Raw genomic sequence first — 57,384 nt, 5'->3', positions numbered from 1 at the left:
TGCGCTCGGCTTCCACTTCCGGGTCGACGGGCTCGGCGATGAAGGCATAGGCCAAACCGGGGCCGGCCATGGCACGGCGCACGAACGAGGCCACCGCCCGCTGCAACCGCTGCGGCGCCGGCAACGCTTCATCGGCGATGGCCGACAGGATCTCCAGCTCGTGCTCGACCGCGGCGGTAAGCACTTCCACGAACAGCTCGGCCTTGGATGGAAAGTGGCGGTAGATCAGCCCGGTGGAAACGCCGGCTTCGGCTGCCACGGCGGTGATCGGCGCGTTGCGGTAGCCGCCTGCGGCGACCAGCCGGCGGGCCGCAGTCAGGATCGCCTCGCGGTTGCCAGCGAGGCGTTTTTCCATCAATTCCGAGCGCTTGTAAGCCATGGGCTGATTCTAGGTTCAATTTTTGAATTTGTGTTCACTTTTTTACCGCGACCCGCTAGGCTGCGCGCAAACGCCCGTGCTGACGGCCTCATCCGTCACCCCCAACCCGGAGCGCCCCTCGCCAAGCAGTACTGGAGCCGCCCCCATGCACATTCCCTCCCTGTCCTTCGATCTCGGCGAAGAGATCGACATGCTGCGCGAAAGCGTTGCGCAGTTTGCCGCCGCGCACATCGCGCCGCTGGCCGCCGACGCCGACGCGACCAACCACTTCCCCAATCAGCTGTGGCGCCAACTCGGCGAGCAGGGCCTGCTGGGCATGACCGTGGAAGAAGAATACGGCGGCACCGGCATGGGCTATCTGGCGCATGTGGTGGCGATGGAAGAAATTTCGCGCGCGTCCGGCGGCATTGGCCTGTCTTACGGCGCGCATTCCAACCTGTGCCTCAACCAGCTGCGCAAGAACGGCAACGAGGCGCAGAAGCACAAGTACCTGCCCAAGCTGTGCAGCGGTGAGTACGTCGGTGCGCTGGCCATGAGCGAGCCGGGCGCCGGTTCGGACGTGGTTTCGATGAAGTTGCGTGCGGACAAGCGCGGCGATCACTACGTGCTCAACGGCAACAAGATGTGGATCACCAACGGCCCCGACGCCGACGTGCTGGTGGTGTACGCCAAGACCGATGCCAATGCCGGTTCGCGCGGCATCACCGCCTTCCTCATCGAGAAAGGCATGAAGGGTTTTTCCACCGCGCAGAAGCTGGACAAGCTGGGCATGCGTTCGTCCAACACCTGCGAGCTGGTGTTCCAGGATTGCGAAGTACCGGTCGAAAACGTGCTGGGGGAAGTCGGCGGCGGCGTGAAGGTGCTGATGTCCGGTTTGGACTACGAGCGCGTGGTGTTGTCCGGCGGCCCGCTCGGGCTGATGGCGGCGGCGCTGGATGTGGTGCTGCCCTATGTGCATGAGCGCAAGCAGTTTGGTGAAGCGATCGGCACGTTCCAGTTGATCCAGGCCAAGCTCGCGGACATGTACGTCGGCTTCAATGCCTGCCGCGCCTATGTGTACGCCGTGGCCAAGGCCTGTGACCAGGGCCGCACCACGCGCCAGGATGCGGCCGGTGCGATTCTGTACTCGGCGGAAAAAGCGACCTGGGCCGCCGGTGAAGCCATCCAGATTCTGGGCGGCAACGGCTACATCAATGAATACCCGGCGGGGCGTTTGTGGCGCGATGCCAAGCTGTATGAAATCGGCGCGGGCACTTCGGAAATCCGCCGCATGTTGATTGGGCGTGAGTTGTTCCAGCGCACGATGTAAGTGACGCAAAGCAGAAGCTAAAGCGGAATCAGAGCCCCTCTCCCGCCTGCGGGAGAAGGGACACAACAGCAACAGCAACAGCAACAGCAAAGCAACTGCAACTGCAAAAGCAAAGCAGAGAAAAAGCAAAGCAACTGCAACTGCCCTGCTGCCATGTTTCCGCGCGCAGACAAGCTCCAGAACCCAGGACTTCGGCCATGACCGTACTCACCACCCAGCTGCAACCCGGCAGCGACAGCTTCGAAACCAATCGCAGCGCAATGCAGGCGCAGGTTGATGATCTGCGCGCCACGCTGGAAGCCACTGCGCGTGGCGGCAGCGATGCGGCGCGGGCCAAGCACACCGCGCGCGGCAAGCTGCTGGTGCGCGAGCGCATCGATGCGCTGCTTGATCCTGGCAGTCCGTTCCTCGAAGTCGCGCCTTTGGCTGCGCACGGCATGTACGCCGACCCAGTGCCCGGCGCCGGTATGGTCGCGGGCATCGGTCGGGTGTCTGGCGTCGAGTGTTTGATCGTTGCCAACGATGCCACCGTCAAGGGTGGCACCTACTACCCGGTGACGGTAAAGAAGCATCTGCGCGCGCAGGAGATTGCGCAGCAGAATCGCTTGCCGTGCATCTATCTGGTTGATTCCGGCGGCGCGTTTCTGCCGTTGCAGGACGAAGTGTTTCCAGACCGCGATCATTTCGGTCGCATCTTCTACAACCAGGCCAACCTGTCGGCGCAGGGCATTCCGCAGATTGCCTGCGTGATGGGTAGCTGCACCGCTGGCGGCGCTTACGTGCCGGCAATGAGCGACGAGACCGTCATCGTCAAGGAACAGGGCACCATCTTCCTGGGCGGCCCGCCGCTGGTGAAGGCGGCAACCGGTGAAGTGGTCAGCGCCGAAGAACTGGGCGGTGCCGATGTGCACACGCGCATCTCCGGCGTGGCCGATCACATGGCCGACAACGATCTGCAGGCGCTGGCGCGGGTGCGCGCCATCATCGCCAGCCTCAACTGGCGCAAGCCGGACGCAGGCGTTGCGCTGCAGGCCAGCGAAGCACCATTGTTCGACGCGCACGAGCTGTACGGTGTGATTCCCAGCGACACACGCAAGCCTTACGACGTGCGCGAAGTGATCATGCGCGTGGTCGATGGTTCGCGCTTTGACGAGTTCAAGCCCCGCTACGGCAATACGTTGGTGACCGGTTTTGCACATGTGCATGGCCATCCGGTTGGCATCATCGCCAACAACGGCATCCTGTTTTCCGAGTCCGCGCTCAAGGGCGCGCACTTCATCGAGCTGTGCTGCCAACGCAATATTCCGTTGGTGTTCCTGCAGAACATCACTGGCTTCATGGTCGGCCGCAAGTATGAGCACGGCGGCATCGCCAAAGATGGCGCCAAGCTGGTGATGGCGGTGGCCAACGCGCGTGTGCCGAAGTACACGGTGGTGATCGGTGGTTCGTTCGGTGCCGGCAATTACGGCATGTGCGGCCGTGCGTATTCGCCGCACTTCCTGTGGATGTGGCCGAATGCGCGCATCGGGGTGATGGGCGGTGAGCAGGCGGCCAGCGTGTTGGCGACGGTCAAGCGTGACGGCATCGAGGCGAAAGGCGGTGCGTGGTCGGCCGAGGAAGAAGACAGCTTCAAGCAGCCCATTCGCGACCAGTTCGAGCAGCAGGGGCATCCGTATTACGCGAGTGCGCGGCTGTGGGATGACGGGGTGATTGATCCGGCGGATACGCGGCGGGTACTTGGGTTGGCGCTGGCGGCCAGTCTCAATGCGCCGGTGCAGGACACGCGGTTTGGCGTGTTTCGGATGTGATGGCGCTATGCGGCTTATTGGAGAAAAAGCGGTGAATCAAGGGCTTTCACTCCCCTTCGGGGAGCGAGTTACTTTTCTTTGTTTGTGCAAAGAAAAGCTAACCAAAAGAAGCGCCTGTTCAACAGCCGAATGGCTGGTCAAGCACACCCTGCCTCCACGCCCAGCACGCTGCGCGTGCCGGGTTCACTCCACCGGCGGGATTTTTCGACACGACATCCGTGTCGTGGCGAAAAACGACGTGCATCCATGCACGCCGCCCTTCGGGTACTCCCCACCGCTTCCGTCGCTGCGGAAGGGGCCCGGTAGAGCAAGCGCAACTTCAAGAGCAACATCAACGGCGAAAGCCCTCGGCCCCTCCCCTGCCCGCGCGGCACATCGTGGATAAATCAATGTTCAACAAAATCCTGATCGCCAATCGCGGTGAAATTGCCTGCCGCGTCATCACCACCTGCCGTCGCTTGGGCATTGCCACGGTGGCGGTGTATTCCGATGCGGACCGCAATGCGCGGCATGTGCGTCTGGCCGATGAGGCGATACACATTGGTGCGGCGCCGGCAGCGGAAAGTTATCTGCGTGCCGAGGTGATCCTTGATGCTGCGCGGCGCAGCGGGGCGCAGGCGATCCATCCTGGTTACGGTTTTCTGTCGGAGAATGCCGGCTTTGCGCGGGCCTGCTCGGATGCCGGTGTGGTGTTCATTGGACCGCCGGCCAGTGCCATTGATGCGATGGGCGACAAGAGTGCGGCCAAGGCGCTGATGCAGGCCGCCAATGTGCCGTTGACGCCGGGCTATCACGGTGAACGACAGGAGCCCGAATTCCTGCGTGCGCAGGCTGATGCCATCGGCTACCCGGTGCTGATCAAGGCCAGTGCGGGCGGTGGCGGAAAGGGCATGCGCAAGGTCGAGGCCAATGCTGATTTCGAGGCCGCGCTCGCCAGCTGCCAGCGCGAGGCGCAGGCGTCGTTCGGCAATGCGCATGTGCTGGTGGAGAAGTATGTCGAGCGCCCGCGTCATATCGAAATCCAGGTGTTCGGCGACAGTCAGGGCAACGTGGTCTATCTGTTCGAGCGCGACTGCTCGGTGCAGCGCCGCCACCAGAAGGTATTGGAAGAAGCACCCGCGCCCGGCATGACGGCCGAGCGTCGCGCGGCAATGGGCAAGGCGGCCACCGATGCCGCACGCGCGGTCGGTTACGTCGGTGCCGGCACGGTGGAATTCATTGCCGGGCCGGACGGCGATTTCTATTTCATGGAAATGAACACCCGGCTGCAGGTGGAACACCCCGTCACCGAGATGATCACCGGCACCGATCTGGTCGAATGGCAGCTGCGCGTCGCTGTCGGCCAGGCGCTGCCGAAGACGCAGGAGCAACTTCGCATTCACGGCCATGCGCTCGAAGCGCGGATTTACGCCGAAGATGCCGACCGCGGTTTTCTGCCGTCGACCGGCACGCTGCGTCACCTGCAACTGCCGCAATCCAACGCCAACGTGCGCGTGGATGCCGGTGTTGAACAGGGCGATGCGATCACGCCGTATTACGATCCGATGATCGCCAAGCTGATCGTGTGGGATGTGGATCGCAACAGCGCGCTGCAACGCATGCAACGTGCATTGGCGCAATGCCAGGTGGTCGGCGTGACTACCAATGCGGCGTTCCTGCGTCGTCTGGTGATGACCGATTCGTTCCGCCACGCCAACCTGGATACCGCGCTGATCGAACGCGAGCGCGACGCACTGGATATCCAGCACAGCGCTGCCACGTCGGCCGATTGGGCGTTGGCTGCGGTACTGGCCTGCAGCAGCAGCGCTGGTGTTGCCAATGACACGTCACCGTGGGCGACCAACGATGGTTGGCGCCTGACCGGCCCGGCCGCGCGCTCGATCACGCTGGAACATCTGCAGCAACAACACACGCTGCAGGTCCGTCAGCAAAGGGATGGCTGGCAGGTGCAGTTTGGCGACGAGATGATGCACGTCATCGGCAACTTGCGCGGCGACGCGCATGCGCTGCAGATTGGTGACCGTCTGTTCCGCGGCCACACGGTGCACGATGGCAACGTACTGCATGTCTTCGGCGATGAGCGCCAACAGCGCTTCACCCTGCACGACCCGGTCGCCGAGGCCGACACTGCCAACGACCACGGCGGCAGCCTGCTCGCACCGATGCCCGGTCGCGTGGTCGCGCTGTTGGTCGAGCCAGGCAGTACCGTCAGCCGTGGCACGCCGCTGTTGGTGATGGAAGCGATGAAGATGGAACACACCCTGCAGGCCCCGGCCGACGGCACCGTGCACGGCTTCCGCGCCAAGGCTGGCGATCAGGTGGGGGATGGGGCTGTGTTGGTGGATTTTGAGGCGAGCTAGTCGGATGCGCCGCACGGGATCACATCCCATGCGGTCGATGCCATCACCAGACGCTGCCCATCGGGTCGAACTCGGCAATCTCCTGCGTCAATGCGCGCCAACCGAAGCCGCCGACCGCGAAGGGGCCTTCCTCCAACGCAGGAAGCCCGAACGCCTGCTCGATCTGCACTTCGTTGATCGCCGCCGTGACAAATGCACCCAGCCCCAGGTCTGTCGCACTGAGGTACAGCGTCTGCGACAGGTGACCAACGTCGAGCATCAACGCACGATATGCCTTGGGATGATTGCGGTATTTCCAGTGACTGCGAGTAATGCGCGGTGCATAGATCACCAACACCGGGGCCTGTGCGAACCAATGCTGTCCCGCCATCGCTTCACATGCGAACTCAGCCAACGGCAATGTCGGCGGTGACAGCGGACGCAGCGCGTGATCTTTGGGGCGATAGTGATAAAGCCCAGGATCGATCCCCTCCACACGCTGCACGACAAGATAGGCCTCGGTGGCATGCAGGCCACCACCCGAAGGCGTGTACTTCTTGAGAAATTCCACGCCTTCGCTCTGCGCAATGCTTCCGTTGGCCGAAAACACACGCTGCAGCATCTGTGCAAAAAGCGCTTGCTCCAGCGGTCTCTCCGAATCAAAATTTCTGCACGTAACGCGCCGTTCCATCAGCGCATCAAGCTCCGACGTTTCGGCACGCATCAAAGGCACGTCAGCACCAACTCCCTTGCGCTCCAACGTCGCTGATGGCGGCGCACCATAGCTGCGCAGGAGCCCGGCCACCGTGTCGGTTCCCAGCCGTTGCATTGACTCCACACTATCGACCGCATTCCAACGTGCAGCCTGCTGCGTCACCGCTGCCAACGGCCACCAGTGCAATCCCCTGTAGCGCTCATCCGCAAGGCAATGCGCGCCGTGCACCTCGGCATCAGCGATCAACAAGCCGCATGCCAGCAAGCGAAGCAGCACCTCATCCACTGGCTCATCCAGCACTGTCCACTCCTCCGGACTGTAACGTCCTGTCGCCAGCACATCCTCTTCACTGACCCGCAGCTCGCCGTCCAGGTGAGGAGCCAGTGCCACCCAGCACCGCTCCCGCATCACCCCATTTCCACCCGACAAAAGACTGCCAAGATCGAAACGACTGCTCTCGCGAGGCTCGAAAAAGACAGACGTACAACGACGAACTTTCATGGGTATCATCCTCGGGCCGTACGGGGGGCGGCCGACTTCCATTACTTCTTGACCGGACGGGCACCATTGCCCTCCCCGCCGGGCAAAGGCGGAGCACTATGAGTACTTTTTCAGACGATTGCAGCAAGACGCCGGAGCATGCCGGCATCGACCCCAAGGTAGCGGACATCCTGCTCGAGAAACTGTCCACGGACGACGATTTCCGCGCGACGTTTCAAGCTGATCCGGTCCTGGCGCTGGCCAGCCTCGGCGTCGCCCAAGCCTCAGCGATGGTCGGCCAGACGCCCCAACCGGGCGACAACTTCTACTGCATGACCACCAACACACTGGCCAGCAAGGAAGAGATCGCAGCCGCGCGCGCGCAGTTGCAGCAGCACCTTGCAGCAGCGGGCAATCACAGCGTTGTTTTTTGTTTCGAGGCGGACAAGATCCGTTCAACTCTCGAGCGCAGCTGAGAGGGCAACTGCGTCAACGGCCATTGGACCAGGAAGACGGTCAACTCGCTCCTTGCCGAATCTGCCTTGCCTTGCGCAAGCAAGGATTCAGCGAGCCACAATTGCGCCATTTTTGAATCGACGACATTCAGTGGCTGCACGGTCTGCGACGCATTGGCTTCCATGTAGGCAAGACCGCGCTGGCTCACCAGCCAGCGTGCTTGTGCCTCCGCCTCCGAATGGCGTCCGGCCTTGCTCAACAAGCCATACAGCATGACCCGCGATTGGTAGAAATCATCGGTGCGTGCTGGCAACAACGCTATCGCTTCGTCCAGCTTCCCCTGGTTGCCCAGAAGCCCCGCCCGGGTGATGCGCTCAAAGACAGTCAGCACGCTGTAACGGCTTTCGGCTGGGAACTGCTGCACACGCGCCAGTGCCTCCACCGCCAACGTCGGATCACCTTCGCGCAACGCCAGGTTAGCGTTGACCAGCAGCATCGTTCCCAGATCACTGCGGTTCAATGGATCCCACTTCGACGATGTCACTTCGGCAACCAGGTCACTGGCCAGCCGTCTGCGGTGCTCGCGGCGGTTGCCTGTTTCCTGCACCAGATCAACCATGGCACCGATCACACGGAACTGTTGGTGGATGAACGCATCAGAAGTACTTGATGCTTCGACCACACGCCCGGAAAGCACCGCAGCCTCCTGCGGCCGCGCCTGGTCCAAGGCAATCGCCACCCGTTCAATGTTGGGCACCAGATCGGTCGAGGGACTGTTGATTGGCTCGGCACTATCCAGTGCTGCCTCTGCCTCGCCGAAGCGGCGCATGACCGCCAGCGCCGCGGCAACACGGCGAACGTGCCCGGGACGGGACGGCCCGCCAATGGTCTCAAGATGCTTCAGTGACTGTTCTGGCAGCCCCTTGGCCAGCAATATCCGTGCGACGTAGTCAGCCGCGTAGTTACGTAGCGGATCCTGCGGAACATCGGCAGCCATTGCATACGGCAACGCATCGTCAAAACGATTGGCGACATACAGATGCCATGCGGCATTTGCCTGCCCGGCAAAGTCGTCGGGGTACAGCCCTGCCATCACCTGCCATTTCTCAAGCGCCTGCGTTGGCACCTTCAACTCTGCTTCCCACGCATCGAGATACAGGCGTTCGCGATCCGGCAGCCGCGCACGCAGCGCAATTGCCTTGTCCAGCCAGGGCAACGCCTTGGGACGCTCCGAGAGTGCCGCATGCGCTCGCGCAACCCCGAGATAGGCCAGCGCGAACTCCGGGTCCAAACGGACGGCTTCACTGTACATCTGCAGCGACGCCCGCCATTCCCCCTCTCGCGCTCTACGCAACCCAAATGCATAGGCCCGCAATGCCTGCAGATTGGACGTGGTCACGATCGGCAGCGGATCGGAACCTGATCTGACCGCGTTGGCGGATTCACCAAGCGCACTCCGCAATTTCGAGGTAAGTCCGTCGACCGAGGCCAATACCGACTCAACTCCCCTTCCATCCACAGATTCGGAGCGAATGGTCGACTGCGTGTTTGGATCGATCACCTCGACACTGATGCGCACCTTTCCACCAACTTCGGAAACAGATGGAAGCAACACCAATCGCGCACCGTTACGCAGTGCCACCTCCGATGCGAGCGCCCGGCCCATGGGTGTCTTTTCGGGGTCCCTACGGGTCCGCGAGACCGTCGCGCGCGCGACCATGTCACTGAGCACATTGACGTAGCGCGACTGCTCCAGGCTGATGCGGAATGCCTGCGCAAGGGGATCGTCGAGCAATGCGTTGCCGGTGAGATTTTTCAGATCACCCACCACCACCCAATCGCGCTCGGCAAACGCAATTGCCGGCTCCGGTCGCACCAGCACCCAGCCGGTGACGAGCAGCGCTACCACTACCGCCACTTCGGCCATCAAGGCGGCTGGGCGACGCCACAGCGGCAGTTCGCGGCTGGCCTTGGCCGAGCGTGGCGGCATGCGCAGCGGTGCGCGGCCTTTGCGGCCCACTTCGAATACTTCGTGCCCGGTCGGCAAGCCTTTGAAGCGCCAGCGGCCGTGTGATTTCCATTGCAGGCTGGTGCCGCGATCATCCAGTTCACGCTGGGCGCTGCGCATCATCGATTCGGCCGCCGACGACATCAGGATCTGGCCCGGGCGGGCCAGCGCCATCAAGCGCGCCGCCATGGGTTTGGCCAGGCCTTCCACTTCCAGCGCCTTGGCGCCGGCAGCGACGGCTTCCTCACTGTTCTCCCAGGACAGCACATAGCCCACATGCACGCCCACGCGGGCCTGCAACGGCAGCTTCATTGCTTTGCCCAGCGCGTCCAGCTCATCCACGTAGTCCAGGGCGAAACCCAGCCCGTCCACCGGCGCGTCGAACAGCAGGAACATGCCGTCGGAACGATCAATCAAACGACCGTTCCAGCGACGCAGCAACCGCAGCACCTGCGCGTCGAGCCGGCGGAAAAGATCGGCCGCAGCGGTGTCACCAATCCGTTCAACCAGCATCACCGAGTCGCACAGATCGGTGAGGATCAGCGTCTTGAATTGCCGATTGGATTGCAGGTTTTCGGTTTCAGTGTCCACGTCAGCCCCCCGTGGCCGTTCAGCCCGGTGTCCATTGCATGCGACCACCACCCAGACGCTTGGCCTCGTACAGTGCGCCGTCGGCACGCGAGTAGGCGTCGTTCCAGTGATCGCGCCCATCCATCAGTACCAAGCCGATGCTGACCGAGCACGCGCCCGGCATCGCACCGGGAAACGCCACCAGTCCGCGCACGGCTTCGAGAATGAAGCCGGCTACGCGCGACAAACGCTGCATGTCGGCCTCCAGCAGCAACACGCAGAATTCATCGCCGCCGAGGCGACAGGCGATGTCGTCCTTGCCGGCAACGGAGGTCAACACGCGCCCAAGGCACTGCAGCATGTGGTCGCCGGCCAGATGCCCCTGGGTATCGTTGAGACCCTTGAAGTCGTCACAGTCGATCAGCAGCAAGCCCTGCGGACGCCGGTCGGAACGGTGTGAATTCTGCAGATAGACGGTGAGCGCGCGGCGGTTGTTCATGCCCGTCAAGTCGTCGGTGTAAACCAGTTCGCGCGTGTGCTGCAACTCGTGGCTGGCGCTGTACAGATTGCCGAGTGCGGCTTCCAGTTCCTCGTTGCGACGACTGAGCTGACCAATCAAGCGTTGCTCGTTGGACACCACGCGCCACAACGTACGGCGCAGGAAAAACACCACGGTTGACGGGTCCTGGTCGATCAGGCGATGGAAGCTGGCGCAGCTGACTTCAAGCAGCACGGTCGTGCAGCAGGCGCGTGCCGACGATGAGCGCGTGTGGCTATCGATCAGCAGCCCCAGTTCGCCGAAGAAATCATTGGCACCGAGTTGCTTGGGTGCCTGCCCGGGACCGAAGTCCAGGCTGATGGCGCCACTGATGACGATGAACATCGAGGTGCCGGTGTCACCGCGCTGGAACAGGACTTCATCGGGCGCCAGCGTACGGCGGCGGCCGAACTGGGCGAACAGCGCGCATTCCACGGCCGTAACCTGCGCACGACGCACCGCGCCCCCTGCGGCCGTTGAGCCTGCAGGAAGTTCTGCTTGCAGCGCCAGTCCCCCTACTCCCATGCCGCTCATCCCTTGCCTCATGGATCCCCCGCCGTGGCTGGCGGGTATCCGGCGAGACTAGCACCAAAATAAGGTGATGTGTGTCGCAACTCCAGGGAAAACCCGCGTTTTCTGCTGGGCAAAAAGAAGGGGCTCGTAAGAGCCCCTTTGAAACGACCTTAACTAAGCGCTCAAGCGGCTTCTTCGGCCTGGAACTGTTCCTCTTCGGTGGAGCCGGTCAGGGCGGTGACGCTGGACGCGCCGCCCTGGATCACGGTGGTCACATCGTCGAAATAACCGGCACCCACTTCCTGCTGGTGCGAGGCGAAGGTGTAACCCTTTTCACGCGCAGCGAACTCCGGCTCCTGCACCTGCTCCACGTAGTGACGCATGCCTTCGCCACGGGCGTAGTCGTGGGCGAACTTGAAGGTGTTGAACCAGTTGATGTGGATGCCGGCCAGGGTGATGAACTGGAACTTGTAGCCCAGCGCGGCCAATTCATCCTGGAACCGGGCGATGGTCTTGTCGTCCAGGTTCTTCTTCCAGTTGAACGACGGCGAGCAGTTGTAGGACAGCAGCTTGCCAGGGCTGGCGGCGTGTACCGCCTGGGCGAATTCGCGGGCGAAGCCCAGGTCCGGCGTGCCGGTTTCGCACCACACCAGATCGGCATGCGGGGCGTAGGCCACGCCGCGGCTGATGGCTTGCTCCAGGCCGTTCTTGACCCGGTAGAAACCCTCCGGCGTGCGCTGGCCGGTGACGAACGGTGCATCGTTCGGGTCGAAGTCGCTGGTCAGCAGGTTGGCCGCTTCGGCATCGGTGCGGGCCAGCACGATCGTCGGCACGCCCAGCACATCGGCCGCCAAGCGCGCAGCCGACAACTTCTGGATCGCTTCCTGCGTGGGCACCAACACCTTGCCGCCCATGTGGCCGCACTTCTTCACCGCGGCCAGCTGATCCTCGAAATGCACCGCAGCGGCGCCGGCGATGATCATGTTCTTCATCAGCTCGTAGGCGTTGAGCACGCCGCCGAAGCCGGCTTCACCGTCGGCGACGATGGGCAGGAAGAAGTCGATGGCGTCCTCGGTCTTGACCTTGCCGTCGATGATGTTCTTCCACTGGATTTCATCGGCGCGCTGGAAGGTGTTGTTGATGCGGCGGACCATGGTCGGCACCGAATCGTAGGCATACAGCGATTGGTCCGGGTACATGGTTTCAGAGGTGTTGCCATCGGCGGCCACCTGCCAGCCGGACAGATACACCGCTTCCAGCCCGGCCTTGGCCTGCTGCATCGCCTGCCCGGCGCTGATCGCACCAAACGCATTGACGTAGTCCTTCTTCGCGCTGCCATTGACCAGCTCCCACAGGCGCTCGGCACCGCGCTTGGCCAGGGTGTATTCCGGCTGCACGCTGCCGCGCAGGCGCACCACGTCGGCAGCGCTGTAGGTGCGCTTCAACCCCTTCCAACGCGGGTTGGTGTCCCAGTCCTGCTGCAGGGCGTCGATCTGTTGCTGATAGGTGCTCATCGTTGCGTCCTCGAATGGAGATTGCGTGCGTAAGGGGAAGAGAAGTCAGTCGATCTGCCGGTAAGCCGGCAGGGTCAGGAAGTCAGCCAGTTCATCGGCGCGGCTGAGTTGGTCGAGCAGGCCGATGGCCTGGGTGATGCGGCCGCTACCAGGCAGCGCGGAGGTGTCGCCCAGCCGTGCCGGCAAGGCGCGCAAAGTGCTTTCCAGCAGGGTGAAATCGATTGCGGTGCCGTCGTCCAGGTGTTGATTGCCGGCATGCAGCCACTGCCAGATCTGGCTGCGGCTGATCTCGGCGGTGGCGGCGTCTTCCATCAGGTTGTGGATGGGCACGCAGCCATTGCCGTCCAGCCATGCGGCCAGGTAACGCACGCACACTTCGACGTTGTTCTCGAAGCCGGCGCGGGTAACCGTGCCGCTGCACGGTGCGATCAATTCCTCACAGCTGACCTGCACGTCACGGCGCAGCACGTTGTGCTGGTTGGCGTTGGGCATGTGCTCGTCGAAGATGGCGCGCGCCACCGGAATCAGTGCCGGATGTGCCACCCAGGTGCCGTCGTGACCGGCCGTGACTTCGCGCAGTTTGTCGGCACGCACGCGGGCCATGGCCTGCTCGTTGGCGGCGGCGTCATGGTTGATCGGAATCTGTGCGGCCATGCCGCCCATCGCATGTGCGCCGCGGCGGTGGCAGGTCTTGATCAGCAGTTCCGAATACGCCTTCAGGAACGGCTGCGTCATCGTCACCTGGCCGCGCTCGGGCAGCACTTTGTCGGCGTGGCGACGGAAGGTTTTCAGGTAGGAAAAAATGTAATCCCAGCGGCCGCAGTTCAGGCCGACGATGCGGTCACGCAGGGCGTGCAGGATCTCGTCCATCTCGAACACGGCCGGCAGTGTTTCGATCAGCACCGTGACTTTGATCTGGCCATGCGGCAGGCCCAGCATGCCTTCGATGTGCGACAGCGCGCATTCCCACAGCGCGGCCTCTTCCATTGACTGCAGCTTGGGCAGGTAGAAGTACGGGCCGCGGTCGGCGTCCATCAGCGTGCGGGCGTTGTGGAACGCGAACACCGCCGCGTCGAACAGGCCGCCGGCAATCGGCTGGCCATCGACCAGCACATGCTTCTCGTCCAGGTGCCAGCCGCGCGGGCGGACGATCAGCACCGCCTGCTCGTCGAACGGGCGCAGCGTGTAGTGCTTGGCCGGCTTGCCATTGGCGGCCGGCGCGGTGAAGTCCAGGTCACCGCGCACCGCCGCCCGCATGGTCTGCTGGCCGGCCAGCACGTTGCGCCAGGTCGGCGAGGTGGAGTCCTCGAAGTCGGCCATGAACACCTTGGCGCCGGAGTTCAGCGCGTTGATGACCATCTTCGGGTCGGTCGGGCCGGTGATCTCGACGCGGCGGTCCTGCAACGCGGCCGGGATCGGCGCCACCGTCCAGTCGCCTTCGCGGATGTCACGGGTGTCTGTGCGGAAGTCCGGCATGCCGCCCTGGTCGAAGAACGCCTGACGCAGACTGCGCGCCGCCAGCCTCTGCTGCCGCTCCGGCTCCACCGCCCGATGCAGCGATACCAGAAGCCCCAACGCGCCGGCCGGCAGCAGACCGGATTGGCCGGCCAGTTGGGTGGTCACGGTGATGCCCGGAGTCGGGCGGGGAGTGGTCGATGCCGGGATGGCTTGGGCGACGGCGGACATGGAAGGTTCCTGCGTTGTCGTGGGACTCCAACGTGCGGCCGCAGGCACTTATTTAACAAAACAGTTTTTGCAATGTTATTTATAAGTTGTGCTAATAATTGATCCGCAATGACCAAGAAGACTCCCGTAACCCCGCGTTTTTCCTACAAGTCTGACCGGCTCAAGCCGCTGCGGGCGTTCCTGCAGACGGTGCGGCTTGGGTCGGTTTCACGGGCAGCGGAAGCACTTTTTGTCAGCCAGCCGGCCGTGAGCCTGCAGCTGCAGGCGCTGGAACGGGAGCTCGGCGTGGTGCTTTTCGAGCGCAGCGGCCGGCGTTTGGCGCCCAGCCGCGAGGGCCAGCTGCTGTACGACATGGCCCAGCCGCTGGTGGAAAACCTGGATGCGCTGGTGCCGCGCTTCCGCGAGAAGGTCAGCGGATTGGATGCGGGCGAGCTCAACATCGCCGCCAATTCATCGACCATCCTGTACCTGCTGCCGAAGATCGTCGAAAACTTCCGTCGCCAGCACCCGGACGTTCGCCTGACCCTGCACAACGCGATCAGCGCCGACGGCACCGATCTGCTGCGCAGCGACGCCGCCGACCTGGCGGTCGGTTCGATGATGGATGTGCCGGCCGACCTGAGCTACGCGCCGGTGTACCGCTTCGAGCAGGTGCTGATCACCCCGCCCGATCATCCGCTGGCCAAAAAAAAGAACCTGACCCTGGAAGACCTGTCGCCCTGGCCGCTGATCCTGCCGCCGCGTCGGCAGATCACCTGGCGGCTGGTGGACCTGGTGTTCCAGCAACACCGCGTGCCGTACACGGTGGCATTGGAAGTCGGTGGCTGGGAGGTGATCAAGCAGTACGTGGCGATGGGCATGGGCATCTCCATCGTCACCGCGCTGTGCTTGAACGACAGCGACCGCGACAAACTGGCGACGCGGGCAATGGGCGATTACTTTCCGGCACGCAGTTATGGCGTGGTGGTACGACGAGGCAAGGTGCTGTCACCGCAGGCGCGGGCTTTCGTCGAGTTGATCCAGCCAGATCTGTTTGCGCCGAGGCAATACGACGATACGGGGCATTCGGAGCGGTAGCGGCTGGAGCGCTGGAATTCGGGATTTGTACTTCGTCCGGCGTTGGGTTGGTCGGCAGGACCAGGCCGCCCTAGACTGCCCGCATGTCGCTCGAACTGCGCCACCTGCGTTACTTCCTCGCCGTTGCAGACACGCTGCATTTCGGTCGCGCGGCCGAACGCCTGGGCATGTCCCAGCCGCCACTCAGCCAGCAGATCCGACAACTGGAAACGTTGATCGGTGCACAGTTGTTCGTCCGCAGTCACCGGCGCGTGCAACTCACACCCGCCGGCAATGTGCTGCTGGAACAGGCGCGCGACCTCCTGCAGCGCGTGGATGGTGCAGTGGAACTGGTGCAGCGTGCACAGCGCGGTGAGAGCGGCGAGTTGCGACTGGGCCTGACCCGCGCCACACCGCTGCTGCCGCAGATTCCCCGGGCGATCTTCGCCTATCGACAGCAGTACCCGCAGGTGCAGATGCAGCTGCGCGAGATGAACAGCCTGCGCCAGATTGACGCGCTGCTGGCCGACGAACTCGACGTCGGCATCATCCGCAAACGCGTGCTGCCGGAAGAACTGGTGGCCAAACGCTTGTTCGATGATCCGCTGGCCTTGGTCGTGCATGCCACGCATCCGGCCGTGGCCGGCAAGGATCCGTCGAAACTGCGCGTGTCGTTGCGGCAGTTCGCGCTTGATCCGTTCGTGGGCTTCTCGCGCGATGCGGGCGCGGGCATCCATGACCATGTGATCACCCTATGCCGCAATGCCGGCTTCAGCCCGCGCATCGTGCAGGAAGCGGGTGAGTCTTCAACGTTGATCAGCCTTGTCGCCGCCGGTCTTGGCGTGTGCGTGCTTCCCTCATCGTGTTGCCATATCCAGGTGGATGGCGCGCGCTTTGTCGCGCTGTCCGATCGCGGCGCGGCATCGGAAATCCAACTGGCATGGCGGCGTGAATCGGTGACGCCGTTGCTGCGGCAATTCATCGCGTTGTTGAAGCGCGAAGTGGGTGGGTGAAGGGCGAGTTCTCCCCCTCTCCCCAACCCCTCTCCCGCAAGGGGAGAGGGGCTCTCAAATCTGCAATTGCGAACAACGCTTCAGTTCGACGTAGTCCGAGCCCCTCTCCCCTCGCGGGGCGACGGAGAGCAGCTTGCGAATCATTGATTCGCTGCTCTCCTAGCGCCTTCGCGTCTAGCGAAGGCCGGGGCGCGGAGCGGGGGTTGGGGAGAGGGGGCGGCCCTTATCGGCCAGCAACCATCACCACTCCCACCTCCTCCACCCGCAACTGATGCCACAGGCGCCACGCCACACACGCGCCCGCCAAGGTCAGCAGCAAGGTGAAGCCGCACACGCCAGCCCAGCCCCAGTGCGTATAGAACACCCCGCCCAACGCTCCCAGCACGCTAGAACCCAGGTAATAGGAAAACAGATACAACGCCGATGCTTCCGCGCGTAGCACGCCAGCGCGCACGCCGACCCAACTGCTCGCTACCGAGTGTCCGCCGAAAAATCCGAACGTCACCAGTGCGATGCCAAACGCCATCGCGACCAACCACGGCAACGCCAGCAACACGATGCCCAACAACACCAGACCGAACGACAGCGCCAACACCGGGCCGCGCCCCAGACGATTGGCCAACTGACCCATCCACGCCGAGCTGAAGCTGCCCACCAGATACACCGTGAAAATCAAACCGACCACGGTCTGGCTCAGCTGATACGGCGGTGCGGCCAGGTGATAGCCAAGGAAGTTGTAGAGGGTGACGAACACGCCCAGCAGCAGGAAGCCGCAGGCGAACAACCACGGCAACGCCGCGTCGCGAAACAGACCGGCAAAGCGCGCCGGCAGCTGCATGATCTCCGCGCGCCTGGCGCGGAAGTTGCGAGACGCAGGCAGCTGCGTCCACAGCGCAACCGTTGCCAACAACGCGATCACGCCCACCGCAGCGATGCCCGCACGCCAGCCCCAATGGTCGGCAACCACACCGGCAATCAAGCGACCGCTCATGCCGCCCACTGCGTTGCCGCCGATATACAAGCCCATCGCCAAGCCAAGCGAGCGGCTATCCATTTCCTCGACCAGGTACGTCATCGCCACCGCCGGCACGCCGCTCAGGCTCACGCCCAGCAACGTACGCAACACCAGCAGCATGCTCCAGTCGTCCGTCAATGCGGTGCCCAAGGTGAGCAGGGCCGAGGCGAGCAGCGAGGCCACCATCACCGGCCGCCGTCCGACGCGGTCGGAGACGATGCCGGCAACCAGCATTGCCACGGCGAGCACGCCGGTGCTGACCGATAAGGCGAGCGCACTATTGCCGGCACTGATGCCGAAGTGGCTGCTGAAACCGGGCAGCAGCGGTTGCACGCAATACAACACGCCGAACGTGGCGAAGCCGGCCATGAACAACGCAAGCACCGCGCGTTTGAACTCGGGTGTGCCTTGGCGGATATGGGGTTGTTCGGCTATCGCGGCCAGCGGCGTGGTCGGTGCGAGCGATTCGCTGCACGTGGGGGTGTTGGCAGGTTCAAGTTCCATCGTAGTGAGGGCCCGCACGGGCGGACCGGTTCATGGGAGACGGGGAAAGCTTGAACCTGAGGAACAGGTCGATCCATAACCTGTTATGTACGGATTGATACTTTGTACGTCTTGATTAAGCGAGTTGGCCCAGATGTCAGCAGCAGGGAGCGGCGCGCATCCCTTCTCCCGCGTGCGGGAGAAGGTGCCCCGAAGGGGCGGATGAGGGGGGCTTTTGAGCTTCTGAATTGTTCTTGCTAGAAGCTTCCCCTCACCCCAACCCCTCTCCCGCGCGCGGGAGAGGGGCTTTGAGCAACGGCTTGAGCAAAGCCCTGCACTTCAGCAACCGCACCCCTTCCAACCCGGCTGTTTACTGGTCTGGCCGATGCCGGGGTTGAAGGTATTGCTCGGGTCCAGCTGCTGGTAGAACTCCGCCAGCGCCGGCTTGGCCGGATACAGATGGCCGACATTGTGTTCGGCGGGATACTCGGCGCCACGTTCGTCCAGCAACTTCCACATGGCGTGTTCAATCGCCATCGGGTCTTCGCCCTTGCGCGCGATGTAATCCTGATGGAACACGTGGCACAGGAAGTGGCCGTAGTAGAGCTTGTGCAACAGACGACCATCCAGTTCGGTCGGCAGTTGCTCGAACCAGTCGCGGTCGTCGCGGCGCAAGGCGATATCCAGCGCGACGATGTCCTGCACCTGCGCGCGATGCACTTCGCGGTAACGCACGGCCGCGCCCGCGACAGCGAAGCGGTGCAGGAACGCTTTGCGGCCTTCGTCCGGCGTGCAGTGGAAGTAGTCGCCTTCATGCGCTGCGAAGAATTCACGCAGCCAGCTTTCCGTCGCCGCCGCATCCTGCGCCGATACCTTCAGCAGCAGGTGGTGTTCATAGCGCTGCCGGTAGTCGCCCATGCGCTTGGGCAGGTGCGAGGGCAGCAGGCCGGTCAGCAGTTGCATCGCGTGATCGGTGACGCCGCGCAGGCCCAGCCGTTCAAACCAGCCATCGACGCGGCTCTTCAGCGCGAACGCCGCCGGCACGCGTGCGGTGCCCAGTTTGTCGATCAGCAGGAAGGTGTCTTTGCCGTAGCGCTCGCCAATGTCATAGGCGACGCGATGGATGTACTCGCCGGAAATTGGCAGGCGATCAAAACCCGTCAGCAGATGGCGACGGATCTCGGTGAGGCTGTCGGTGCGGTTGCTGCCGATGTAGAACACTTCGGCCGCTTCCTTGGCGAACGTATCCAAGCGCACCGCAAACACGGCCAGCTTGCCGGCCGATCCGGCCGCTTCGTAATGGCGGCTGGGGTCGGCGTTGTAGCGCGCCGGCGTGGCCGCATCCACCTGCCGCACCTGTTCGGCGTAGCGTGGATCGGAGGCAGCACGATCATCGTCAATCTGCACGTCTGCCGTTGCGTAGTCACCGGCCTGCACGCGCTGCAGAATTTCCTCCGGCGTGTCGCCCAGTGCGATGCCGAGATGATTGACCAGGCGCAGCTCACCGCCCGCATCAACCTGCGCGTACAAGGCCAGCTCGGTATACGCCGGGCCGCGCCGCACCAGCGAGCCGCCGGAGTTGTTGCAGACGCCGCCCAACACCGATGCGCCGATGCACGAGGACCCAATCACCGAATGCGGTTCGCGCCCGAGCGGTGCCAATGTCTGTTCGAGACGATCCAACGTGGCGCCGGGCAGGCATAGCACCTGCCGGCCTTCGTTGAGCAACTGCACGCCGGTCAGGCGCAGCGTGTTGATCAACACAATCGGCCGGCCGTAGTCGTCGCCATCCGGTGTCGAGCCGCCGGTCAGGCCGGTGTTCGCCGCCTGCAGAATGATCGCCGCCCCGCCCTGCACTGCCGCCTGCAGCGCGCGCCACATTTCCAGCAAGGTGCCCGGTCGCACCACCGCAAGCACTGCGCCATCCCCGAAACGGTAGCCCTTGCGGAAGCGACGCGTCGCTTTGTCACCGGTCAACACATGGCTACCGCCCACTGCCGCACGCAATTGTGCGAGCAGTGCGTCGTGCGTGCTCATGCCAGATTGACCAGCGAATCGCGGCCGATGTCGGCAATGCGACGTGCGCCGGTCAAGGTCATCGCCACGCGCATCTCCTTGGCGATCAAGTCCAGCAGATTGGCGACACCGGCTTCGCCCTGTGCGGCCAAGGCGTACACAAAGGCGCGGCCCAACAACACGCTGTCGGCTCCGAGCGCGAGCATGCGCACCACATCCAGGCCGTTGCGGATGCCGGAGTCGGCAAGAATTTTCAGATCGCCCTGCACCGCATCGGCAATGGCCGGCAGCGCACGCGCGGTGGACAACACACCGTCGAGCTGACGGCCACCGTGGTTGGACACCACAATGCCGTCCGCGCCGAAACGCACCGCATCGCGTGCATCGTCCGGATCAAGAATGCCCTTGATGACCATCGGGCCCTTCCAGAATTCGCGGATCCACTCCAGGTCTTTCCAGGAAATGGACGGATCGAAGTTGTTGCCCAGCCAGCCGATGTAATCCTCCAGCCCGGTCGGGTTGCCGCGATAGGCGGAGATGTTGCCCAGATCGTGCGGGCGGCCCAGCACGCCGACATCCAGCGCCCAGCGCGGATGGGTAATGGCTTGGCCGATGCGGCGCAGGCTGGCGTTCGGCCCGCTCATGCCCGAGTGCGCATCGCGATAGCGCGCGCCCGGCACCGGCATGTCCACGGTAAACACCAAGGTGGTGACGCCAGCGGCCTGCGCGCGCTCCAGCGCGTTGCGCATGAAGCCACGGTCACGCAGCACATACAGCTGGAACCACATCGGTCGTTTGATCGACGGCGCCACTTCTTCAATCGGGCACACCGACACGGTGGACAACGTAAACGGTACGCCGCGACTTTCCGCCGCGCGCGCCGCCTGCACTTCACCACGCCGCGCATACATGCCGGTCAGGCCGACCGGCGCCAACGCAACCGGCATCGCCAGGGTTTCGCCGAACAGCTCGGTCTCCAGGCTGAGGTCGGACATGTCACGCAGGATGCGTTGGCGCAGCGCGATGTCGGACAGGTCGGAAACATTACGTTTGAGCGTGTGTTCGGCATACGCGCCGCCATCGATGTAGTGGAACAGGAACGGCGGCAGACGACGCTGCGCAGCCGCACGGTAATCGGTGGAGGCGGAAATGATCATGGGTCAACCGTGGGGGGAAGGAAGACGTGAGGCCCGCGCGCGCCGGGCCTCGTTTTCGTCGAGCGTGCGCAGCGTGGTGTGTACAAACTCAAGGTGCGCATGCGCGGCGGCACGCGCGCGTTCGGGATCACCGGCCAGCACCGCATCCATCATTTCGCGGTGCTGGTTGGAGAGCGGCGAGAAGGTACTGGCCGCGGTGTACAGCTTCTCGCGGCTCTGCGAGATATTGGTCTGCAACAGCTCGAACAGGCCGCGCATCACCTGCAGCAACACCAGATTGTGCGAGGCCTCGGCGATGGACAGATGGAACGCGGCATCGGCCTGCGCTTCACCGGTTGGATCGTCCTTGCCGTGCGCATCCATCATGGTCTGGAACGCCTGCGCGATGCGCGCGCGGTCTTCATCGGTGGCCCGCAACGCGGCATGCCAGGCGGTGGCGCCTTCCAGCGCGTGGCGGATTTCCAGCACGTCGAAACGGTATTCCGGATCGCCCTGAAACAGTGGCAGATATGGCGCCAGCGGCTGGTCCAGGGTTTGCCGTGCGCGGGCGGCGGGCTCGGCGACATAGGTGCCACCGCCCACCCGCGCGATCAACAACCCCTGGCTGCCCAACTGCGCGATGGCTTCGCGCAGTGCGGTGCGTGACACGCCGAGCTGCACTGCCAGCGTGCGCTCGGCGGGCAGGCGGTCACCCGGCTGCAGGTGTTGTTCGTCCACCAGCGCGCGCAGCTGCGCGGCCACCTTGTCGGAAATACGTTGCGTACTCATGGCGACATTGTGGCCCGAAGCTGCATGGCGTTGGCGGACAGGCGTGGCATCGCTCAGGGGATCATCCAGGTGAGCCAGTACGCCTGCGCGGTGGTGATCAAGCCGACCATCACCGTGAAGATCAGGCTGTGCTTGACCGTGAAGCGGAACAGGTCCGCTTCCTTGCCGGCCAGACCCACCGCCGCACAGGCAATGGCGATGGACTGCGGCGAGATCATCTTGCCGGTGACACCGCCGGTGGTGTTGGCCGCGACCAACAGCACTTCGGACACGCCAATCTGCTGCGCGGTGGTCGCCTGCAGCGCGGAGAACAAGGCGTTGGACGAGGTGTCCGAACCGGTCAGGAACACGCCCAGCCAACCGAGGAACGGCGAGAAGAAGGTGAACGCCTTGCCGGTGTGCGCCAATGCCAGTGCCAGCGTCGCCGACAGGCCGGAGTAGTTGGCGATGAAGGCAAACGCCAGCACCATGCCGATGGAATAAATGGGCGTCTTCAGTTCGTTGACGGTCTCACCAAAGGTACGGATCGCTGCGCGCACCGGCATCCGCAGATAGAGGATGGTGATCACTGCCGCCAGCATGATCGCGGTGCCGGTCGCCGAGAACGCATCGAACTTGTAGATGGCTTCATAGGCGGTAGGCGCGGTGACAATCGGCGGCATCTTCTGCACCAGTTGATCCAGGCCCGGCACCGGCAGCTTCAGCACCCAGTCCTGCAACGGGCCATCGGCGGCGAACAGCGCCTTGAACGGCTTGATGCTCCACAGCGTCACCATCGCGGTGAGGATCAGAAACGGCGACCACGCCTTGGTGATCTGCCCGGCGCTGTAACGCGGTGCGTCCAGCGCTTGCGCCGCTGCTTCTGCACTGGCTTCGGTTTCAAAACGGAAGATGCGCCTGGGCTGCCAGCGGCGCAGGAACAGCGTCAAACACACCAGCGATGCCAGCGACGCGGTGATATCCGGCAGTTCCGGGCCGATGAAGTTGGAGGTCAGGTACTGCGCGATGGCGAACGAACCACCGGCCACCAGCACCGCCGGCCAGGTTTCCTTGATGCCGCGCCAGCCATCCATGATGGCCATGATCCAGAACAGCACGATGATGGTCAGGAACGGCAACTGGCGACCGGCCATCTGCCCGATCTCGAACGCATCCAGGCCGGTGACCTGGCCGGCGACGATGATCGGAATGCCCATCGCACCAAACGCCACCGGCGCGGTGTTGACGATCAAGCACAGGCCGGCGGCGTACAGCGGCTTGAAGCCCAGCCCGACCAGCAATGCGGCGGTGATCGCCACCGGTGCGCCGAAGCCGGCGGCACCTTCGAGGAATGCACCGAAGGCGAAGCCGACCATCAGCATCTGCAGGCGCTGGTCTTCGGTCACCGACAGGATCGAGGCGCGGATGATGGCGAACTGCCCGGTCTTGACCGCGACTTTGTACAGGAACACCGCGCCGATGATGATCCAGGCAATCGGCCACAGCCCGTAGATGAAGCCGAACCCGGCCGCTCCCAACGCCTGCTCCACCGGCATGCGATAGAACAGCAAGGCCACCGCCAATGCGATGACCACGGTGATGGTGCCGGCCAGCCAGCCCTTCATGCGCAGCACGGCCAGGGCGACAAAGAAGAAAGCGATCGGCAACAGCGCGATCAGGCTGGACAGCCAGAGGTTGCCAGCGGGGTCGTACAGTTGTTCCCAGGGCTGCATGCAGGTTCTCGACAAAGGCGTAGGCGGCCCACCCGCAGGTGGTGTTGGCGCGATCGTGGATATTGGTATTACCAATATTTGAATTCCGCGATCCGTGAGCCGCGATTGAATCGCCGTTTCAGCAAAGATCCTATTAGACCATAGGGTTAAGACGAGTTATTGGTATTACCAATTAATCAAACCAGTTGGGTTAAGCCGTGCCATCTTCCGCCCATGCACAAAACTGCATCCGTATCGCCACCGTCAGGCACATTCACCGAAGCACACGCACAAAGAAAAACCGGCAACGTTGCCGTGCCGGTTTTCATGTCCCCGTTGCCTGCGTAGCAGCACCTTACAAGCGTTGCCATCGCGGTCCGTCACCTCGACGCCAATACACCGCCAAGGCCTTGCCGTAGACCGTGTCGGCATCCACCAGTCCAAAAAAGCGGCCGTCGAAACTGTCGCCGCGGTGGTCGCCCAGCACCAGCAGCTTGCCGTCGGGAATGGTGATGCCGGCAATGTCCGGGCCGCCACCCTGGTCCAGGTCCAGCGCCACCGGCTTGCTGCCAAATGCCTCTTCCGCCACGGATTGCTGCAGACGCTGGCCATTGATGCTCAGGTAGCCGTCGTGCAACTCCACACGATCACCGGCGACGGCCACCACGCGTTTGATCAGCCGCGTGCCGTCCGCCGGTGAGTCGAACACCGCCACATCGCCACGCTGCGGCTGGCCGTTCGCCATCATGCGCAGGTTGGTGAAAGGCAACCGCAGCCCATACGCTCGCATGTCCACCGCAACGCGGTCGCCGGGTTGCAGCGTGGGCTGCATCGAGCCGCTGGGCACCTGGTAGTGGTTGGCCAGGCTGTCGCGCGCGGCGAACAGCAGCAGCAACATCACCGCCAATGGCAAGGCCTCGCGGCGCAGCCAGGTCAGGGCGGGAGAAAATCGAGGGGCCGCTGTCTCGTTCATGCCGATCACCACTGTGGAAGGTGAGCAATGGACAGGCCCGGGCGGCGGCAAGTTCCCCCAGACCCCGCGCAACACGCTACGCATTATTTACGCCGGCCCACGCGCCCGGCATAGCGGCTTTACGGGGTGTGGTCGCATCGTAGCGACACCGCGCCGAAGGGCGTTTCTTCAAGGTTTCACATGACCATCCTGCTGATCCGGCACACACACCACACCCCCGTGCCGGACGCCTTGCCGCTGCCCGCCCAGGTCGCCGGGCATGCACTTACCTGTGAGCAGTGCGACTCACTGCCGGCGCTGGTGCGCTGCCTGCAGCACGCCCATCGCAGCCAACCGGCGTGGGTGCTGATTGAAGCCGGTGCGGCCAATGACCAGCAATGGGCAGCGCATGGCCCGGCCTTGTGCGCGGCGCTGGATGCATTGCGCGCGCCGTACATCGAGATTGCCCGCAGCGACGCCGACGCACTGGACACGCATCTGCATCCGCAGCACGCACCCGCGGTGCTGATCTGCGGCAGTGAACCGGAGCACGCCTGCCGCCTGTCGCTGGCCATCGCAGCGCGTCGCCTGCAAGCGCAGGAGGCCTGAGTCATGTCGATCTATATCGTGCGTGGGCCGGAAGGCACCGGGTTGCTTCAACATGCCGCCGCGCCGTTGCCGGAGGCCGTGATGAAGTCGCTGGTACACCGCGCATTGGACAGCGGCACCAGCATCGCCGTGCGTAGTTGCCGCTGCGAACAGGAACTGCTGGAAGCGCTGTGCGTGGCCGACCACAGCCCCGGCGAAGTCACCCTGCTTGCACCGGGCTCATGCGTGCGCAGCGTGCGCCTGCAGCGCTTGCTGCCGCAGCTGCACAACGCCTACGTGGAAGTGCATGACGATGACGGTCACGCGTTGGAATCGCGCCTGCCTGCAAGCAATGGACAGCGCTTGGGCGTTGCGCAGGGCTTTCGTTCGCAGAGCTATGTGCTGGCATTGGAGATGGCGCTGGAACACCTGGGCTGCAACGAAGTGGGCAACCGCGTGCATGTAGGCACCTGAAATGTGTGGCGGGAGAAGCAGCATGACTTGCGACGTTGATGAACCGCTTGCAGCGGTGCGTGCTGGCGATTGCGGCAGGTCTTCCGCCCTTCGGGTTCCTTCCCCCAAAAAGGGGGCTGCAGTCCCGCGAGGGGAGAAGGGAGCAGAAGCCGCTCCTACCGCTGCACAAACACGAACGGCAGGGTTTCCCCTGCCGTTCGCGTTGCTTCATTGCAGCTCGCTGACCGCGCTTACTTCAAACCGCGGTTGTGCAGCAGCGGTTCCACGCTCGGGTCCTTGCCGCGGAAGTCGCGATAGGCGGTGGACAGGTCGCGGGTGTTGCCGATGGAGAGGATCTTGTCGCGGAACACCTGGCCGTTTTCACGGGTCAGGCCGCCGTTTTCCTTGAACCACTCAAAGGCGTCGTGGTCGATCATTTCCGCCCAGAAATAGGCGTAATAACCGGCCGAATAACCACCGCCCCAGATATGGTCGAAGTAGCTGCTGCGGTAACGCGGCGGCACCTGCGACAGATCCACCTTGAAGCGCTTGAGCGCGTCGGCTTCAAACGTGTCCACGTCCTGCAGCGGTGCGTCGGCACCCTGCGTGTGCCATGCCATATCCAACAACGCCGCCGACAGATATTCGGTGGTCATGTAGCCCTGATTGAAGGTCTTGGCCTTGGCGATCTTGTCGACCAATGCCTGCGGCATCGCTTCCTTGGTCTGGTAGTGCTTGGCGTAGTTGGCGAACACCTTCGGGTCCGACGCCCAGTGCTCGTTGAACTGCGACGGGAACTCGACGAAGTCGCGCGGCACGCCGGTGCCGGCCACGCTCGGGTACCTGGTGTTGGAGAACATGCCGTGCAGGGCATGGCCGAATTCGTGGAACATCGTGGTCACGTCGTCCCAGCTCAGCAGCGCGGGCTGGCCGGCGGCAGGCTTGGTGAAGTTGCACACGTTGTAGACCACCGGCTTGGTGCCGGTCAGGCCGTTCTGTTCGACGAACACATCCATCCACGCGCCGCCGGACTTGCTGTCACGCTTGTAGAAATCGGCGTAGAACAGCGCCAGCGCCTTGCCGTCGGCATCGGTCACTTCAAACACGCGCACGTCCGGGTGATACACCGGCAGATCGGTGCGCTCCTTGAAGGTCACGCCGTACAGCTGGTTGGCGGCGAAGAACACGCCGTTCTGCAGCACGTTGTCCAGCTCGAAGTACGGCTTGATCTGCGACTCGTCCAGGTCGTACTTGGCCTTGCGCACCTGCTCGGCGTAGAAGTCCCAATCCGATGCGGCGGCCTTGAAGCCACCCTTCTGGGTGTCGATCACCTTCTGGATTTCAGCCAGTTCACCACGTGCCTTGGCCGTGGCCGCCGGCACCGTATCAGTGAGCAGCTTCAGCGCGTTGGCCGGGGTCTGCGCCATCTGGTCGGTGAGGTTGTAAGCGGCGTAGTTCGGGAAGCCGAGCAGCTTGGCCTTGGCCGCGCGCAGCTGCGCCAGGCGCTGGACGATCTGACGGGTGTCGTTGGCATCGCCGTGTTCGGTGCGGGTTTCCGAGGCGTCAAGCACCTTGGCGCGCACGTCGCGATTCTGCAGCGCGCTCAGCACCGGCTGCTGGGTGGTGTTCTGCAGGCTCAGCACCCACTTGCCGTCGAGCTTGCGGCCCTTGGCCGCCTCTTCCGCCGCAGCGATGTCGGCATCGGACAGACCGGCCAGCTGCGCCTTGTCCTCGATGGTCACCGCACCGGCGGCGGTCGCGGCCACCAGCTTGTTGTGGAAGTCGTTGGCGAGCGTGGCTTCCTCGGCGTTGTACTGCTTGAGGGTTTCCTTATCGGTGTCGTTGAGCTGTGCGCCGGACTTGACGAAGCCCTTGTAGGTTTCCTCGACCACGCGCAGCTGCTCCGGTTCCAGCCCGGCGCTTTCACGCGCGTCGTACACCGACTTCACGCGGTCGAACAATTTGGCATCCAGGTAGATGGCATCGCTGTGTGCGGCCAGCTTCGGCACCACGTCTTCCTGGATCTTCTGCCGCTCCGGATTGGTATCGGCCTGCACCACGCTGAAGAACACGCGGCTGACGCGGTCCAGGATGGCGCCGGACTGCTCCATCGGCAGCAGGGTGTTGTCGAAGGTGGCCGGCTGGGTGTTGTCGGTGATCTGCTTGATCTCGGCCAGGTGCTGGCGCATGCCTTCCTCGAAGGCCGGCAGGTAGTCACTGTCCTTGATCTTGTCGAACGCCGGTGCCTGGAACGGCAGCGTGCTCGCCGCCATGAACGGGTTGGTCGAGGCTTCGGCCGGCTGCGCGGCGCTGGCGGGGGTATCGGTGCTCACGGGGGTGGTGGACTCCTTGCCGGAACAGGCGGCCAGCGCAAGGCTGATGGCGGCGGCCAGGACAACGGTACGCGACATGAAACGGCTCCTTGGGAATGGGCATGAATCAGCCCATAACCCTACTCCGATGGCGCCCGTCCGGCATGTGCCGATGGTGGCGCCGCGGCGCGCCGTTTCTGCCCGCAACAGCGCTCAGCTGCCGCGCCGGTTCTTGCCCATCCACTGCCGGTACCACTGGCGGATGCTGGCCATGTCGGCCGCGTCGTCACCGGTGGTATGGAAGGCCGGGCCGAAGCCGATCACCCGCTCGGGATAGTGGAAATAGGCCGGAATGATCGGCACCTCGGCCATCCGCGCGATCTTCAAGAAGCCGCCCTTCCATTCCTCCACCTGCTTGCGCGTGCCTTCCGGCGCCAGCGCGTACCAGACGTAGTCACGGCTGCGGATCATCTCCACCGCCTGGCCGACCGTGCCCTGCGGCGAACTGCGGTTCAGCGGCACCACGCCCAGCCCACGCAGCAGCACACTCAGCGGCCACCAGAACAGCTTGTCCTTGCCGAGAATCCTGGCCTCCAGGCCCAGCGCCATCTTCGCCGCCAGCCCCCACAGACCATCCCAGTTGGAGGTATGCGGCGCGGCGATGACCACGGCGCGTGCGATATCGGGGATCGGCCCACGGATGCGCCAACCGCCCAGACGCAGAATGCTGCGCCCCAGCCAGCGCGAGAACGCGGCAGATTTGAGCTGCGGCATGTTCGGTGGAATGACAGGCATCACCGGCTCAGGATTGCTCAAGCACTACTCCCAATTACGTGTTGAACGGCCGCGCTTGACCTGCGCACGCTCTTTCTTTTGATCCAGACGGCGCAGCTTGGAGCCGTAGGTCGGCTTGGTCGCCACGCGCGGTTTTGGCACCGACAGGCCGGCCTGGATGAAGCCGACCAAGCGGTCGCGCGCATCCTGGCGATTGCGGTCCTGGGTACGGAAGCGCTGTGCGTCGATCACCAGCACGCCCTCGCCGGTCATGCGCCGGTCGCGGCGGGCAAGCAGGCGCGCACGCAGCGGCTCGGGCAACGACGGCGAACCGGCCACGTCAAAACGCAGTTCCACCGCCGTGGACACCTTGTTGACGTTCTGCCCGCCGGCGCCGCTGGCGCGCACGAAACGTTCGACGATCTCCGTTTCCGGTATCGCCAGGTGTTCCGAGATTTCGATCATGCCCACTGCCATAGCGGCGCATTGTAAGCAGGTTGCGGGAGTTGGGGAGCGGCGAGCGGCAAAGACGCGGCCATGCCGCCTCCCCTCTCCTGCCTGCGGCATCCTCTCCCGCAGGGGGAGAGGAGAAACAGCAACGGCATCACCTCGCCGCGTTTGCGATCAATCCCAATCCTGCGCTTCCCAGCGCCGGTACGCGCGGTAGTGGTGAATCGCGAACCCCGCGAACGACGGCTCGCGACCCAACGCGCGCTCGACCTTGCGCACTTCCTGCTCGAACACCTTCGGCCCTTCCTCGTGGAAGGTGACTTTGTTGATGTCGTTGGACGACACCTCCAAACCGATCACCACTTTCTTGTCGACGCGGTTGGCATAGGCGATCTCGCTGGCGGCATGCGAAAGAATGCTGTCGCTGCCTTCGGCCTTGTCGCGGTAATCCATCAGCGCAACGTAGTCGTAGACATCGATGGTGTGCTCACTCACCGGACGGCGCACGCCCTTCCATTCCAGCTCGATACCATCGAGCCAGAACGGAATCGCCGGCCCTACCGCCAGCGTGGCGCCGTGCTCGCGCTTGATCCGCATCAACGCATCGCTCATGTCCAGAAAACCGATCAACAGGCCTTCGCGGGTGTCGTCTTCCCATTGATCAAGAATGTGCGGCTCGATATCCAGGTTGACGCCATCAAAGCGCGCGCCTTCCGGTGCGGCGGCGTTGTACTCGACCACGCGCCGGAACATCGCCTCGGCCTCGGCGCGGTGCGAGGGCAGCACGTAGTTCTCGGTATTGAGATACGCCGAGCCCAGCAACGCGTACACCTTCATCCGCTTGGCGTGCATCTGGGTGATGAAATCGCGGTACAGCTGCGGCTGCTCGACGATCAGGTTGCGGCCCCGAAACGCATCGGCGTACAGGTACACCGTGTCGATACGCTGTGATTTCAGGTACTTCACCGCTTCGGCGGCGACCTCCGGGTCCTGCACCATCGCGTAGGACTCGGCCTCCCACGTCCATATCGCACGGCTTGCCGAGGCCATCGCAGTGACGGGCAACATGCACAACACCAACAGCAGACTCAAACGTGGCAGTGACATCAGGGTTGGCTTCCGGTAGCGGGAGGAGCATCCAGCGGCAGGCGATAACGCCCTTGGCCAACGGCCTTGCCGGTGTTGGGATCAGAAGGAAATATCGACACATAACAGCGGCCGTTGCAGTCCTGCGGTTGCCGCAGCTGCAACTGCACTTGCTGGCGACCGTTGGCCGGCAACTGCACCGCGCCGCCATACACTTCCTGCAGTTCGCGGCCGTCTTCGCTGGCCATCACCGCCAGCGGCACGAATACGCTGCTGGGCGTGGCATCGCCATTGTTGAACACCGCCGTCAGCTGCACGCCATCGGCCGCTGCCATCACCTGCGCCGACTCCATCGTCAGTCCGTGTGCGGTTGGTGCCGCCACGGCGACCGGTGCAGGTTGCGCACTCGCCTGGTAAGCCACCAGCTTTGGTTCGCCACCATCCGGCGTCAGCGCGCCCTGCTGCAGGAAGATCGCATTGGCCTGCGTGTAACGCTGCAACCGCTGCGTCACCCATGCCTGCACAGCGGCATCATCGGCCGGCGCCAAGTGCATGCCTTCCTGCAGCGCATACAACTTGCCGTCACGCAGCCACCACTGGTCGGCCAGATATTCCGGCGCGCTGGTCTTGGTCTGCTTCAACGGCAGCGCGTGGATGTTGCGGAAGCCCGGGTGCATGTCCAGACCACTGCCCAACCACGGCGTGCGTTCGGGGCGCTGCAGGCCATACGTGTTGGACAACAACGCCATCAGCGACGGCGTGACATCCAGCTGCGACGACACCGCAGCGATGCGCTTGGGCTGCTTGAGCAGTGGCGAGAAGATGATCAGCGGCACGTGATAACGGTCCACATGCTCGCCCATCGGAATTTCAGGCAAGCGATGATCGCCGGTGACGACGAAGATCGTGTTGGCGTACCACGGTGTTTTCGCCACGGATTCAAAATAGCGACGTAGCTGATCGTCGGTGTACAGGATGGTGCTGTAGATGTCCGCATTGGCGCGGTACGCCGCCAGTTGGGTGTCTGGGATACGCAGCTCGGTCATGCGTTGCTCGAAACGCGTGCGGTATGCGTCCTGTCCGGGGAACTGGTAGCTGGTGTGCATGGAGATGGTTTGGATCGCCAACGCGAACGGCGTCTTCAGCTGGTTGCTGTCGGCCAGCACCCGCGACACCAGTTCCTTGTCCGGGTAACCCCAGGCACTGAACGGGTTGCGCTGGTAGCCCGCGCCGAAGTTCGTCATGTCCACGATCTGCTGCACCTGCTGCAGCTGCAGATAGCCACGCTCGTTGTCGAAGGCGGTGTCGGTGCCGTTGTAGAACGCGGTGTGATAGCCCTGCTTGCCCAGCACGTTGAACAGCCCCGGGTGCGCCGGCATGTGCTCGCCCAAGGCGGTGAAGCCTTCGTCGGCGAACGGTGCCGAGCCGAACAGCGTCGGCAGCACGCCAAACGTGCGGCCCTGATTGGCCAGGAAGCTGTCGAAGTACAGGCTGCGCGCAGCAAGGTCATCGAGGAATGGCGTAAAACTTCCCAAACCCGCCTGCGGCCCGGAGAACGAGCGCCCCAACCCTTCCACCACGATCACCACCACGTTCGGCGGGCGACCATCACTTGTGGGCGAAAAATTCGGGCCCAATGCATCCGGGGTCTGCTCGGGATGCAGGAAAGGGAATTTCGGATCCAGCGCCGGTTCGTCGGCACTGCCTGCGGCTGCAGCCAGCGGCGCCGCAGTCGCATCGTCGCCGGACCAGCGCCGCACATCCGCACTGAACCAGGCCAGCTTGTTGCAGGCCAGCTCGCGCGCGGCGTCATCCTTCAAGGTGCCCGCACCTGCCGGCAACGGCGCCAGCCACAGCAACAGCCCGGCCAGCAGCAACACCGTGGTCCACACGCTCGAACCGCGTGCATCGCGCCGCGCCCACCACCACAGGCCAGCCCACAGCACCAACAACGGCAGAAACAGCGCCAGCAGGCTGCGCGAATTCAACGCTGCGCCATCGGCCAGCGTGGTGCGTATCTCCGCAATGCTGTAGCCGAATACATCCGCGCCCAGCGGCACATGCGCCACCTGGAAGTACTGGTCCAGCAGCGCCTGCACGGCGATGAACAGCGACCACAGCAAAGCCACTGCAGCGCCCCGCAGCCAGGTGCGCTTCAGCGCCAGCAGTGGCAACGACAGCAACAGCAGGATCGGCACCGCACGCAGCAATACCAGCACCGCCTGCACGGCAGCGACACCGGCAATGGCCCACTTTTGATTGCCGTCCCAGGTGGCACCGGCAACGCCATTGAGCACCGCGCCGGCCACCAACACACACTGCGCCAGCAGCAACGCTGGAAATGCTGAAGAAAAACGCGACCAGGCGCTGGCGCCGTGTTGTGAAGTCATCTGCATCGGCTCCACTTACCAGCGCGTATACAGCGACAGCGAGAAGCGCTGCTCGTCATAGCCGCCATCATCGTCGGCATACCCGGCGCCCACCTTGAAGCCCCATTGCGGCGTGAAGTAGCGCTTCCACGCGATGCCGACAGCGGCATTGCTGTCACGCACGACACTGCCGAAGCGGTCCATATCGGTGCTGCGGCCGCTGCTGACGCTCATTTCCAGATAGTCATCGGCATTGCCGTTGTAGTAATTGCGCAGCAGCACGCGGTGGCTCCAGCTGCCCGAGCCCACACCCGGCACATGCTGCAGCTTGTAGCGTCCGTACCAGTTGCCGACATAACGGCCCACGCCGATGCCGTAGAACTCGGTGTCACCGGAGAAGCGCAGGTGGTCGACGCTGGCCGACAATTCCCAGCCACTGCCGACGCCCTGGAATACTTCCACCCGCCACGCCTGGCGCGGCAACATGCCGTTCGACGGGCCTTGCTGATAGCGCAGGTTGGCGTAGGCGCGCGACCACAGCGGCGCGTAGCCATCCAATGCCCACGCCATGTCGCTCTCACCGAAGTGATCGGCGCGCAGCAGTTCCAAGCCCAGCGAGCCACGGCTGAACTGGCGACGTATCGTCAAGTCCGCATCGTTCCAGCTTTCGCGATCACCACTGAAACCGGTGTGATCCAAACCGGCGCTGGCACTCCATAGATAGCCGCCGCCGGCCACGATGTCCGGGTTGGCCATGCGCGGCAGCAGGCTCTGCTGCAGGCTGGCGATCTCAGTCGGATCAGCACCCAGCGCGGCGGCCGCATCAAAGTCGGCGCGTGCTGCGGCGAACTGGCCGGTGTCACGCAAGGCACGGCCGCGCGCGATGCGTGCCTGTGCATCCTGCGGCGCCAGTTCTACCCAGCGCGAGTAGGCGTCCAGCGCCTGCTGCGGGCGGTCGCTCCAACGGTAGGTATCGCCCAGCGCCGACCACGCATCGGCGTAAGTCGGGCTGTTCTGCACCACGGTTTTCAGGTCGCTTTCGGCCGCGGCGTACTGCCCGTCCCAGGCATAGGTGCGCCCGCGCGCGAGCAGCAGATCGCCGTTGCCCGGATGCTCGACCAGCAATGCGTTGTAGCGTTCGATGGCCAGCGGACGCTGGCCGCCGGTGGCCAGCTCACGTACTTCCAGCATCTGTGTAGTCAGCGCGTCCGGCTGCGCCAGCAACGGCAGCGGACAGGCCACGCAGGCAAGCAGCAGCCACTTGTGCAGTGACGCGGTGGTTCTACGGTAATTCCCAGCGTTCAAATCGTACCTGCGAATCATGGCTTGGCGCCCCCCTCTCCTGCGCCATTGGTCGGGGCCGACGTGGGGCCGGCCGTTGATACCTGCTGCCAGGAGCCATCGCGATTGATCTGCCCCCAGCTGTGGCGTTTCTTGTTGCGGCTGAGCAACCAACCGAACGTGCCGCTGAAGCGCCACATCGAATTCATCTGCCGGTAGCCGAAGTTCTCGAGCACGGCGACCAGGAACAAGCGCAATTGCTGCGAGGGCTTGGTGAACAAGCCGAACGAAAGTTCTTCCAGCAACATCGCGTTCACCGACAACAAAATGCCCATGCCCACCGCCGCGGCCAGGAACACCAGAAACACTTCCAGCTGCACCAAGCCAATCAGCGCCAGCACGATCATCGAGACGTAGCCCACCACTTCAATCAGTGGGCCGAGGAACTCGAACAGCAGCATGAATGGAAACGCCACCCAGCCCGGTGTGCCACCACGGCGGTTGAACATCAGGCCGATGTTCGACCACAGACTCTCGGCCAGCCCGCGCTGCCAACGCACGCGCTGGTTGCGCAGCGAGGCGATGTCCGACGGCGCTTCGGTCCAGCACACCGGGTCGGGCACGAACACGATGCGGTAGTCACGCTCTTCCTCGCGCAGATTGCGGTGCAGGCGGATCACCAGATCCATGTCCTCGCCGACGGTATCCACCTTGTAGCCGCCAATGGCGACCACGCGTTCCTTGTAGAACACACCGAAGGCGCCGGAGATGATCAGCAGTGCATTCATCGGCGACCAGCCCATGCGTCCGAACAGGAACGCACGCAGGTATTCCACCAACTGGAAACTGGGCAGCAGCTTGTTCGGCAGGCCGACCTTGGACAACATGCCGTCGGTGACGGTGCAGCCGTTGAGCACACGCACCACGCCACCGCTGGCGATCACGCGGCGGTCTTCCAGGAACGGCCGCACCACACGCGACAGACTTTCCGGCTGCAGGATGCTGTCGGCATCCATCACACAGAACAGCGGATAGCGCGCGCAGTTGATGCCGGCGTTGATCGCATCGGCCTTGCCGCCATTGACCTTGTCGACCATGTGCACGCGCGGATAACGCGCCGATGCATAAACGCCCTGCACCGGCTGCGTAGGCAAGCGCGCGCGATAGGCCTCAGGCACTTTGACCAGGCCAAATGCCTCGATCAAGGCCTCGCGCGTGGCATCACTGGAGCCATCGTTGACCACCAGGATTTCAAACTCCGGGTAGCTGGTTCGCAGCAGCGACCGCACCGACGACACGACCGATCGGGTCTCGTTGTAGGCCGGAAGAATGATGCTCACCGGCGGCTGGTAATCACGCAGTGCCGGCGGCAGGTAGTTGGCGCGGTACTCGCGCATGTAGCGCACGATCTGGTACGCCGAGATGTAATTGAGCAACAGGTAGGCGAGGTTGATCGCCACGAAGTAGGCCATGAAGAACCACTGCATCGACGCCGCGATCTTGATCCACGGCACCTGTTGCATGTACTCGACCAGCATCTGCCAATAGCCGCTCATGCCACACCCCTCAACCCGTGTTCGGCCAATACCTGGTCGATGATGTCGCGCCCATACGGGTCGCTTTGACGTTGCTGCAACTGGCGCATCGCATCCACGCCCATGCCGGTCAACGCCAGCAATGCCTGTGCGGTGCGGTAACGCACCCACCAGACGCTATCGCCGAGCAACGGCTCCAGACGCGAGCTGTCGTCGGCCTCCCCAATACGGCCCAATGCCGCCGCCGCGTGCATCCGCACATGCCAACGCGAGGCGGCAAGGAAACCGATCACCCGCTCGCGGTCCTGCTTTTCGTTTACCAGCTGCAGACAGACCGAAATGATGTGGTCATCGACATGGCCATCCAGCAATTGCCGCACCACTTCGGACGCACGCTTGGCATCGATGTCGGCCAGAAAGCGCACCAGCTTGACCGTGGTATCGGCATTGGCGCGCAGCAGCGCATTGCCGATCTCACGGGCGGCACTGCCATCGGCGTTCTCGGCCAGAATGCGCGCCACGCTGCCAGGCACCCAGTCGTTGCGTTCGACAATCATCGGCACGAACAGCGACATCGCCCGGGGCGGATCCACCTGCGCCAGCGCACGCGCCGCGCACAACGAAACGATGGGACTGCGGTCACTCAGGAACGGTGCAAGCGTGTCGAACAAGCGTCGGTCATGCAGATGGCCCAGCGCGATGATGGTCATCGCGCGGTCGTGATAGCTGCCGCGCAGCATGCGCGGTGCGGCATCTTCCAAGCCCACGCGCTGACCCAAGGCCGCCAGGCGCTTGGAGTCGGCTTCTATCAATGAGTCGTGGGCGGCATTCCAGGCTTCGATGAAGCCTGCGACGTCGCTGTGCTGCAGCCGTCGCCCATTGAATTCTTCGCCATCCAGCTCACGCTGGATGACCTGCGTCCAGTACTGCCGCGCTTCCGCGTCGCGGCGTTCCCGCCACTGCGCGCGGATGCGCAGGACCACGATGATCGCCAGCAGCACAAACGCGAGCAACAGCGTCAGTACCGCGACCCAGCCGGCGACGACCAGTACCGTTGATTGGTTGGATAACGCGTGCATCGTACTGCCCCATTCCCTATCCATTTCCAAGAACGCGGCTTCCTCTCCGCATTCCCCCTGTTGACATCACCGGAGCGCCTGACGCCCCGCAACTGTGATGCGTATCGCACTTTTAAGGGTACAGACGCAGAATTGCCACATTTTTCTGATAAGCGGCGCTCGTAAGAGCTGATTGGCAATGGAAACAAATAGTTAGCTGTGAATCCCGGCGCCATTCGTCCGCCGGCACCGTGCTCCTGTGCGCCGGCTGGTTGACAGACGCCTTGGCTCGCTATGCTCGGTGCTTCCTTTGCACCCAGGAGTTCCCGTGGCTCATCGCGCTCACCCTTTCTCCCGACTGGTACGCCTGCTGCTGGTTGCCGCCCTGATGGTCGGCAACATTGCGCTGGCCGCTGCCAGCCCCCCCTCGGACAGCGACATCAATCGCCTGCTCGCCGCCTCGCGCGCGCAGAGCATGCTGGACGCGATGCTGCCGCAGATGGAAGCCATGCAGGCCCAGCAGTTCGCGCAACTCACCCAGGAAAAATCCTTCACGCCGGAGCAGAAACAGCGCCTGCAACGCATCCAGCAACGCACCTCGCAGACCCTGCGCGAAGCCCTGTCGTGGTCGCAGCTGCGGCCGATGTATGTGGACCTGTACAAGCAGTCGTTCTCGAAAGAAGACGTGCTGGCGATGGCCGAGTTCTACGAGAGCAGCGCCGGACAGAGCCTGCTCGACAAGACCCCCGCACTGATGCAGAACCTGATGGTGGCGATCCAGCAGAAGATGAATCCCCTGCTGGCCAGCCTGCAGAAGGACCTGGAAGCGATCGTCGCGGAAGAGAAGAAGTAAAGGGCTGCTGGCCGCTGATGTGCTGCACGTTTCGGGTGTTTGGCGATAGCCAGTCCGAAAGCTACCCCTCCCTAGCCCTCCCCTTGCCTACGCGAAAGGGAGGGGGCTGATCGAAGAGTCGAGGAGTCGCGCGGATGGCCGGCACGCTTCTACCCCCTCCCTTTCGCGCAGCGAAGGGGAGGGTTGGGAAGAGGGGCTTTCAAGCCCTTGGCAAACCGAGAAAAGCTCAGCAGAAACACCGAGCGCAGGGAAGAGCAGCAGAGCCCTGCGCTCGCAACGCGCCACGCACGTCTCACTGCAGATCACTCCGCCGGGCTATCCCACGTCCAACCAAATAGTCCCATCGCCTTCTGGAATTCACGATCCAGCGGCGCACTCACTTCCACGCGCCCACCCGCATGCGGATGCGGGAAACCCAGCCGTTCGGCGTGCAGCAACATGCGGTGCACGCCCTGCATGCGGAAGCTGCGGTTGTGACGCCCATCGCCGTGACTGGTATCGCCGATCAGGTGATGGAACAGATGCTTGAGGTGCCGCCGGATCTGCCGGAAACGCCCGGTCTGCGGCTGGCAACGCAGCAACGCATAACGCGAGGTCGGGAAGCCATTTGACGGGATCGCCAACTCGCCGGTCAGCAGTTTCTGGAAGTGGGTGATGGCCTGTTTCTTCACCGGCTTGCCGGGGCCGCCATCCAGGTCGTGATCGACGGTGAAGGCATCTTCGGCCGGCCAGCCGCGACAGATGGCGAGGTAATCCTTGCTCACCTCGCCGCCCATCAAGGCCTTGCCCAGTGCACTGGCGGTCTCGCGATCAAAGGCCAACAGCAGGCAACCGCTGGTGGCGCGATCCAAGCGGTGCACCAGGAAGATCGGCTTGCCCAGTTGCTCACGCAGGCGGTCGGCGAGGAAGTCATCTTCGCCGCGCGCCAACTTGCTGTCGTGGACCATCAAACCGGCCGGTTTGTTGACCACCGCCAACCACTGGTCCTGATACAACAACGGCAACGGCTCAAACACGACCTGCGCGACTTCGGTTTCCAGCACCTCGCTCATCGACGCAACCACGCCGATGCCAGTGCCAGCACGCCGACGCCACCGGTGATCCATGACCACAACGGCACCGACGCCAGCTGCGGCCCGCCGGCCTGCAGGCCGTACAGCAGCGCCGACACCACCACCAGGCCAACGCCGGTCACGGCGGTGATCACACGCCGCTGCATGCGCTGCAAGGTTTCGTTGAGGCTGACGATGTCCTGCGAGCGCATCGCCAGTTCGTGTTTGCCTTCCACCTGCTGACGCAGCCAGTTGTGCAGCAGCGCCGGCATGTCCGGTGCCTTGGTCATGATTTCCGGCAGGCGCTTGCCCAGTTCCTTCAGCGCGCGACGCGGGCTGTACCGCTCGCGCAGGATGCGTTCGAGCACTGGCTTGGCGACCGCCCAGATATCCAGCTGCGGATCGAGCTGACGGCCCACGCCTTCAATGTTGAGCAGCGTCTTCTGCAGCAGGATCAACTGCGGCTGCAGTGTCAGCTGGTAACGCTGTGCGGTGCGGAACAATTTCATCAGCACTTCGGCCAGCGAAATCTGCGACAACGGACGGGTGAAATACGGCTCGCACACCGCGCGTACCGCCGCCTCCAGCTCATCAATGCGCACCGTATTCGGCATCCACTGCGCCTGCAGGTGCAGTTCGGCAATGCGACGGTAATCGCGGTTGAAGATGGCCATGAAGTTCTCGGCGAGGTAGTACTGATCCTCTTCCGACAACTGGCCCATGATGCCGAAGTCCAGCGCGATGAAGCGCGGGTTGTCGCGACGGGTCGGATCGATATCCACCCAGATGTTGCCGGCATGCGCATCGGCGTGGAAGAAGTTGTCTCGGAACACCTGCGTGTAGAACACGCGCACGCCCTTGGCCGCCAGCGCCTTGCGATCGATGCCGGCCTTGTCCAGCGCAGCGATGTCGTCAGACGGAATGCCCCACACGCGCTCCAGCGTCAACGCGCGTTCGGCGGTATGGCTCCAGATCACTTCCGGCACGTACAGGTCGTCGGAGTTCTCCCAGAACCGGCGCAGCACGCTGGCATTGGCGCCTTCGCGCTGCAGGTCCAGCTCGGCGGCCAGCGTGGTTTCGATCTCAGCGACGACTTCGCGCGGGCGGATTTTGTCGGCACGCGGATGGGTACGTTCCACCAGCGCGGCCAGGGATTTCAGCAGCGCGATGTCGCCGTCGATCTGCTTTTCGATATCCGGGCGCAGCACCTTGACCACCACCTGGCGACCATCGTCCAACGTCGCGGCATGCACCTGCGCGATGGACGCCGAGGCCAGCGGCGCGGTGTCGAAGCTGGCGAAGGCTTCTGTGATCGGCAAGCCCAGCGTCTGCTCGACGATGCGTAGCGCCTGCTCGCCATCGAACGGCTTGACCCGGTCCTGCAGCAAGGTCAGTTCAGCAGCGACATCCGGCGGCACCAGATCGCGGCGGGTGGAGAGAATCTGCCCGAACTTGACGAAGATCGGCCCCAACTCCTGCAGCGCCAACCGCAGCCGCGCACCGCGCGATTGCGAGGCGATATCGGCGCTGGCACGCGGCACGAAGGGCTTGGCCACACGCAGCCAACGTCCGACGGGCGTGCCGTCGAGCAGGTCATCCAGCCGATAACGCAGCATCACCCGGCCGATACGGCTGGCGCGGAACATGGCGCGGGTCGCCTTCATGCCACGCCTCCCATGCGCTGACGCAGGCGCGCGATGCGCACACCCAGGCGTTCGACATCATCGCGAATCACATCCACGTCATCGTGGAACGCATCCAGCTCGCCACGCGCCACCACATCACGCGATTCCTCGGTGACGTATTCGGCCGCGCTTTCCGCCAGATCCTTCGCGCTGCGACTGGCCTGGGCCAGCGCCGAACGCAGGGTCTGCGCGACCTGCACGCCCAGCACGTCACCAAACACCTTGACGAAGGGCTGCTGCCAATCGGGGTCGAAACGACTGGCCAGCTGCTGCAGTCGGCGCGCCAGCTCGGCATCGCCGGAGACCTTCACCCGGCCCGCCGGTGCCGACGCATTACGCCGTGCGTTGGCCATGAACGGCAACTGCGCCAGCACGCCGCCCAGGGTGCTGCGCACGGCGAGGTCCGGTTCCAGCGACGAATCGACCGGGCCGACCGTCAGGCGCTGACCCTCGACGCCGATCTGCATCGCCAGTGACGGCGACTCCAGCGTCAGCGCGATGCGCTGGCCGTCGAGCGAGGCCAATGCGGTGCGGGTGTCCGGATCCAGTGCCAGCGCACGGTTGAGCGCAATTTCCAGCGCACGCCCGGCCAGCGGCTTGATGACATTGAAGGGGGAAGAAGACATGCCGGGCATTCTACCGAAGCGGGGGTCTTGAGGCGGGGAGCGGGGATTGGGGAGCGGGGAATGAGAGGTTCTGTGTGATTGATGCGTCGCGCGCCCGGCTCACAACATGAAAGGCTCGGTGGTCAGTCTTCAGCCCGAACGTGATCACGCACCACCCGCTCTCATCAGCAATTCAATCCCTGCTCCCCATTCCCCGCTCCCCGCCCTTCACCAACTCGTTCCCCGCTCCCCATTCCCATTCCCTGCTCCCCGCCCTTCACCTGATTCACTCCCCATTCCCGCTTCCCTGTTCCCCGCTCCCGAACAACCGTTCATGCTATGCCCACCCACTTCAATGCAATCGTCAGGAGCACACAGGCAATGAGCAAGACCCGGGTTGGCATCATCTTCGGCGGTCGTTCGGCCGAGCACGAGGTCTCGCTGCAGTCGGCGAAGAACATCCTCGACGCGCTGGACAAGAACCGGTTCGACGTCAGCCTGATCGGCATCGACAAGCTCGGCCTGTGGCACCTGTGCGACCCGACCAGCTTCCTGCTCAATGCCGACGACCCCAAGCGCATCGCACTCAACACGGCCGGCCCGGTGCTATCGGTGATTCCCGGTGCCGAGCGCGGCCAGCTCGTCGCCGCCGACGGCCAGGCGCTGCCGCAGATCGACGTGGTGTTCCCGATCGTGCACGGCACGCTGGGCGAAGACGGCACCCTGCAAGGCCTGCTGCGCACGCTGAACCTGCCCTTCGCCGGCCCCGGCGTGCTCGGCGCCGCCGCCGCGATGGACAAGGACGTGGCCAAGCGCCTGCTGCGCGATGCCGGCCTGGCGGTCGCGCCGTTTGTCTGTCTCACCCGCATCAGCGCGGCCCGCACCGGCTACGACGCACTGGTCGCCGAACTGGGTTCGCCGCTGTTCGTGAAGCCGGCCAACCAAGGCTCGTCGGTCGGCGTGAGCAAGGTGCGCAACGCGGCCGAGTACGACACCGCGATGGCGCTGGCCTTGTCGTTCGACCACAAGGTGCTGGTGGAATCGGCCATCAGCGGCCGCGAGATCGAATGCGCGGTGCTGGGCAACGAACTCCCCGAAGCCAGCCTCTGCGGTGAGGTCGTGGTGCATGACGACTTCTACGCCTACGACACCAAGTACATCAGCGCCAACGGCGCCGAGACGGTAATCCCGGCCGACATTGCCGCCGATGCACAGGAGCGCATCCGCGAGATCGCCCTGCGGGCCTACCAGGCGCTGGATTGCATCGGCATGGCGCGCGTCGACGTGTTCCTCACCCGCGCTGGCGACGTGGTGATCAACGAATTGAACACCCTGCCCGGCTTCACCAAGATCAGCATGTATCCCAAGCTGTGGGGCGCCACCGGTCTGGATTACACCTCGCTGATCACCCGCCTGATCGAACTGGCGCTGGAACGCCACGCTGCCGACAAGGCACTGCGCAGCTCCATCACCTCGGCCTGATCAGCGCCGCAGGAACAAACAAAGGCCCGCCCCGGCATCCGGGGCAGGCCTTTGCGTTGCGGACATTGCTCGCCAATGAATCGCGCGGTCTAGCCTTTCTTGCGGAACATCGAGATCACCGCAAGGACCAGGAACACCACGAACAGGATCCAGGCAATGTTGCTCGCCGCGCCGGCAATACCGCTGAAACCCAGCACGGCGGCAATGATGGCGATGACGAAGAAGACGACGGCGTAATGCAGCATGGCAACCCCTCACATGATTGGTATCACGGGGTCAGTCTGACTGTGGGTGTATCAGCTAAAGGTGATGAACTGTGAAGACGGCATGTTCATCCGCTGATAGTGCGACAGTTGCGGCGCTGCTTGCCGATCAGGCCTTCCCCGGCAAGCAGGAGAGGCAATGGACTCCATCAGCCCTGCCATTGTTGGCGCTGCAGCACTTCTCCAGCGTTGAAGCCCCTCTCCCCTTGCGGGACGAAGAGGATCGTTTGCGAACCATTGGTTCGCGGTCCGATGAGTGCCCTTGCGTCAACGCAAGGGCCGGGGCGCGGAGCGGGGGTTGGGGAGAGGGGAAGAGGCGCAGCCTCCTCCAATCAATCATTCAGACAATTACCCAATCACCCGCTTGAACGGCGGCAGCGAATCAATGATCCGCTTGCCATAACGCCGCGTCAGCAGGCGCGAGTCCAGAATGATTACGCGCCCGGTGTCCGTCGACGTACGAATCAACCGCCCCGAAAACTGCGTCAGCGTGCGCAGTGCATGCGGAATGGCGATCAGGTTGAACGAATTCAAACCGCGGCTCTCAAACCACTCGCTCAAAGTCGATGTCTGCGGGTCGGTCGGCACCGCGAACGGCACCTGGGTGATGACCACCGTGGTGCAGGCTTCGCCCGGCAGATCCAAACCTTCGCCGAAGGAGTTGAGCCCGAACAACACCGAGCCCTCACCGGCCGCTGTGCGCTTGAGGTGTTCGTCGATCATCCGCTGTTTGGCTGTTTCGCCCTGCACCAGCACCTTCTTGCGAAAGGTGGCCGGCATCAGTTCGGCCACTTTTTCCATCTTCCAGCGCGAGGTGAACAGCACGATGCTGCCCTTCTCCCAATCCAGCTCGGCCGCCAGGTACTTGGCCACTTCCTTGGGATGACGTTCGCGGTCGTCCGGCGTCACCGGAAACTGCGGGACGATCAATTCGGCCTGGTTCGGCAGATCGAACGGCGAGGCAAGCGACACCATTTCCGCGTCTTCGGGAATGCCGTTGTCGATGGCCAGCGATTGGAAATCACCGCCGCCAGTGAGCGTGGCCGAGGTCATCACCACCGAGTTCACTTCGTCCCACAGCAGCTTGCGCAACACCATCGCCGCCGACACCGGCGAGCAATGCAGGATGTAGTCGCCTTCGCGCGACAAGGTCACCCAGCGCGCGATCGGCGGCTGGCCTTCCTTGTCCTCGCGCCGCCAGCCAGCCCACAGGTTGTACTGCTGCTCGATCATTTCCAGCGCCATGCCCAGGTTGCGCTGCAGACGTTCATGGCCGGCGTCTTCCGGCTTGCCCTTGGCCACCAGCGACGTTGCCGCCGTCGCCCAGTTGAGCAGGCTGCGCGTTTCATCAGCCAGCACTTCGATGGGCTGTTTCCACGCTTCGGGCAGGCGACCGTTGGCGGCGCGCCACATCGGCTCGCGATCATCCGGTTGCGGAATCCACACGTTGGCAATGTCGTCGCGAAAACTCTTGAGCAGCTTGCTCACGCGCGATGCCACGTCGATGGCTTCGTTCGGCAACAGGTTGCCGATCTTGTCCTTGTCCACCGCGCGATACGCACCGGCGATCAGAATCTGCAGACGACCGGTGCGCTTGGCCATGTCGTCCAGCGGCAGGTTGGCCGCGCCCTGGTCGATGGCGACATTGCCGATGTGGTGGCCTTCGTCCAGCACCAGCAGCATGTCCCCGGGCGGTGCGATCAACGGCTGGCCGCTGTCGCTCTCGCCGATGGACAGCGCCGACAACAGCAAGGCGTGATTGGTCACCACGATCTGCGCATCACGCACTTCGGTGCGCGCGCGCAGCACCGGGCATTGCGCCGAATACGCGCAGCGGCGGCCCGCACAGGCCGAAGCCGGCGTGGTGATGCGCATGCGCAGCGTGGTCGACACGGTTTCCGGGGCGTTGTCGAGGTCGCCGTTCCAGCGGCCTTCGATGAAGGCCTTGCTCAGCTTCTCGGCCACGTCCATTTCAATCGGTGCCAATGGCCGGTCGTAGAGCTGCACGTCGTCGCCGAACATGCCCTCCTGCGCGCCCTCGCCCTGCGCTTCGGCGGCATTGCGCGTGCACAGGTAGCGGGTGCGGCCCTTGGCCAAAGCCACCGTGGCCTGCAAGCCAGTGGACTTGAGGAAGTTGGGAATGTCGCGTTCGACCAGCTGCGACTGCAGCGCCACCGTGCCGGTGCTGATGACCAGCTTCTTCTTGCTGGCCAACGCAATCGGCACGCCAGCGGTGAGGTAACCCAGGCTCTTGCCGACGCCGGTGGGCGCCTCCACCACGCCGACGCCGCCGGTGGCCAGCGCGCGCGACACCACGCCGATCATCTGGCTCTGCGAGCGGCGCGTACTGAAGCCCGGCGTATTGGCCTGCAGCTTGGCGTAAGCGTCGCGGATGCCGGCCTTCAGTTCCTCGGTCAACGTCCGCGGTGCTTCTACTTTTTCACTCACGCCAATCTGCCACCTGCTCCCATCAAGGCCGGCATTTTCCCATACCCGCCCGCATTCACCGAATGCGCTGGTGGCTCAGGGTTTTCCGGGCGGCAACGGCCGCCGCAAGGCCTGCACCAGTGCCCAAGCCAGCAGGAGGTAGCCGACCGCTTCCAGCAACGACAACACCAGGTGGGACACGCTCAACAGCGTATTCATCATGCCCACCGCCTGGAAATTGCCGGCTGCGATGAGCAGCAGCGGCAAGGCGCTCAGCACGCCACCGACCAGCGCGGCGACCAGCAACAACGCCAGCCCCCACAGCGCCACGCCGCGTACTTTGCCGCGTGGGGTGTCGAGCACCATCACCAAGGCGATGCCCAGCGCGATCAGGATGGGCAGGCGATAACCGACGGAAACCAGCAGCGTGCTCAGCAACTCGGAAGGATCCATGCTCGGCCTCAGTCCGCAGTGACCAGCAGCGCGTCACGACCGCGCAGCTCGGCGTAGATGGCGTCGGTTTCCGGGCGCATGCCGTGCCATTGCTGGAAGCTCTCGGCGGCTTGTTCAACCAGCATGCCCAGCCCGTCAAAACTGTTGCGGCAACCGGCCGCACGCGCCCAGGCCAGGAACGGGATTGCCGCCTCGCCGTAATTCAGGTCCACCGCCGTGGTCATGCTGTTGACCAGCGACAGTGGCAGGTTGAAGCCGGTGGCGTCACCACGCGCGGCCGAGGTGGCGTTGATGATCAATTCAAAGTCGCCCTGCTCGCGCAGCGCGTCCCAGTACGCGGAGATGGCGCGGCCCGGTTCGCTCATTGCATCGACCAGCGCATCGGCGCGTTCAGGCGAGCGGTTGACCACGATCAGTTCCAGGATGCCGGCATCCAGCAAGGCCGGGGCCACACCGCGCGCGGCACCGCCAGCGCCCAGCAACAGTACGCGGCGGCCACGCAGGTCCAACCCATGCCGACCGGTGAGGTCGCGCACCAGGCCGATGCCGTCGGTGTTGTCGCCATGCCAGCGTTCGCCCTTGCGCAGCAGCGTGTTGACCGCGCCGGCGCGGTGCGCACGCGAGGTGGTTGTCGTACACAGCGCAAACGCGGCTTCCTTGTGCGGCAAGGTCACGTTGGCACCCACGCCACCGTCGGCCGCAAAAGCCTCCAATGCGGTCAGGAATCCTTCCGGTGACGCCTCGATGGCGCGGTAATCCACCGTGATGCCATGCGCCTTGCCGAACGCGGCCTGGATGCGCGGCGACTGCGAATGGGCGATGGGCTGACCGAATACAGCGTAGCGGGGAGCGCTCATGGGGATCCTTTGCGATGACCTAGACTGGACGCGACTCTTGCCTGCGGAACCCAGATGCGGACCCGACCACTGCTGCTCGCGCTGACTGCGAGTCTACTCTTTACCCCGGCAGCCTCGGCGCTTTCAGAATTCGGCATTGAAGGCATGGGCATGGTTTCCACCCGCGCCGATGAGCTGCGCGCCACGATCAGCGCCGACGGCCAGCGCATCTTCTGGGCCAGCAACCGTGACGGCGGCGCCGGCGGCTGGGACCTGTGGCAGGCCACCTTGCAGGACAAGCGCTGGATGGACCCACAGCCACTGGCGCTCAACAGCGCGGCCGATGAGGTCGATCCGTTCCTGAGCAGCGATGGCCGTTGGCTGTACTTCGCTTCCAACCGCAACGGCGGGCGCGGCGGCTTTGATCTGTACCGCGCCCCGGTAGCTGCCAATGGCGACATCGGCGCGCCGCAGCCGTTGGATGCCGCCATCAACCGCCGGCAGGACGAACGCGCACCGGCCCTGGCCGACGACGGCCGCCTGCTGTTTTCCAGCAACCGCAATGGCGGTGCGGGCGGCTGGGACTTGTGGGTTGCCGCACAGGACGGCGATGGTTTCGCCGCGCCCACGCCATTGGACGGCATCAACAGCAACGCCGATGAAGTGGACGGCAGTTGGCTGGGCGGCGGCCGCGCCGTGGTGTTTGCGCGCAGCAATGCGCAAGGCGGCACACAGGTGTGGGTGTCGCAGTGCAGGCAGCAGCGATGGAGCGAGGCTGCACTGTTGTCGCTGTCGTTCAATACCGCAGAGAGCCAGACACGCGGCGCATTGATTGATGCCAACAAGCCCGGCGAAATGGTGGTCAGCGGCAGCGCACGCGCACCGCGCGCCGGCGGATTGGATCTGTACCGGATGAAGGCGCCGACGGTGGACAGCGACTGTCGTTGAGTTGGAGTGGGCTTCTGGTCGCCTGGATCAAAAGCTACCCCTCCCCCGCCCTCCTCTTGCTGGCGAAAATAGCGGGGGTAAACGCCGCTTCCGCTGCGATCTGACCGATGGCGCAGAACCACTCCTTCCCTTTGCATCAGCAAGGGGAAGGAGTGGGAGGGGTGCCGTTGGCCATTGCAGTTGCAATCACGCCAACAAAATTCACCGCCCCGCCAACACCTCACCACGCCGCTTTTCATAGTCGGCTTCGCTCATCTGGCCGCGCGCCTTCAGCTGGTTCAACTCGCGCAGCTTCGCCTCCACGTCCGGCTGCTGCGGCGTCTCACGTTGCAGGCGCTCGGCGGCCGAGTGCAGTTCCGGCGGGCGACGCGAGGCGCGCACGATGGCGGCGATCACGACGCCAATCAGCACTGCAAACAACAGCACGCCGAGCAGCCATACCGCCCAGTTGTAACCCTCAAGACCGGGAACATTCATCTCATGCCTCCTTCAACCAACGCGCGATCTGCGGCGCGTAATAGGTCAACACGCCATCAGCACCGGCACGCTTGAAACCGATCATCGTTTCCATCACGCACGCGCGCTCGTCCAGCCAACCGTTGGCCACCGCGGCCTTGAGCATCGCGTACTCGCCACTGACGTGATACGCAAAGGTCGGCACGCCGAACTCCTGTTTCACCCGGCGCACGATATCCAGGTACGGCATGCCCGGCTTGACCATGACCATGTCCGCGCCCTCTTCCAGATCCAGCGCGATCTCACGCATCGCCTCATCGCTGTTGGCCGGGTCCATCTGGTAGGTCTTCTTGTCGGCCTTGCCGAGGTTGCCGGAGCTGCCCACCGCATCGCGGAACGGGCCATAGAAGGCCGAAGCGTATTTGGCCGAGTACGCCATGATCCGCACGTTGATGTCACCGGCGGCGTCCAGCGCGGTGCGGATCGCACCGATGCGGCCGTCCATCATGTCCGACGGCGAGACGATGTCCACGCCAGCCTGCGCATGCGACAGCGATTGTTTGACCAACGCCTCCACCGTGATGTCGTTGAGCACGTAGCCGCGCTCATCGATGATGCCGTCCTGACCATGCGTGGTGTACGGGTCCAATGCCACGTCGGTCATCACGCCCAACTCGGGGAAGCGTGATTTCAGCGCGCGGATCGCCCGCTGCGCCAGGCCATCGGGATTCCATGCTTCGGCGGCATCCAGCGTCTTGCGTGACGGGTCGATCACCGGGAACAGATCGATCACCGGCACGCCCAGTTCCAGCGCCTGCTCGGCTTCACGCAGCAGCTCGTCGATGGACATGCGGTCCACACCCGGCATCGACCCCACCGGCGCGCGGCCGTCCAGTTCATGCACGAACACCGGCCAGATCAGATCGTTGCTGGTGAGCGTGTGTTCGCGCATCAAACGGCGCGAGAACTCGTCGTGGCGCATGCGACGCGGGCGGAAATGGGGATGGCCCATGGAAGACTCCTTGATTCAAAAAACAGTGGTCAGCGCAGCAGATAACCCTGCGGCTGTAATGGTTCGGGGAGCGGTTGGTGGCCCAGCGCATCCAGCACATCAATCTCGATGGTACGCACCAGCGCATCGAGCGGCAGGTCGTTGGGTTCCAGCCCGAACGGCTCTTCCATTTCTTCGCCCAACTGATCCAGGCCAAAGAAGGCATACGCCAACAACATCGACACCACCGGCGTCGCCCAGCCCAACGCACCGGCCAGGCCAAACGGCAGCAGCACGCAGAACAGCCATGCGCAGCGGTGCAGCAGCAAGGTGTAAGCAAATGGCAGCGGCGTGCCGGCAATGCGTTCGCAGGCGGCCTGCACGCTGGCCATGCCCTGCAGGCGCGTCTCGAACTGCCCGTACAGATAAGGATCCAACCGACCTTCGCGCAGCGGCACCGCCAGTTCGGCGGCCAATTGCGCGAGCAGACCGTCCGGAAGGTTGCGTCGTTCCAGCACGGCGCGTTGATCGTCGGCCAACCACGGCGCACTGACTGCCACCACGTCGGCACCGCGCAGACGCGCGGCCAATGCGTGGGCGAACGCGATCACCAGCCGCGAGGCACGCGTGCGCAGTTCGGGGTCGGCTGACAGCAAGGCGCCGGCCGCACGGGCAAAGCCGCGCGACTCGATCAGCAGCTGTCCCCACAACTTGCGGCCTTCCCACCAACGGTCGTGGCAAGCGCTGTTGCGGAAGCTCAGGAAGATCGACAGCACCAGGCCCAGCAGGGTGAACGGCACCACGGTGACGCCGTCACGGCCAAACGGATGCCAATAGCGCTCGAACGCCGCCACGGCCACTGCCAACGCGCCGATGGCCAGCACCTTGGGGGCGATGGCCGGCACGATGGAGCCGCGCAGGATGTACAGCAGCTGCCAGCCTTGGGGGCGGGGACGGATGATCATCAGGACGCAATCACGCCGGGCACCGGCCCGGCCAAGCGTCGCATTTTACGCCCCCCGCCCTTACAAGGCGGCCTTGCTCCCTAAATAGCCCCAGAGAACTCCGGCCTCAGATGAAGCCGCCGCCGATGCTCAGTCGGATTACCCCGACCACGATGACAATCGCATTGAGCAGCAATCCGGTCTTGGCCCGGCCACGCTTGCTGGCATGCGTGAACAGCAGGCCGATGGCGGCAATGATCGCGCCGATGGCTGCAAACGGGATCAAGAACCAATTACCCCAGCCCAGCAGCGGGATGAACGCCAGCACCATCCACAGCAGTGCCACAATGCCCCACACCAGACTGATCAACCCCATGGCTCTCTCCTTACATGACTGTGAGCAAGATAGCCCGGAAACGGGGGCTTTCAAGTGCCCCGGTAGCAAACTGTCATTCGCAACTGATTCACCGATGCGGGTGGATGATCCGCAAAGTGCCATCACCGGGGAGTGAAACCATGAAACTACTGTCTGCCCTCGCACTGGGCATTGTCCTGTCCACGGCCGGCTGCGCCAGCACCTCCAAGGTGATGTTGGGCCAGGCCCGCGCCCCCGTTGACCCGGCCAGCGTGCAGATCTATTCAACGCCGCCACCCGGCTCGGTGGAGATTGCGCAGCTGGAATCGTCCAGCGCAGTCGGCTTCGGCACCCAAGGCCAGACCGACGCCGCCATCGCCCGGCTCAAGCGCGAAGCCGCGGCATTGGGCGCCAATGGCGTGATCCTGATGGGCGTGGGCGCCGGCGGCTCGCCGGTCGGCATGTCGGTCGGCGCTGGCAGTTACGGCCGGCACAGCGCCGGCGGCTTGAGCGTCGGCATTCCCACCCAGCAGAAGCGCGCCGCCGGTGTGGCGATCTGGGTGCCGCAAGGCGCGGGCAGGTAAGCCAGCACAGCCGTTCGAGCAGGAATGCTGGGATTGCATCCCAGCCTGCCGGGGTCACGACAAAAGGGCGCCTTTCGGCGCCCTTTTGTTTACTTCCTGCGTTGCGCCGGAACAAACACTTCGTTGACCGCCTTGGCCAGCTGGTCTGGCGGCAGCAGGCCCTGGTCGAGCAGGAAGTTGTTGAACGCCAATCGGTCGAACTGGCTGCCCAGCGCCAGCTCGGTCTGCATGCGCAGTTCCATGATCCGCGTGTAGCCGTAGAAGTAGCTGCTGGCCTGACCCGGCGCACGCACGGTGTAGCGGTCCAGCTCCTGCGTGGTCATCGCCTCGGACAAACCCACACCGTCCACCAGCACGCGGTGCGCGCGCTCACGGTCGGTGAGGCCGAGGTTGAGCATGGGATCGAGCATTGCGCGTGCGGCACGCAGCAGGCGGAACTGCAGCGCGATCATCTGACCGTCCAGCGGCTCGAACGGCACCATCTCCGCTTCGGCATACAGTGCCCAGCCTTCGACGTTGACCGAGTTGAAGGCAAACAAGGTGCGGGCCAGCGAAATGCCGCGCTCAACCATCGCCGCGAACTGCAGGTCGTGGCCCGGACGGCCTTCATGCGCGCTCAGCGTCCATGCCGCCGAACCGAAATTGAAGTCGTCGTACTGGGCCTTTTCGCCCGACGCCGGGTTGCCCAGCGGCAGCACGAAGGTGCCCTGCTGGCCGGTGTTGCCCACCAGCGGCGCCGGCAGGTAATGCGGCGCGGGTGATGCGGCACTTTCGGCCTCACTGCCCAGGCGCATCTGCAACGGACGCTGCGGCACATCGACGATGCCCTGCTTGCGGATGATTGGATCGATGGCATCGATCACGCCGCGATAGTGCGACTCAAGATGATCGTTGCTGATCTTGTCTTGCTTCAGCGCGCGGATCACCGCGGCGTAATCGTTGGGATCAGCGACCTTCAATCCCTTGGCCTGCACGACCAGCGGTGCCAGCTGGCGCATCATCGCGCGGGTCTCCATGTACTCCAGCTGCGCACGCTGCATCAGCAGCGCCGGGTCGATGTCCACGCCCACTTCCTTGAGCTGGAAGGCATACAGCTCGGCCGGCAGGCGGGTATCGGTGCGCGCGTTCGGCAATACCTCCTTCTGCGTCCAGGCGATGTAGTCCTTCATCTGCGAGGACAGCTCGGCCAGCGAGGCGTCGGCGCCTTCGATCTTGTACTTGGCGAACAACTTGCCGATGCCGGCGATGTAGGTATCGACGTTGGCCAGTGCTTGGTCGACTTCGATCTTCGTCGGCTGCAGCAGGTTCGGCGTGCCGCGCTTTTCTTCGTAACGCTGACGCGCCAGCGTAGCCATCGACTGCGTGCCCGGCGCCTGACCGAGGTAGGCCTTGAGCCGATCCAGTGCCTTGGCCCGACGCGCTTCCGGCACCTGGTCGGAGAGCAGGTTGTTGAGGCCACTGAACACGGTTTGCGGCACATCCAGCCACGGCATCAGGTGCTGCTCGTTGAGCGTGCTGCCTTCGATGCTGCGCTCGGCGGCGGCGATCATGATTTCCAGATCCTGGCGCACGTTCGGGTCGCGTTCGAGCTGCAGCTTTTCACGCAGCTGGTCGCGCGCCTTGCTCAAGGCGGCGCGGTAACGACCGGTGTACTCCGGGCCGAGGTCTGCAACCTTGTCGTCGTAGCCCGGCACACCGAAGAAGCTCGCCATTTCCGGTTGGAACGGCGCCTGTGCCTGCAGCAGGATCTGCGCCAGTTCATTGCTGTGGGCAACCCAGCTTGGCGCGGCGGGCGCGGTCTTGCTGGCGGGCCCAGCAGCGACTGCAGTCAACGGCAACGGCGCGGCCAGCGCGAGGACAATGGCGAGGACGAGAGGTTTCATGCGCGGCTCCTGAAGTCAGTGCCGTGACCCTACGCAGTCCGCCTTGGTGCGACAAGGGCCATTGGCATTGATGGTTGCCTGCGTTTGTTTGTGGGCGAACAGCGCCCTCATCCGGTGCTTCGCACCCCCTTCTCCCGTCAACGGGAGAAGGGATGTAGCTCTGCTCACTGGATGCAGCTCGGCCCCTGAGCTGGCGCCGCCATGCAGCGGGATATCCGACCGATCAAGGCTTCAAACAACGACCCAGGAAGTTCTCGGCAATGCGGTAACGGTGCAGCGCGTTGGCACCGGACAAGCCGTGCTTGGCGCCGGGGTAGGTCATCAACTCGAACGGCTGGCCGCGTTTCTGCAGGGCGCTCATCAGGCTGGTGGAATTGCTGAAGAGCACGTTGTCATCGGCCATGCCGTGGATCAGCAGCAGCGGCGAGGTCAGGCCATCCACATGGGTGAGCACGCGGCCTTCGGTATAACCGGCCACGTTGGCCGCCGGCAGGTTCATGTAACGCTCGGTGTAGTGCGTGTCATACAGGCCCCAATCGGTGACCGGTGCGCCGGCCACGCCGCAGGCGTACTGGTCCGATGCCTTGGCCAGCAGCATCAACGTCATGTAGCCGCCGTTGGACCAGCCCTGCACGCCGATGCGCTTGCCATCCACCCACGGCTGCGACTTCAGCCATTCCACGCCCTTGAGCTGGTCGGCCACTTCCACCGTGCCCTGCACGCCATACAGCGCGCCACCAAAATCACGGCCGCGACGCGGCGTGCCACGGTTGTCCAGCGAGAACACCACATACCCCTGCTGCGCCAGGTATTGGTTGAACAGGTGATCGCCACGGCCGGGCCAGCTGTCGGTCACGGTCTGCGATGCCGGGCCGCCGTACACATACACGGCTACCGGGTACTGCTTGCCCGGATCGAAACCTTCCGGCTTGACCAGGCTGTAGTTCAGTTCGGTCTTGCCATCGGCGGCGGTCAGCGTGCCGTATTCGACCGGGCGCTGTGCATCGAGGTACTTCGCGTACGGATGCTTGGGATCGGCCAGATTGTTGTCCAGCAACGTGGCGATCTTTTCACCATTGGCGCGGTACAGCTCGATCTGCGGCGGCGTGGTGTGGTTGGACCAGCTGTCCACGTAGACGCTGGCGTTGTTGGCGAACGCGGCGCTGTGCATGCCGGCGCTGTGCGAGAGCTTCTTCAACGCGCCGCCCGCCAGCGGCACCGCATAGATTTCGCTGCGCAGCGGGGATTCCACACCGGCGCGGAAATACGCCGTACCCGCGGCTTCATCCACGGCCAGCAGTTCGTCCACCGGCCAGTTGCCGGAGGTCAACGCGGTGAGTTGCGTGCCGTCGGCGCTGGCCAGGTACAGGTGCTCGAAACCACTGCGCTCGGACGACCACACAAAGCGCCCGTCCTTGAGGAAACGCAGGCTGTTGTGCAGCGGCACCCAGGTCTTGCTGGTTTCAGTGACCAGCGTGCGTTGCTTGCCATCGACCAGGTTGGCTTCGATCAACGCCAGCTGTTTCTGGTCGCGACTCTGACGCTGGAAGGTGAGGTGTTGCGGGTCGCGCCAGGTGACGCGGGCCAGGTAGATGTCCTGCTCCTTGCCCAGATCCACCCAACGCGGCGCAGCGCCAGCACGCGGGGCGACCACGCCCAGCGTGACCAGCACGTTGCGATCACCGGCAGCCGGGTAACGCTGTTCGATCATCTCCACGCGGTCGGCGTACATTTCGTAGCGCTTCTGCACCGGCACCGGCGATTCGTCGATGCGGGCAAAGGCAATGGCCGAGTCATCCGGTGCCCACCAGTAGCCGGTGTGGCGGTCCATTTCCTCGTCGGCGACAAACTCGGCCACGCCATTGCCAATGACCGCGCTGCCGTCGGTGGTCAGCTGCAGCTGCTTGCCGCTGGCCAGGTCGATCACCCACAGATTGCGCTCGCGCACGAAGCTGACGAAGCCGCCGTTGGGCGAGAGCTTGGCGTCGGTGGTGAAACCTTCGCCGTGCGTGAGCTGGCGCACCGCATCGCGGCCCTGCTTGCCCAGGTCGTACAGATACAGCTCGCCGCCCAGCGGGAACAGCAGCGTCTTGCCGTCAGGCGACCACTGGTAATCGACAATGCCGCTGAAGGCGGCGATGCGCTGCCGCTCGCGGCGCGCCTTTTCGGCATCGCTCAGGGTCTCGGTGCCGGGCAGCACCACTTTGGAATCGACCAGCAGCCTGGTCTGGCCGCTGGCGATGTTGTATTCCCACAGGTCCAGCTGGTTGCGGTCGCTGTCCTTGCCGCGCAGGAAGGTCACGCGCGAGCCATCCGGCGCGACCTTGGGCTTCATCAGCGTGGGGCCGGACAGCGGCGCACTGCCGGTGATGGCTTCGAGGGTGAGTTTCTCAGCGTGGACGGCGGGCGTGGCGAGCATCAGGGCAAGGGCAATGAACAAGGGGCGCATGGAGTTCCTGTCGAGGACAGCACGGATCGGGGCATCCTAGCCGAGCACCCGCGCCGATGCCCCTGACGTTAGTCCCGCTTGCCGAACAGGAGCTTGCGCTCTTCCTCGCTGAGCGGCTGCCCGGCCTGCGGGTTCACCGTAGGGCCGAGCGCGTACGCACGCTGCGTGGCCGGGCGCTCGGCGATGGCCTGGTGCCAGCGGCCCAGGTGCGGGAACGCCACAAAATCCGCCGGCAGCTTGGAATAGGCGCCAATCCACGGGTAGCTGGCCATGTCGGCGATGCCGTATTCCTCGCCGGCCAGGTAGTTGGATTCGGACAACCGCTTGTCCATCACCCGGTGCAGGCGCCGCACCTCGCTGTCGTAGCGCTCGATGGCATACGGAATGCGCTCGGGCGCGTACACATTGAAGTGGCCCATCTGCCCGCTCATGGGGCCCAACCCGCCCATCTGCCAGAACAGCCATTCCAGCGTGGCGGCACGGCCGCGCAGGTCGGCCGGCAGGAAGCGGCCGGTCTTCTCGGCCAGATACAGCAGGATCGCGCCGGACTCGAACACACTCAGCGGCGCGCCGCCGTCTGCCGGGGCGTGGTCGACGATGGCCGGCATCTTGTTGTTGGGCGAAATGGCCAGGAACTCCGGCAGGAACTGGTCGCCCTTGCCGATGTTGACCGGATGCAGGCGGTAATCCAGCCCGGCTTCTTCCAGGAACAACGTGATCTTGTGACCGTTGGGCGTGGGCCAGTAATACAGGTCGATCATCGGGAAAGCTCCAGCAGACGGGCCTTGGAGTGTAGCCACGCGCCCCGCTTGGCAGGGTTAAAACAGCCCGGTAATCTGCGTCCTTTCTTGCAACGCAGCATCCTTCTACATGTCCTCGAACGCCCCCCTGAGCCCGCTCTCCTCGCTGATCTTCGCCTCACGCTGGCTGCAGCTGCCGTTGTACCTGGGCCTGATCCTGGCGCAGTGCGTCTACGTGTTCCTGTTCGGCAAGGAGCTGTGGCACCTGATCCACTCGGCCACCGAGATGACCGAGCAGCTGATCATGCTGGCAGTGCTGGGCCTGATCGACGTGGTGATGATCTCCAACCTGCTGGTGATGGTGATCGTCGGCGGCTATGAAACCTTCGTCTCGCGCCTGCGCCTGCAAAACCATCCGGATCAGCCGGAGTGGCTGAGCCACGTCAACGCCTCGGTGCTGAAGGTGAAACTGGCGATGGCGATCATCGGCATCTCCTCGATCCACCTGCTCAAGACCTTCATCGAGATCGGCACGCTGGGCGCGGAAGGCAGCAAGTACACCGAAGCCGGCGTGTTGTGGCAGACCGTCATCCACTGCGTGTTCATCCTCTCGGCCATTGGCATTGCCTGGACCGACAAGCTGATGTCCAACAGCCACAGCAAGCCAGCCGCGCACCACTGAGGACGGCTTGGATGGGCGCCAGCGCAATGTGACGCCCATCAAACTTTCACCCGATCAACACGCCCTGCCCCCGCAGTCCGGGCCGGCGGTGCTAGATTCGCGCTTCACTGCCGTTGGACGCGGCATCGGGAAATGCCGCGTCCACATGCCCACCGGGGCCGGCCAGTCCACGTTCGTCGATTCAAGGGGATGTTTGATGTCGTACGTCACGATCCAAGGCAAGGCGCGCCTGCTGGCGCCCGTCGTTCTGCTGGCCGCATTGGCCGCCTGTTCCGGCAAGGATGAAACCGCAGCACCCACCGCCGCTACCGCCGCCGCACCTGCTACCGCACCGGCAACGGCCGCGGTCGACCAGGCCGCGTCCAACAAAGTGCAGGCCATGGACACCGCGCAGCTGCGCGATTCAGCCAGCACCGCCCTGCGCGAAAACCGCATGTATGCCCCGGCCGGCGACAACGCGATGGAGTACTACCTGGCGCTGCGCGACAAGCTGCCAGAAGACGCCTCGATCAAGAACGCGCTGACCGATCTGCAGCCCTATACCCTGATCGCCGCCGAGCAGGCCTTGGGCCGGGAAGACTTCACCGAAGCCCAGCGCCTGATCGCGATGGTGGAAAAAGTAGACCCGACCGCACCGGCTCTGCCGCGCTTGAAGCAGGGCGTCACTGGCGGCATCCAGGTCGCCGAGCGCCGCACCGTGGAAGAAGCCGACAAGGCCAAGAAGGACGCTGAAAACCGCGCCAAGCAGCAGGTCGAACAGCAACGCCTTGCCCAGCAGCAGGCAGGCGAAGCCAGCGCCGCACAGCAGCTGGCCGCGCGCCAGGAAGCCGCGCGTAAGGAAAGCGAGCGCCTGGAAGCCGAGCGCCAAGCGGCTACCCGTCGTGAATCCGAACAACGCAGCGCCGCACAGGCCGCTGCACAGCAGGCCGCCGCACCCAAGCCCGCCGCCGCAGCTGCCGCACCGGCACTGCGCGCGGTCAGTACGCCGGCCCCGCGCTATCCGGCCGACGCCCTGCGTTCGGGCACCTCCGGCGAAGTGCTGGTGGAACTCACCATCGGCACCGACGGCTCGGTCACCGACGCCCGCGTGCTGCGCGCTACTCCGGCGCGTGTGTTCGACCGTGAAGCACTGAGCGCAGTGCGCCGCTGGAAGTTCGAGCCGATTGCCAACTCGGTGACTACGCGTCGTACGTTGGCGTTTGCACCGAACAAGTAAGCGCGCGGATTCAAGCGATTCATGGAAAAGCCCGGAGCGATCCGGGCTTTTTCTTTGGCTGGACGGTCGGTGCCGGTGTTTGGGTTTTGGTGCATCAGAAAGTCAAAA

48 protein-coding genes (1 of these 48 only partly in view) are annotated in these 57,384 nt (G+C 64.0%); 14 read left to right on the top strand and 34 right to left on the bottom strand.

Annotation, left to right across the window (positions count from 1 at the left end; translation table 11 throughout):
• Positions 1-379 carry the 5' portion of a TetR/AcrR family transcriptional regulator gene (locus ACREP4_RS07925; RefSeq protein ID WP_431595632.1) on the bottom strand. The gene continues 239 nt to the left of window position 1, outside the view, so only the first 379 of its 618 coding nucleotides appear in the window; it begins with the start codon at positions 377-379; its stop codon lies off the left edge, out of view.
• A 145-nt stretch (positions 380-524) separates the two neighbouring features.
• On the opposite strand from ACREP4_RS07925, the gene ACREP4_RS07920 reads away from it, so the two are divergent.
• From ACREP4_RS07920 to ACREP4_RS07910, 3 genes are all read left to right on the top strand, one after another.
• Positions 525-1,688, top strand: a complete 1,164-nt coding sequence (locus tag ACREP4_RS07920) for an isovaleryl-CoA dehydrogenase (protein ID WP_431595631.1) — start codon at positions 525-527, stop codon at positions 1,686-1,688.
• Between the two features lie 197 nt (positions 1,689-1,885).
• Positions 1,886-3,496, top strand: coding sequence for a carboxyl transferase domain-containing protein (locus ACREP4_RS07915; RefSeq protein WP_431595630.1), 1,611 nt, complete (start codon positions 1,886-1,888; stop codon positions 3,494-3,496).
• 389 nt (positions 3,497-3,885) lie between these two features.
• The gene (locus ACREP4_RS07910; protein ID WP_431595629.1) at positions 3,886-5,856 is read left to right on the top strand and encodes an acetyl/propionyl/methylcrotonyl-CoA carboxylase subunit alpha; all 1,971 of its coding nucleotides are present in this window, start codon (positions 3,886-3,888) and stop codon (positions 5,854-5,856) included.
• A 43-nt stretch (positions 5,857-5,899) separates the two neighbouring features.
• Here the strand turns inward: ACREP4_RS07910 and ACREP4_RS07905 are convergent, their stop codons facing one another.
• A complete protein-coding gene (locus tag ACREP4_RS07905) occupies positions 5,900-7,051 on the bottom strand; it encodes a putative peptide maturation dehydrogenase (protein WP_431595628.1) in 1,152 nt (383 codons plus the stop codon).
• 98 nt (positions 7,052-7,149) lie between these two features.
• Here ACREP4_RS07905 and ACREP4_RS07900 point away from each other — a divergent pair, with 98 nt between their 5' ends.
• Positions 7,150-7,506, top strand: a complete 357-nt coding sequence (locus ACREP4_RS07900; RefSeq protein ID WP_431595627.1) for an NHLP-related RiPP peptide — start codon at positions 7,150-7,152, stop codon at positions 7,504-7,506.
• Here the strand turns inward: ACREP4_RS07900 and ACREP4_RS07895 are convergent.
• The 4 genes from ACREP4_RS07895 to aceB form a co-directional block, all read right to left on the bottom strand.
• A complete protein-coding gene (locus tag ACREP4_RS07895; RefSeq protein ID WP_431595626.1) occupies positions 7,446-10,085 on the bottom strand; it encodes a putative peptide modification system cyclase in 2,640 nt (879 codons plus the stop codon). The genes ACREP4_RS07900 and ACREP4_RS07895 overlap by 61 nt on opposite strands.
• A 19-nt stretch (positions 10,086-10,104) precedes the next feature.
• Entirely contained in the window at positions 10,105-11,127 is a 1,023-nt protein-coding gene (locus ACREP4_RS07890; protein ID WP_431595625.1) for a diguanylate cyclase domain-containing protein, read from the bottom strand.
• 170 nt (positions 11,128-11,297) lie between these two features.
• Positions 11,298-12,629 (bottom strand): isocitrate lyase, encoded by a 1,332-nt coding sequence (aceA, locus tag ACREP4_RS07885; RefSeq protein ID WP_431595624.1) that lies wholly within the window; start codon positions 12,627-12,629, stop codon positions 11,298-11,300.
• A 45-nt stretch (positions 12,630-12,674) separates the two neighbouring features.
• Positions 12,675-14,315, bottom strand: a complete 1,641-nt coding sequence (gene aceB, locus ACREP4_RS07880; RefSeq protein WP_431595623.1) for a malate synthase A — start codon at positions 14,313-14,315, stop codon at positions 12,675-12,677.
• A 108-nt stretch (positions 14,316-14,423) separates the two neighbouring features.
• Between aceB and ACREP4_RS07875 the strand changes: the two genes are divergently transcribed.
• Both ACREP4_RS07875 and ACREP4_RS07870 read left to right on the top strand, forming a co-directional pair.
• Complete coding sequence (locus ACREP4_RS07875; protein WP_431595622.1) at positions 14,424-15,392, top strand: LysR family transcriptional regulator; 969 nt, start codon at positions 14,424-14,426, stop codon at positions 15,390-15,392.
• An 83-nt stretch (positions 15,393-15,475) separates the two neighbouring features.
• Complete coding sequence (locus ACREP4_RS07870) at positions 15,476-16,384, top strand: LysR substrate-binding domain-containing protein (protein WP_431595621.1); 909 nt, start codon at positions 15,476-15,478, stop codon at positions 16,382-16,384.
• 223 nt (positions 16,385-16,607) lie between these two features.
• Here the strand turns inward: ACREP4_RS07870 and ACREP4_RS07865 are convergent, their stop codons facing one another.
• The 6 genes from ACREP4_RS07865 to lepB all read right to left on the bottom strand — a co-directional run bounded on the left by ACREP4_RS07865 (position 16,608) and on the right by lepB (position 24,487).
• The gene (locus ACREP4_RS07865; RefSeq protein WP_431595620.1) at positions 16,608-17,903 is read right to left on the bottom strand and encodes an MFS transporter; all 1,296 of its coding nucleotides are present in this window, start codon (positions 17,901-17,903) and stop codon (positions 16,608-16,610) included.
• Between the two features lie 318 nt (positions 17,904-18,221).
• On the bottom strand, positions 18,222-19,919 hold the full coding sequence (gene dld / locus ACREP4_RS07860; protein ID WP_431595619.1) for a D-lactate dehydrogenase: 1,698 nt from the start codon (positions 19,917-19,919) through the stop codon (positions 18,222-18,224).
• The gene (gene lldD, locus ACREP4_RS07855) at positions 19,916-21,055 is read right to left on the bottom strand and encodes an FMN-dependent L-lactate dehydrogenase LldD (RefSeq protein ID WP_431595618.1); all 1,140 of its coding nucleotides are present in this window, start codon (positions 21,053-21,055) and stop codon (positions 19,916-19,918) included. Before lldD ends, dld begins: the two co-directional genes overlap by 4 nt.
• 3 nt (positions 21,056-21,058) lie before the next feature.
• Positions 21,059-21,823 (bottom strand): transcriptional regulator LldR, encoded by a 765-nt coding sequence (gene lldR, locus ACREP4_RS07850; protein WP_431595617.1) that lies wholly within the window; start codon positions 21,821-21,823, stop codon positions 21,059-21,061.
• 53 nt (positions 21,824-21,876) lie between these two features.
• A complete protein-coding gene (gene lldP, locus ACREP4_RS07845) occupies positions 21,877-23,535 on the bottom strand; it encodes an L-lactate permease (RefSeq protein WP_431595616.1) in 1,659 nt (552 codons plus the stop codon).
• Between the two features lie 334 nt (positions 23,536-23,869).
• Positions 23,870-24,487, bottom strand: a complete 618-nt coding sequence (gene lepB, locus ACREP4_RS07840; protein WP_431595615.1) for a signal peptidase I — start codon at positions 24,485-24,487, stop codon at positions 23,870-23,872.
• 180 nt (positions 24,488-24,667) lie between these two features.
• On the opposite strand from lepB, the gene ACREP4_RS07835 reads away from it, so the two are divergent.
• The gene (locus ACREP4_RS07835) at positions 24,668-25,075 is read left to right on the top strand and encodes a hypothetical protein (protein ID WP_431595614.1); all 408 of its coding nucleotides are present in this window, start codon (positions 24,668-24,670) and stop codon (positions 25,073-25,075) included.
• Between the two features lie 3 nt (positions 25,076-25,078).
• On the top strand, positions 25,079-25,528 hold the full coding sequence (locus ACREP4_RS07830) for a 3-dehydroquinate dehydratase (RefSeq protein WP_431595613.1): 450 nt from the start codon (positions 25,079-25,081) through the stop codon (positions 25,526-25,528).
• 230 nt (positions 25,529-25,758) lie between these two features.
• On the opposite strand, the gene dcp is transcribed toward ACREP4_RS07830, so the two are convergent.
• From dcp to ACREP4_RS07790, 8 genes are all read right to left on the bottom strand, one after another.
• A complete protein-coding gene (dcp, locus tag ACREP4_RS07825) occupies positions 25,759-27,918 on the bottom strand; it encodes a peptidyl-dipeptidase Dcp (RefSeq protein WP_431595612.1) in 2,160 nt (719 codons plus the stop codon).
• A gap of 114 nt (positions 27,919-28,032) precedes the next feature.
• Positions 28,033-28,635 carry a lysophospholipid acyltransferase family protein gene (locus ACREP4_RS07820; protein WP_431595611.1) on the bottom strand — a complete coding sequence of 201 codons (603 nt, stop codon included), beginning with the start codon at positions 28,633-28,635 and terminating at the stop codon, positions 28,033-28,035.
• A 3-nt stretch (positions 28,636-28,638) separates the two neighbouring features.
• Entirely contained in the window at positions 28,639-29,070 is a 432-nt protein-coding gene (gene arfB / locus ACREP4_RS07815; protein ID WP_431595610.1) for an alternative ribosome rescue aminoacyl-tRNA hydrolase ArfB, read from the bottom strand.
• 147 nt (positions 29,071-29,217) lie between these two features.
• Complete coding sequence (locus ACREP4_RS07810; RefSeq protein WP_431595609.1) at positions 29,218-30,150, bottom strand: hypothetical protein; 933 nt, start codon at positions 30,148-30,150, stop codon at positions 29,218-29,220.
• Entirely contained in the window at positions 30,150-32,519 is a 2,370-nt protein-coding gene (locus tag ACREP4_RS07805; RefSeq protein WP_431595608.1) for an LTA synthase family protein, read from the bottom strand. Before ACREP4_RS07805 ends, ACREP4_RS07810 begins: the two co-directional genes overlap by 1 nt.
• Positions 32,520-32,534: 15 nt before the next feature.
• On the bottom strand, positions 32,535-33,821 hold the full coding sequence (locus tag ACREP4_RS07800; protein WP_431595607.1) for a YaiO family outer membrane beta-barrel protein: 1,287 nt from the start codon (positions 33,819-33,821) through the stop codon (positions 32,535-32,537).
• Positions 33,818-35,335, bottom strand: coding sequence for a glycosyltransferase family 2 protein (locus tag ACREP4_RS07795; RefSeq protein WP_431595606.1), 1,518 nt, complete (start codon positions 35,333-35,335; stop codon positions 33,818-33,820). The genes ACREP4_RS07800 and ACREP4_RS07795 overlap by 4 nt, the downstream gene beginning before the upstream one ends.
• Complete coding sequence (locus ACREP4_RS07790; RefSeq protein WP_431595605.1) at positions 35,332-36,393, bottom strand: HEAT repeat domain-containing protein; 1,062 nt, start codon at positions 36,391-36,393, stop codon at positions 35,332-35,334. The genes ACREP4_RS07795 and ACREP4_RS07790 overlap by 4 nt, the downstream gene beginning before the upstream one ends.
• Before the next feature lie 367 nt (positions 36,394-36,760).
• Here ACREP4_RS07790 and ACREP4_RS07785 point away from each other — a divergent pair, with 367 nt between their 5' ends.
• Positions 36,761-37,225: a DUF2059 domain-containing protein gene (locus ACREP4_RS07785; protein ID WP_431595759.1), complete on the top strand. Its 465-nt coding sequence runs from the start codon at positions 36,761-36,763 to the stop codon at positions 37,223-37,225.
• Between the two features lie 302 nt (positions 37,226-37,527).
• Here the strand turns inward: ACREP4_RS07785 and ACREP4_RS07780 are convergent, their stop codons facing one another.
• From ACREP4_RS07780 to ACREP4_RS07770, 3 genes are read right to left on the bottom strand one after another with little or no spacing between them, the layout of a single operon-like run.
• On the bottom strand, positions 37,528-38,277 hold the full coding sequence (locus ACREP4_RS07780; RefSeq protein WP_431595758.1) for a pseudouridine synthase: 750 nt from the start codon (positions 38,275-38,277) through the stop codon (positions 37,528-37,530).
• Complete coding sequence (ubiB, locus tag ACREP4_RS07775) at positions 38,274-39,941, bottom strand: ubiquinone biosynthesis regulatory protein kinase UbiB (protein WP_431595604.1); 1,668 nt, start codon at positions 39,939-39,941, stop codon at positions 38,274-38,276. Before ubiB ends, ACREP4_RS07780 begins: the two co-directional genes overlap by 4 nt.
• Positions 39,938-40,588 (bottom strand): ubiquinone biosynthesis accessory factor UbiJ, encoded by a 651-nt coding sequence (locus ACREP4_RS07770; RefSeq protein ID WP_431595603.1) that lies wholly within the window; start codon positions 40,586-40,588, stop codon positions 39,938-39,940. Before ACREP4_RS07770 ends, ubiB begins: the two co-directional genes overlap by 4 nt.
• A gap of 360 nt (positions 40,589-40,948) precedes the next feature.
• Here ACREP4_RS07770 and ddlA point away from each other — a divergent pair, with 360 nt between their 5' ends.
• Positions 40,949-42,049, top strand: a complete 1,101-nt coding sequence (gene ddlA / locus ACREP4_RS07765) for a D-alanine--D-alanine ligase (RefSeq protein ID WP_431595602.1) — start codon at positions 40,949-40,951, stop codon at positions 42,047-42,049.
• An 89-nt stretch (positions 42,050-42,138) separates the two neighbouring features.
• Here ddlA and ACREP4_RS07760 read toward each other — a convergent pair whose 3' ends face one another.
• From ACREP4_RS07760 to aroE, 4 genes are all read right to left on the bottom strand, one after another.
• Complete coding sequence (locus ACREP4_RS07760) at positions 42,139-42,294, bottom strand: DUF1328 domain-containing protein (RefSeq protein ID WP_431595601.1); 156 nt, start codon at positions 42,292-42,294, stop codon at positions 42,139-42,141.
• A gap of 366 nt (positions 42,295-42,660) precedes the next feature.
• A complete protein-coding gene (dinG, locus tag ACREP4_RS07755) occupies positions 42,661-44,760 on the bottom strand; it encodes an ATP-dependent DNA helicase DinG (RefSeq protein WP_431595600.1) in 2,100 nt (699 codons plus the stop codon).
• A 75-nt stretch (positions 44,761-44,835) separates the two neighbouring features.
• Positions 44,836-45,192 carry a hypothetical protein gene (locus ACREP4_RS07750; protein WP_431595599.1) on the bottom strand — a complete coding sequence of 119 codons (357 nt, stop codon included), beginning with the start codon at positions 45,190-45,192 and terminating at the stop codon, positions 44,836-44,838.
• Between the two features lie 8 nt (positions 45,193-45,200).
• Positions 45,201-46,049: a shikimate dehydrogenase gene (aroE, locus tag ACREP4_RS07745; protein ID WP_431595598.1), complete on the bottom strand. Its 849-nt coding sequence runs from the start codon at positions 46,047-46,049 to the stop codon at positions 45,201-45,203.
• 54 nt (positions 46,050-46,103) lie between these two features.
• Between aroE and ACREP4_RS07740 the strand changes: the two genes are divergently transcribed.
• Positions 46,104-46,976 carry a TolB family protein gene (locus ACREP4_RS07740; RefSeq protein WP_431595597.1) on the top strand — a complete coding sequence of 291 codons (873 nt, stop codon included), beginning with the start codon at positions 46,104-46,106 and terminating at the stop codon, positions 46,974-46,976.
• A gap of 201 nt (positions 46,977-47,177) precedes the next feature.
• Here the strand turns inward: ACREP4_RS07740 and ACREP4_RS07735 are convergent, their stop codons facing one another.
• From ACREP4_RS07735 to ACREP4_RS07720, 4 genes are all read right to left on the bottom strand, one after another.
• Entirely contained in the window at positions 47,178-47,453 is a 276-nt protein-coding gene (locus tag ACREP4_RS07735; RefSeq protein WP_431595596.1) for an SHOCT domain-containing protein, read from the bottom strand.
• Between the two features lies 1 nt (position 47,454).
• Positions 47,455-48,444 carry a porphobilinogen synthase gene (gene hemB / locus ACREP4_RS07730; RefSeq protein WP_431595595.1) on the bottom strand — a complete coding sequence of 330 codons (990 nt, stop codon included), beginning with the start codon at positions 48,442-48,444 and terminating at the stop codon, positions 47,455-47,457.
• A gap of 29 nt (positions 48,445-48,473) precedes the next feature.
• Complete coding sequence (locus tag ACREP4_RS07725; RefSeq protein WP_431595594.1) at positions 48,474-49,388, bottom strand: bestrophin family protein; 915 nt, start codon at positions 49,386-49,388, stop codon at positions 48,474-48,476.
• Positions 49,389-49,494: 106 nt separating this feature from the next.
• Positions 49,495-49,743, bottom strand: coding sequence for a hypothetical protein (locus ACREP4_RS07720; RefSeq protein WP_431595593.1), 249 nt, complete (start codon positions 49,741-49,743; stop codon positions 49,495-49,497).
• Positions 49,744-49,883: 140 nt separating this feature from the next.
• On the opposite strand from ACREP4_RS07720, the gene ACREP4_RS07715 reads away from it, so the two are divergent.
• Positions 49,884-50,306, top strand: coding sequence for a hypothetical protein (locus ACREP4_RS07715; protein ID WP_431595592.1), 423 nt, complete (start codon positions 49,884-49,886; stop codon positions 50,304-50,306).
• Positions 50,307-50,395: 89 nt separating this feature from the next.
• Here the strand turns inward: ACREP4_RS07715 and ACREP4_RS07710 are convergent, their stop codons facing one another.
• The 3 genes from ACREP4_RS07710 to ACREP4_RS07700 all read right to left on the bottom strand — a co-directional run bounded on the left by ACREP4_RS07710 (position 50,396) and on the right by ACREP4_RS07700 (position 55,399).
• Entirely contained in the window at positions 50,396-52,189 is a 1,794-nt protein-coding gene (locus ACREP4_RS07710) for a DUF885 domain-containing protein (RefSeq protein ID WP_431595591.1), read from the bottom strand.
• Positions 52,190-52,412: 223 nt separating this feature from the next.
• Positions 52,413-54,638 carry a S9 family peptidase gene (locus ACREP4_RS07705; protein ID WP_431595590.1) on the bottom strand — a complete coding sequence of 742 codons (2,226 nt, stop codon included), beginning with the start codon at positions 54,636-54,638 and terminating at the stop codon, positions 52,413-52,415.
• A gap of 68 nt (positions 54,639-54,706) precedes the next feature.
• A complete protein-coding gene (locus tag ACREP4_RS07700) occupies positions 54,707-55,399 on the bottom strand; it encodes a glutathione binding-like protein (RefSeq protein ID WP_431595589.1) in 693 nt (230 codons plus the stop codon).
• 109 nt (positions 55,400-55,508) lie between these two features.
• Between ACREP4_RS07700 and ACREP4_RS07695 the strand changes: the two genes are divergently transcribed.
• Together ACREP4_RS07695 and ACREP4_RS07690 are read left to right on the top strand one after the other, a co-directional pair.
• The gene (locus tag ACREP4_RS07695) at positions 55,509-56,060 is read left to right on the top strand and encodes a TIGR00645 family protein (protein WP_431595588.1); all 552 of its coding nucleotides are present in this window, start codon (positions 55,509-55,511) and stop codon (positions 56,058-56,060) included.
• Positions 56,061-56,256: 196 nt separating this feature from the next.
• A complete protein-coding gene (locus ACREP4_RS07690; RefSeq protein WP_431595587.1) occupies positions 56,257-57,276 on the top strand; it encodes a TonB family protein in 1,020 nt (339 codons plus the stop codon).
• Positions 57,277-57,384 lie beyond the last annotated feature (108 nt).

This window comes from Stenotrophomonas sp., assembly GCF_050737575.1.
Lineage (GTDB): Bacteria > Pseudomonadota > Gammaproteobacteria > Xanthomonadales > Xanthomonadaceae > Stenotrophomonas.
The sequence above is the reverse complement of the archived record's forward strand: the minus strand, read 5'-3'. Positions and strand labels throughout refer to the sequence as shown.

What these genes read in the sequence shown, in the direction of transcription:
- aroE (WP_431595598.1), bottom strand. Translation starts at nt 46,049, where the DNA reads ATGAGCGCTCCCCGCTACGCTGTATTCGGTCAGCCCATCGCCCATTCG.
- ACREP4_RS07805 (WP_431595608.1), bottom strand. Translation starts at nt 32,519, where the DNA reads ATGACTTCACAACACGGCGCCAGCGCCTGGTCGCGTTTTTCTTCAGCA.
- ACREP4_RS07705 (WP_431595590.1), bottom strand. Translation starts at nt 54,638, where the DNA reads ATGCGCCCCTTGTTCATTGCCCTTGCCCTGATGCTCGCCACGCCCGCC.
- ACREP4_RS07690 (WP_431595587.1), top strand. Translation starts at nt 56,257, where the DNA reads ATGTCGTACGTCACGATCCAAGGCAAGGCGCGCCTGCTGGCGCCCGTC.
- ACREP4_RS07735 (WP_431595596.1), bottom strand. Translation starts at nt 47,453, where the DNA reads ATGAATGTTCCCGGTCTTGAGGGTTACAACTGGGCGGTATGGCTGCTC.
- ACREP4_RS07800 (WP_431595607.1), bottom strand. Translation starts at nt 33,821, where the DNA reads ATGATTCGCAGGTACGATTTGAACGCTGGGAATTACCGTAGAACCACC.
- lldR (WP_431595617.1), bottom strand. Translation starts at nt 21,823, where the DNA reads ATGAGTACGCAACGTATTTCCGACAAGGTGGCCGCGCAGCTGCGCGCG.
- ACREP4_RS07715 (WP_431595592.1), top strand. Translation starts at nt 49,884, where the DNA reads ATGAAACTACTGTCTGCCCTCGCACTGGGCATTGTCCTGTCCACGGCC.
- ACREP4_RS07830 (WP_431595613.1), top strand. Translation starts at nt 25,079, where the DNA reads ATGTCGATCTATATCGTGCGTGGGCCGGAAGGCACCGGGTTGCTTCAA.
- dcp (WP_431595612.1), bottom strand. Translation starts at nt 27,918, where the DNA reads ATGTCGCGTACCGTTGTCCTGGCCGCCGCCATCAGCCTTGCGCTGGCC.
- lepB (WP_431595615.1), bottom strand. Translation starts at nt 24,487, where the DNA reads ATGAACGAGACAGCGGCCCCTCGATTTTCTCCCGCCCTGACCTGGCTG.
- ACREP4_RS07795 (WP_431595606.1), bottom strand. Translation starts at nt 35,335, where the DNA reads ATGAGCGGCTATTGGCAGATGCTGGTCGAGTACATGCAACAGGTGCCG.
- ACREP4_RS07890 (WP_431595625.1), bottom strand. Translation starts at nt 11,127, where the DNA reads ATGGGAGTAGGGGGACTGGCGCTGCAAGCAGAACTTCCTGCAGGCTCA.
- ddlA (WP_431595602.1), top strand. Translation starts at nt 40,949, where the DNA reads ATGAGCAAGACCCGGGTTGGCATCATCTTCGGCGGTCGTTCGGCCGAG.
- ACREP4_RS07750 (WP_431595599.1), bottom strand. Translation starts at nt 45,192, where the DNA reads ATGGATCCTTCCGAGTTGCTGAGCACGCTGCTGGTTTCCGTCGGTTAT.
- dld (WP_431595619.1), bottom strand. Translation starts at nt 19,919, where the DNA reads ATGAGCACGCACGACGCACTGCTCGCACAATTGCGTGCGGCAGTGGGC.
- ACREP4_RS07700 (WP_431595589.1), bottom strand. Translation starts at nt 55,399, where the DNA reads ATGATCGACCTGTATTACTGGCCCACGCCCAACGGTCACAAGATCACG.
- ACREP4_RS07790 (WP_431595605.1), bottom strand. Translation starts at nt 36,393, where the DNA reads ATGCACGCGTTATCCAACCAATCAACGGTACTGGTCGTCGCCGGCTGG.
- ACREP4_RS07695 (WP_431595588.1), top strand. Translation starts at nt 55,509, where the DNA reads ATGTCCTCGAACGCCCCCCTGAGCCCGCTCTCCTCGCTGATCTTCGCC.
- aceB (WP_431595623.1), bottom strand. Translation starts at nt 14,315, where the DNA reads ATGTCCGCCGTCGCCCAAGCCATCCCGGCATCGACCACTCCCCGCCCG.
- ACREP4_RS07740 (WP_431595597.1), top strand. Translation starts at nt 46,104, where the DNA reads ATGCGGACCCGACCACTGCTGCTCGCGCTGACTGCGAGTCTACTCTTT.
- ubiB (WP_431595604.1), bottom strand. Translation starts at nt 39,941, where the DNA reads ATGAAGGCGACCCGCGCCATGTTCCGCGCCAGCCGTATCGGCCGGGTG.
- ACREP4_RS07835 (WP_431595614.1), top strand. Translation starts at nt 24,668, where the DNA reads ATGACCATCCTGCTGATCCGGCACACACACCACACCCCCGTGCCGGAC.
- lldP (WP_431595616.1), bottom strand. Translation starts at nt 23,535, where the DNA reads ATGCAGCCCTGGGAACAACTGTACGACCCCGCTGGCAACCTCTGGCTG.
- ACREP4_RS07915 (WP_431595630.1), top strand. Translation starts at nt 1,886, where the DNA reads ATGACCGTACTCACCACCCAGCTGCAACCCGGCAGCGACAGCTTCGAA.
- ACREP4_RS07920 (WP_431595631.1), top strand. Translation starts at nt 525, where the DNA reads ATGCACATTCCCTCCCTGTCCTTCGATCTCGGCGAAGAGATCGACATG.
- ACREP4_RS07905 (WP_431595628.1), bottom strand. Translation starts at nt 7,051, where the DNA reads ATGAAAGTTCGTCGTTGTACGTCTGTCTTTTTCGAGCCTCGCGAGAGC.
- ACREP4_RS07780 (WP_431595758.1), bottom strand. Translation starts at nt 38,277, where the DNA reads ATGAGCGAGGTGCTGGAAACCGAAGTCGCGCAGGTCGTGTTTGAGCCG.
- ACREP4_RS07810 (WP_431595609.1), bottom strand. Translation starts at nt 30,150, where the DNA reads ATGTCACTGCCACGTTTGAGTCTGCTGTTGGTGTTGTGCATGTTGCCC.
- ACREP4_RS07865 (WP_431595620.1), bottom strand. Translation starts at nt 17,903, where the DNA reads ATGGAACTTGAACCTGCCAACACCCCCACGTGCAGCGAATCGCTCGCA.
- ACREP4_RS07770 (WP_431595603.1), bottom strand. Translation starts at nt 40,588, where the DNA reads ATGTCTTCTTCCCCCTTCAATGTCATCAAGCCGCTGGCCGGGCGTGCG.
- ACREP4_RS07720 (WP_431595593.1), bottom strand. Translation starts at nt 49,743, where the DNA reads ATGGGGTTGATCAGTCTGGTGTGGGGCATTGTGGCACTGCTGTGGATG.
- ACREP4_RS07725 (WP_431595594.1), bottom strand. Translation starts at nt 49,388, where the DNA reads ATGATCATCCGTCCCCGCCCCCAAGGCTGGCAGCTGCTGTACATCCTG.
- ACREP4_RS07785 (WP_431595759.1), top strand. Translation starts at nt 36,761, where the DNA reads ATGGTCGGCAACATTGCGCTGGCCGCTGCCAGCCCCCCCTCGGACAGC.
- lldD (WP_431595618.1), bottom strand. Translation starts at nt 21,055, where the DNA reads ATGATCATTTCCGCCTCCACCGATTACCGTGCGGCTGCGCAGCGTCGT.
- ACREP4_RS07875 (WP_431595622.1), top strand. Translation starts at nt 14,424, where the DNA reads ATGACCAAGAAGACTCCCGTAACCCCGCGTTTTTCCTACAAGTCTGAC.
- ACREP4_RS07900 (WP_431595627.1), top strand. Translation starts at nt 7,150, where the DNA reads ATGAGTACTTTTTCAGACGATTGCAGCAAGACGCCGGAGCATGCCGGC.
- ACREP4_RS07760 (WP_431595601.1), bottom strand. Translation starts at nt 42,294, where the DNA reads ATGCTGCATTACGCCGTCGTCTTCTTCGTCATCGCCATCATTGCCGCC.
- aceA (WP_431595624.1), bottom strand. Translation starts at nt 12,629, where the DNA reads ATGAGCACCTATCAGCAACAGATCGACGCCCTGCAGCAGGACTGGGAC.
- ACREP4_RS07870 (WP_431595621.1), top strand. Translation starts at nt 15,476, where the DNA reads ATGTCGCTCGAACTGCGCCACCTGCGTTACTTCCTCGCCGTTGCAGAC.
- hemB (WP_431595595.1), bottom strand. Translation starts at nt 48,444, where the DNA reads ATGGGCCATCCCCATTTCCGCCCGCGTCGCATGCGCCACGACGAGTTC.
- ACREP4_RS07710 (WP_431595591.1), bottom strand. Translation starts at nt 52,189, where the DNA reads ATGAAACCTCTCGTCCTCGCCATTGTCCTCGCGCTGGCCGCGCCGTTG.
- arfB (WP_431595610.1), bottom strand. Translation starts at nt 29,070, where the DNA reads ATGGCAGTGGGCATGATCGAAATCTCGGAACACCTGGCGATACCGGAA.
- ACREP4_RS07910 (WP_431595629.1), top strand. Translation starts at nt 3,886, where the DNA reads ATGTTCAACAAAATCCTGATCGCCAATCGCGGTGAAATTGCCTGCCGC.